General features: G+C 75.3%; 38 protein-coding genes and 1 pseudogene (2 of these 39 cut by a window edge). 26 read left to right on the top strand and 13 right to left on the bottom strand.

Annotation, left to right across the window (positions count from 1 at the left end):
- Positions 1-379: the beginning of a peptidoglycan recognition protein family protein gene (locus tag HCN08_RS18355; RefSeq protein ID WP_167984213.1), read on the bottom strand. The gene continues 752 nt to the left of window position 1, outside the view; the window shows 379 of its 1,131 coding nt (coding positions 1-379); it begins with the start codon at positions 377-379; the stop codon falls past the left edge of the window.
- A 257-nt stretch (positions 380-636) separates the two neighbouring features.
- Here HCN08_RS18355 and HCN08_RS18350 point away from each other — a divergent pair, with 257 nt between their 5' ends.
- The 3 genes from HCN08_RS18350 to HCN08_RS18340 all read left to right on the top strand — a co-directional run bounded on the left by HCN08_RS18350 (position 637) and on the right by HCN08_RS18340 (position 2,062).
- Positions 637-888 (top strand): DUF6480 family protein, encoded by a 252-nt coding sequence (locus HCN08_RS18350; RefSeq protein WP_167984212.1) that lies wholly within the window; start codon positions 637-639, stop codon positions 886-888.
- A gap of 150 nt (positions 889-1,038) precedes the next feature.
- The gene (locus HCN08_RS18345; protein ID WP_167984211.1) at positions 1,039-1,473 is read left to right on the top strand and encodes a universal stress protein; all 435 of its coding nucleotides are present in this window, start codon (positions 1,039-1,041) and stop codon (positions 1,471-1,473) included.
- Between the two features lie 64 nt (positions 1,474-1,537).
- On the top strand, positions 1,538-2,062 hold the full coding sequence (locus HCN08_RS18340; protein WP_167984210.1) for an O-acetyl-ADP-ribose deacetylase: 525 nt from the start codon (positions 1,538-1,540) through the stop codon (positions 2,060-2,062).
- 58 nt (positions 2,063-2,120) lie between these two features.
- On the opposite strand, the gene HCN08_RS18335 is transcribed toward HCN08_RS18340, so the two are convergent.
- Positions 2,121-2,726: a GOLPH3/VPS74 family protein gene (locus HCN08_RS18335; protein ID WP_167984209.1), complete on the bottom strand. Its 606-nt coding sequence runs from the start codon at positions 2,724-2,726 to the stop codon at positions 2,121-2,123.
- A 156-nt stretch (positions 2,727-2,882) separates the two neighbouring features.
- On the opposite strand from HCN08_RS18335, the gene HCN08_RS18330 reads away from it, so the two are divergent.
- Positions 2,883-3,317 (top strand): VOC family protein, encoded by a 435-nt coding sequence (locus HCN08_RS18330; RefSeq protein WP_206318933.1) that lies wholly within the window; start codon positions 2,883-2,885, stop codon positions 3,315-3,317.
- Between the two features lie 10 nt (positions 3,318-3,327).
- Here the strand turns inward: HCN08_RS18330 and HCN08_RS18325 are convergent, their stop codons facing one another.
- Positions 3,328-3,690: a DUF488 domain-containing protein gene (locus HCN08_RS18325; protein WP_167984208.1), complete on the bottom strand. Its 363-nt coding sequence runs from the start codon at positions 3,688-3,690 to the stop codon at positions 3,328-3,330.
- A 124-nt stretch (positions 3,691-3,814) separates the two neighbouring features.
- On the opposite strand from HCN08_RS18325, the gene HCN08_RS18320 reads away from it, so the two are divergent.
- Entirely contained in the window at positions 3,815-4,693 is an 879-nt protein-coding gene (locus HCN08_RS18320) for a uracil-DNA glycosylase (protein WP_167984207.1), read from the top strand.
- Between the two features lie 111 nt (positions 4,694-4,804).
- Positions 4,805-5,197: a group I truncated hemoglobin gene (locus HCN08_RS18315; protein ID WP_167984206.1), complete on the top strand. Its 393-nt coding sequence runs from the start codon at positions 4,805-4,807 to the stop codon at positions 5,195-5,197.
- Positions 5,198-5,278: 81 nt separating this feature from the next.
- Here the strand turns inward: HCN08_RS18315 and HCN08_RS18310 are convergent, their stop codons facing one another.
- Together HCN08_RS18310 and HCN08_RS18305 are read right to left on the bottom strand one after the other, a co-directional pair.
- The gene (locus HCN08_RS18310; RefSeq protein WP_167984205.1) at positions 5,279-5,707 is read right to left on the bottom strand and encodes a hypothetical protein; all 429 of its coding nucleotides are present in this window, start codon (positions 5,705-5,707) and stop codon (positions 5,279-5,281) included.
- Positions 5,704-6,405, bottom strand: a complete 702-nt coding sequence (locus HCN08_RS18305) for a helix-turn-helix transcriptional regulator (RefSeq protein WP_167984204.1) — start codon at positions 6,403-6,405, stop codon at positions 5,704-5,706. Before HCN08_RS18305 ends, HCN08_RS18310 begins: the two co-directional genes overlap by 4 nt.
- Positions 6,406-6,508: 103 nt before the next feature.
- Between HCN08_RS18305 and HCN08_RS18300 the strand changes: the two genes are divergently transcribed.
- Positions 6,509-6,901, top strand: coding sequence for a cupin domain-containing protein (locus tag HCN08_RS18300; protein ID WP_167984203.1), 393 nt, complete (start codon positions 6,509-6,511; stop codon positions 6,899-6,901).
- Between the two features lie 12 nt (positions 6,902-6,913).
- Here HCN08_RS18300 and HCN08_RS18295 read toward each other — a convergent pair whose 3' ends face one another.
- A complete protein-coding gene (locus HCN08_RS18295; protein ID WP_167984202.1) occupies positions 6,914-7,519 on the bottom strand; it encodes a short chain dehydrogenase in 606 nt (201 codons plus the stop codon).
- Positions 7,516-8,442 carry a helix-turn-helix transcriptional regulator gene (locus tag HCN08_RS18290; RefSeq protein ID WP_167984201.1) on the bottom strand — a complete coding sequence of 309 codons (927 nt, stop codon included), beginning with the start codon at positions 8,440-8,442 and terminating at the stop codon, positions 7,516-7,518. Before HCN08_RS18290 ends, HCN08_RS18295 begins: the two co-directional genes overlap by 4 nt.
- Before the next feature lie 164 nt (positions 8,443-8,606).
- On the opposite strand from HCN08_RS18290, the gene HCN08_RS18285 reads away from it, so the two are divergent.
- Positions 8,607-9,497 (top strand): SDR family oxidoreductase, encoded by an 891-nt coding sequence (locus tag HCN08_RS18285; RefSeq protein WP_167984200.1) that lies wholly within the window; start codon positions 8,607-8,609, stop codon positions 9,495-9,497.
- Positions 9,498-9,522: 25 nt separating this feature from the next.
- Here the strand turns inward: HCN08_RS18285 and HCN08_RS18280 are convergent, their stop codons facing one another.
- Positions 9,523-10,410 carry a PhzF family phenazine biosynthesis isomerase gene (locus HCN08_RS18280; protein ID WP_167984256.1) on the bottom strand — a complete coding sequence of 296 codons (888 nt, stop codon included), beginning with the start codon at positions 10,408-10,410 and terminating at the stop codon, positions 9,523-9,525.
- 88 nt (positions 10,411-10,498) lie between these two features.
- Between HCN08_RS18280 and HCN08_RS18275 the strand changes: the two genes are divergently transcribed.
- From HCN08_RS18275 to HCN08_RS18260, 4 genes are all read left to right on the top strand, one after another.
- Positions 10,499-11,449: a GNAT family N-acetyltransferase gene (locus tag HCN08_RS18275; RefSeq protein ID WP_167984199.1), complete on the top strand. Its 951-nt coding sequence runs from the start codon at positions 10,499-10,501 to the stop codon at positions 11,447-11,449.
- Between the two features lie 158 nt (positions 11,450-11,607).
- Complete coding sequence (locus HCN08_RS18270; RefSeq protein WP_167984198.1) at positions 11,608-12,072, top strand: low molecular weight protein-tyrosine-phosphatase; 465 nt, start codon at positions 11,608-11,610, stop codon at positions 12,070-12,072.
- The gene (locus tag HCN08_RS18265) at positions 12,069-12,926 is read left to right on the top strand and encodes a fructosamine kinase family protein (RefSeq protein ID WP_322974528.1); all 858 of its coding nucleotides are present in this window, start codon (positions 12,069-12,071) and stop codon (positions 12,924-12,926) included. The genes HCN08_RS18270 and HCN08_RS18265 overlap by 4 nt, the downstream gene beginning before the upstream one ends.
- Before the next feature lie 45 nt (positions 12,927-12,971).
- The gene (locus HCN08_RS18260; protein WP_167984197.1) at positions 12,972-13,943 is read left to right on the top strand and encodes an aldo/keto reductase; all 972 of its coding nucleotides are present in this window, start codon (positions 12,972-12,974) and stop codon (positions 13,941-13,943) included.
- 78 nt (positions 13,944-14,021) lie between these two features.
- Here the strand turns inward: HCN08_RS18260 and HCN08_RS36620 are convergent, their stop codons facing one another.
- Positions 14,022-17,984: an Ig-like domain-containing protein gene (locus HCN08_RS36620; RefSeq protein ID WP_167984196.1), complete on the bottom strand. Its 3,963-nt coding sequence runs from the start codon at positions 17,982-17,984 to the stop codon at positions 14,022-14,024.
- Positions 17,985-18,721: 737 nt separating this feature from the next.
- Here HCN08_RS36620 and HCN08_RS36615 point away from each other — a divergent pair.
- Complete coding sequence (locus tag HCN08_RS36615) at positions 18,722-19,435, top strand: GntR family transcriptional regulator (protein WP_167984195.1); 714 nt, start codon at positions 18,722-18,724, stop codon at positions 19,433-19,435.
- A gap of 147 nt (positions 19,436-19,582) precedes the next feature.
- Here HCN08_RS36615 and HCN08_RS18245 read toward each other — a convergent pair whose 3' ends face one another.
- Together HCN08_RS18245 and HCN08_RS18240 are read right to left on the bottom strand one after the other, a co-directional pair.
- The gene (locus HCN08_RS18245; protein WP_167984194.1) at positions 19,583-21,142 is read right to left on the bottom strand and encodes an AMP-binding protein; all 1,560 of its coding nucleotides are present in this window, start codon (positions 21,140-21,142) and stop codon (positions 19,583-19,585) included.
- Between the two features lie 34 nt (positions 21,143-21,176).
- Positions 21,177-22,037: a fumarylacetoacetate hydrolase family protein gene (locus tag HCN08_RS18240; RefSeq protein WP_167984193.1), complete on the bottom strand. Its 861-nt coding sequence runs from the start codon at positions 22,035-22,037 to the stop codon at positions 21,177-21,179.
- A gap of 312 nt (positions 22,038-22,349) precedes the next feature.
- Between HCN08_RS18240 and HCN08_RS18235 the strand changes: the two genes are divergently transcribed.
- The 8 genes from HCN08_RS18235 (at position 22,350) to HCN08_RS18200 (ending at position 31,383) form a co-directional block, all read left to right on the top strand.
- Positions 22,350-23,384 (top strand): ABC transporter substrate-binding protein, encoded by a 1,035-nt coding sequence (locus tag HCN08_RS18235; RefSeq protein WP_167984192.1) that lies wholly within the window; start codon positions 22,350-22,352, stop codon positions 23,382-23,384.
- A gap of 51 nt (positions 23,385-23,435) precedes the next feature.
- Positions 23,436-24,272, top strand: coding sequence for an ABC transporter ATP-binding protein (locus tag HCN08_RS18230; protein ID WP_322974527.1), 837 nt, complete (start codon positions 23,436-23,438; stop codon positions 24,270-24,272).
- Complete coding sequence (locus HCN08_RS18225; RefSeq protein WP_167984191.1) at positions 24,269-25,159, top strand: ABC transporter permease; 891 nt, start codon at positions 24,269-24,271, stop codon at positions 25,157-25,159. The genes HCN08_RS18230 and HCN08_RS18225 overlap by 4 nt, the downstream gene beginning before the upstream one ends.
- Positions 25,156-25,482 (top strand): hypothetical protein, encoded by a 327-nt coding sequence (locus HCN08_RS18220; protein WP_167984190.1) that lies wholly within the window; start codon positions 25,156-25,158, stop codon positions 25,480-25,482. Before HCN08_RS18225 ends, HCN08_RS18220 begins: the two co-directional genes overlap by 4 nt.
- A gap of 108 nt (positions 25,483-25,590) precedes the next feature.
- Positions 25,591-27,654 (top strand): hydantoinase/oxoprolinase family protein, encoded by a 2,064-nt coding sequence (locus HCN08_RS18215; RefSeq protein ID WP_167984189.1) that lies wholly within the window; start codon positions 25,591-25,593, stop codon positions 27,652-27,654.
- On the top strand, positions 27,651-29,477 hold the full coding sequence (locus HCN08_RS18210; RefSeq protein ID WP_206318932.1) for a hydantoinase B/oxoprolinase family protein: 1,827 nt from the start codon (positions 27,651-27,653) through the stop codon (positions 29,475-29,477). The genes HCN08_RS18215 and HCN08_RS18210 overlap by 4 nt, the downstream gene beginning before the upstream one ends.
- Positions 29,478-29,557: 80 nt before the next feature.
- Positions 29,558-30,349, top strand: a complete 792-nt coding sequence (locus tag HCN08_RS18205; RefSeq protein ID WP_167984188.1) for an alpha/beta fold hydrolase — start codon at positions 29,558-29,560, stop codon at positions 30,347-30,349.
- Positions 30,346-31,383 carry an LLM class flavin-dependent oxidoreductase gene (locus tag HCN08_RS18200; protein ID WP_167984187.1) on the top strand — a complete coding sequence of 346 codons (1,038 nt, stop codon included), beginning with the start codon at positions 30,346-30,348 and terminating at the stop codon, positions 31,381-31,383. The genes HCN08_RS18205 and HCN08_RS18200 overlap by 4 nt, the downstream gene beginning before the upstream one ends.
- Before the next feature lie 115 nt (positions 31,384-31,498).
- Here HCN08_RS18200 and HCN08_RS18195 read toward each other — a convergent pair whose 3' ends face one another.
- Positions 31,499-33,904 carry a phosphoketolase family protein gene (locus HCN08_RS18195; RefSeq protein ID WP_167984186.1) on the bottom strand — a complete coding sequence of 802 codons (2,406 nt, stop codon included), beginning with the start codon at positions 33,902-33,904 and terminating at the stop codon, positions 31,499-31,501.
- A gap of 174 nt (positions 33,905-34,078) precedes the next feature.
- Between HCN08_RS18195 and HCN08_RS18190 the strand changes: the two genes are divergently transcribed.
- On the top strand, positions 34,079-34,603 hold the full coding sequence (locus HCN08_RS18190) for a signal peptidase II (protein ID WP_167984185.1): 525 nt from the start codon (positions 34,079-34,081) through the stop codon (positions 34,601-34,603).
- A 32-nt stretch (positions 34,604-34,635) separates the two neighbouring features.
- On the opposite strand, the gene HCN08_RS18185 is transcribed toward HCN08_RS18190, so the two are convergent.
- Complete coding sequence (locus tag HCN08_RS18185) at positions 34,636-35,472, bottom strand: class I SAM-dependent methyltransferase (protein WP_167984184.1); 837 nt, start codon at positions 35,470-35,472, stop codon at positions 34,636-34,638.
- Between the two features lie 313 nt (positions 35,473-35,785).
- Here HCN08_RS18185 and HCN08_RS18180 point away from each other — a divergent pair, with 313 nt between their 5' ends.
- The 4 genes and pseudogenes from HCN08_RS18180 to HCN08_RS18165 form a co-directional block, all read left to right on the top strand.
- Positions 35,786-45,484, top strand: a complete 9,699-nt coding sequence (locus HCN08_RS18180) for a type I polyketide synthase (RefSeq protein WP_167984183.1) — start codon at positions 35,786-35,788, stop codon at positions 45,482-45,484.
- An 85-nt stretch (positions 45,485-45,569) separates the two neighbouring features.
- Positions 45,570-51,233 (top strand): annotated as a pseudogene (locus HCN08_RS18175) (type I polyketide synthase); the annotation flags it as partial.
- A complete protein-coding gene (locus tag HCN08_RS18170; RefSeq protein WP_167984181.1) occupies positions 51,230-55,387 on the top strand; it encodes a non-ribosomal peptide synthetase in 4,158 nt (1,385 codons plus the stop codon). The pseudogene HCN08_RS18175 and the gene HCN08_RS18170, both read left to right, overlap by 4 nt.
- A 5-nt stretch (positions 55,388-55,392) precedes the next feature.
- Positions 55,393-57,671: the 5' portion of a non-ribosomal peptide synthetase gene (locus HCN08_RS18165; RefSeq protein ID WP_167984180.1), read on the top strand. It continues 1,096 nt past the right edge of the window; 2,279 of the gene's 3,375 nt are visible here — the first part of the coding sequence; the start codon lies at positions 55,393-55,395; its stop codon lies off the right edge, out of view.

Raw genomic sequence — 57,671 nt, 5'->3', positions numbered from 1 at the left:
GCCGGCCCTCCAGGACGTAGCCGCCCCGGCTGACGGTGAAGTGCTGGCCGGTGTCCGCCCAGCCGTTGGTGTCCATGTGCAGGTCCTGGCAGTCCCGGGCCAGCTGCAGCGCGTGGTCGCGCGAGTAGTCCGTGACGTTCGGGAACGCCATGTGATGGAGGATGATCTTGTTGGTGGTGTTGCCGGTGATCTGGATCGTGCTGGACGGCGGCCGGGCGCCCCAGCTGTCGCAGTCGATGATCCAGGGGAACTCCGCCGAGGGCGCCGCCTGCGCGGCGCCGGGAAGCGCGAGTTCGGTGCCGACGACCGCGGCGACCGCGGTGCCCAGGCCGACTTTGAACAGCGTGCGGCGTTCTACCTCGTGCTCGTGTCGGGTCATGCACACTCCGCAACGGAGAGGGGTGGCAGCCGGATCGCGGCTGCCGATGACCTCCGGAGGATACGGACCGGGGCTGACGGACAGCCAGGTCTGCGCGGCAACGGGCCGCTCTTGCCGTGGAAGATCCCCTTTGCGCCGCCCGCCGCCCGCCGCCGCGCAGCCGGCACCCCGGGCCCGGCGGCCCCTGTGGTTCGCGCGCGTGGCAATGGGTAGCCGAGGGTCGGACCGACTTCCGCCGGCGATCTTCGGAGGGCACCATGCCGGTCACCCGGGCACCGCAGCAGACGACCAACCCGCACCTGCCGGACGAGGGGCTGAGCCTCCCCGAGGACTCCGTCCAGCACGCCGGGCACACCTCACCCGCCGAGTCGGGCGTCTCCTCCCTCGACGCGCCCGAACGCAAGGCGCTCAGCCGCGGCTGGGGCATGGGCCCGGTCGTGTGGATCCTCCTCGTCGTCGCGGTCTTCGCCGCCGGCGTCCTCGGGATGGCCGTCGAGCTCGTCCGCTGACCCCGGGGCGGCCACCGCCCCGCAGGACCACGCCCCGCCGCCGGCGTGGTCCTCGTCACGTCCGGAGCGGGAATGCGGCGCCGCGGACGGAGGCTGATCTTGACGGCGGGCCGCGACCCCGGGGCCCCCTACCGACAAGGAAGTTGATCGATGTACAAGAAAATCCTCGCCGCCGTCGACGGCACCCCGCACGGTGATGGGGTGCTCGGCACCGTGGCGTCGCTGGCCAAGCTCACCGGCGCGAGCGTGCACGTCATCCACGTACGGCCCTCGCGCGTCATCACCGACGGGATCTCCGGCGGCGTCTACACCGCCGAGGAGCCCGCCGAGGGCCGCCAGGTCGTCGAGGACGCGCTCGCCCGGCTGCGGGCGGACGGCGTCACCGCGGAGGGCGAGGTGGACGAGGGCCTGCGCGAGGACCTCGCCGCGATCCTGGTCGAGCGGGCGGCCGACCTCGGCAGCGACCTCATCGCGGTCGGCCCCGGCCACTACAGCGGCATATCGGCGCTGCTGCACAACAGCGTGAGCCGCGGCGTCGCCAAGACCGCCCCGGTCTCGGTGCTGCTGGTGCGCGCCGAGGACTGAGCCCGGCCCGGAAGCCAGCAGAAATCGCGGGAGGCACATGCCCCGGTGGCGGCACCATCGGGGCATGGTCGAGATCGAGGTCGTCCAGGGCGACATCACACGGCTCACGGTGGACGCGATCGTCAACGCGGCGAACCAGTGGCTGCGCGGCGGCGGCGGAGTGGACGGCGCGATCCACCGCGCCGCCGGGCCGCAGCTCGCCGAAGCGGGCGGCGCACAGGCGCCGTGCCCGGCGGGGGAGGCGCGGGTCACCCCGGCCTTCGCGCTCGACCCGCCGGTGCGGCACGTCATCCACACCGTCGGCCCGGTCTGGGAGGACGGCACCCGCGGCGAGCCCGCGACGCTGGCCTCCTGCTACCGCGAGAGCCTCGCCGCGGCCGACACGGTGGGCGCCCGCACCGTCGCCTTCCCGGCCATCGCCACCGGCGTCTACGGCTTCCCCGCCGAGCAGGCGGCCCGGATCGCGGTGACGACGCTGCGCGGCTGCCCCACGGCCGTCGAGCACATCACGCTGGTAGCCTTCGACGCCGGTACGTACGCCGTGCTGACCGCGGCGCTGGCCGAGGCCGAGGGGGCCGAGGGGGCCTGACGGCGGGCTCGGCGGGCTCTACGGGGGGGCGGTGCGGGCCTGACGGGGGCGGCGGGGCTCAGCCGCCCGGGCCGCGCCAGATGTTGTCGAAGGCGGCCTGCTCGATCGTGCGCCGCTGCCGTACGCCGTCCAGCTCCACCACCGCGTCGCCGACCGCCACCAGCACCGTCTCCACCGCCTCGTCGGCGATCTCCGGCGGCTCGGCGGCCGGGCCCGGCTCGATGCCCAGGGCGCCGGCCAGCACGGTCAGCACGGGGTCGCCCGAACGCCAGCGGTCGGCCGCGGCACGGCGTACGGGGGTGTCCGCGGCGGTCGCGGGGCCGGGGCCGCCGATCCGCCGGTGCCTGCGGGTGACCAGCCCGTCCTCCTCCATCGCCGCGAGGTAGACCGCCGACAGGCCCTCGCCGCGGCGCCACAGCCAGTCCTCGACGGTCTCGTACGGAAGCCGCCGCACCAGCGCGGACGCCGCGCCGGCCAGCAACCGGTCGGCGGGCGCCGCCGCGACGCCCGGCACGATCAGCTCGCCGTCCAGCGTCACCGTGCCGTCCGCGATCAGGTCCACCAGTTCGGCGCCGGCGAGCGCGAGCGAGAGGTCGCCGGCCTCCACCGGCCGCCCGGAGGGCACGTCCAGCGTGGTGATCAGCACGTCCTGCGGTGTGGTCATGCGGGCGCTCCCCATCGGGCCGACGGCACCGGCTCCCTCGACCCTAGCGCGCGCGTGCGCCCGCGGCAGCGGGGGCGCCATCGTGAGCGGGTGCCACCGGTCGCCTGTAGCGTGAAGGCGAGCGTTCACCGGCGTAACGGGCACGAAGGGGTCTGCATGGCATCGGATGCGTCGGCCGACCACGGCCCCCGGCTCGCCTCAGTGGTGCTGTTCGTCCGCGACCTGGACCTGTCGGCGGGCTTCTACCGGGACCTGCTGCTCATGACCGAGACGGTCCGCACCACCAGCGCCGCGCTGCTCGTCGGCGCGGGCGGGGCGCAGCTGTACCTGCGGGTGATGGGCTCGGGCAGCGAGCACCCGCTCGGCGCGATCGGCGTCCAGTACGTGATCTGGACCGCGGACGGCCGCGCCGACCTCGAACGCTGCGAGCGGCTGCTCAAGGAGCGCGCGGCGCATCTGTCGTCGCGCGAGACGGACGGCGTGACGATGGTCGAGGGCCGCGACCCCGACGGGCTGCCCGTCGTCATCACCCATCCGGGGCCGGAGGGCTCCGCACGCGACGAGATCATGGCCCGTATCTACGCCTGGTAGCCCTGCCGGGTCAGTGCGTGCCGGCCAGCCACTCCGCGAGCACGGCGGCCTGGCTGTGCTCGGCGTCCTTGGTCGCCGTCAGCAGCGTCAGCTTCTCGTGCCCGGCGAGGTCGCGCAGCCGCTGCACCGCGGCGCGGTGGTCCTCGTCGCGCAGCTCGGCCCGATAGCGGCGGCGGAACTCGGGAAAGCGCTCCGGCTCGTGCCCGTACCAGCGGCGCAGCTCGGTCGTCGGGGCGACGTCCCGCGCCCACTCGTCGAAGGGCGCGTCGTCCTTGCGCATACCGCGCGGCCACACCCGGTCGACCAGTACGCGGCGGCCGTCCCCGGGAGCGGTCTGCTCGTAGACTCGGCGGAAGCCGATCGGCTCGGTCATGGGCGGCACCTTTCGCCTCTCACCAGCGCGAACCCCTGCGGGGGGCCGTTGGCGCGGTCGCAGCCGCGCGTTATCGATTTTACCGGCGCGGGCCGCCGCCGGTAACGGGAGGACGGACCAGCTCATGGAACGCGACGGCGGTACGGGCGCCTCGGGCGGCTCCGGCGGCTCCGGCGGCTCGGGCGGGCGGTCGCGCGGCGGTGGGGCGGCGGGGGCGCGCGGGCGCGGGGCTGGGGTGACGGTCGGTGATCCTCGGTATCCGCAGGCCGCGGCGGCGGGTGCGGGGAGCGTCGACGCGCTGGACGCGGCTCTTGTCGGGTGCCGGGCGTGTCCGCGGCTGGTCAGGTGGCGGGAGGAGGCCGGGCGGGTCAAGCGGCGGGCGTACCTCGACTGGACGTACTGGGCCAGGCCCGTGCCCGGGTACGGGCCGCCGGACGCCGCGCTCGCGGTCGTCGCGCTCGCGCCCGCCGCGCACGGCGGCAACCGCACCGGGCGGATGTTCACCGGCGACCCTTCGGGCGACCTGATCTACGCCGAGCTGTACGCCCTCGGCCTCGCCTCGCAGCCCACCGCCGTCGCCCGCGGCGACGGGCTCGCCCTGCGCGGCGTCCGCATCACCTCGCCCGTGCACTGCGCGCCGCCCGACAACAAGCCCACCACCGCCGAGCGCGACACCTGCCGCCCCTGGCTCGCCCACGAGATGGACCTGCTGCGCCCCACCCTGCGTGCCGTCGTGGTGCTCGGCGGCTTCGGCTGGCAGGCGCTGCTGCCGGTGCTCGCCGCCGCGGGCTGGGCGCTGCCCCGGCCGCGCCCCGTCTTCGGCCACGGCGCCCGGGTGCCGCTGCGCTCCGCCGACGGCACGGGTGAGCTGCTGCTGCTCGGCAGCTACCACCCCAGCCGGCGCAACGTCTCCACCCGGACGGTGACGCCCGCGATGATCGGCGAGGTGCTGCGTGCCGGAGCCGTCGCCGCAGGTCTGCCGGTGCGCGAAGGGCCGCCGTGAACGGCGGGTTTCGGCGGCCTCACCGGCGCGGCTGACCGGCCGTCAGCAGGAGTTCACCGGGGCCTGCCCCGACCGTCACGGCGGCGCAAACGGCGCGCGTACGGTGGGCGTATGACAGACATCACCCCCGTGGCGGACGGGCAGCAGCCGGCCACCGTTTTCGAGGCCATCGGCGGCGAGCCGGCCGTCGCCGCCGTGGTGGAGCTCTTCTACGCCAAGGTGCTCGCCGACCCCGGGCTCGCCGGCTACTTCGAGGGCCGCGACATCGACCGCCTCAAGCGCCACCAGCGGCTGTTCGTCGGGCAGGCGCTCGGCGCGACCGCTCCGTACCCGGGGCGGACCATGCAGCGCGCCCACAGCGGCCTCGGCATCACCGGCGCGGCCTTTGACCTCGTCGTCGGGCACCTCGCCGCGGCGCTCGGCGAGGCGGGGGTGGACGAGCCGACGATCGGCGCGATCGCGGCCGAGCTGCTGCCGCTCAAGGCGGACATCGTCACCGCCTGAGAGCCGGTACGGGCCGGGGCCTCGGCGCGAGGGGCCCGGCGCGGGCCCCCGGTGCGAGCCCCCGCCGGGGAGCGCGCCGGCTCATGCCGCCGCGGCGGCCACGCCCACGGCGACCAGCAGCGCGACCTTCACCACCTCGCAGGCCACGTAGGCCAGATGGCCGCGCGAGCGCGGCAGCTCCTCGCCCGCCAGCACCCGGTCCGAGCGCTGGCCGAGCCTGCGGCGTACCACCCCCACCTGCGCGGCGAGCAGCACCGCGACGCCGACCGCGGGGCCGGTCACCGACGCGGGCGCGCCGCCGGCCAGCACCGCCGCGAGCAGCGCGGCGGCCAGCACAGCCTCGACGGTGTTGAGCGCCCGGAAGACCAGCCGCCCTATGCCCAGCCCGATCGGGATCGTCACCCCCGGCGCGCGGAATTTCAGTGGCGCCTCCAGGAACGAGATGGCCAGCACCATCCCGAGCCAGACGAAGGTGAGCGCGCTTGCCGTGGCGGCGGAACCGGAGGTCATCGGGGGTCAGCTCCTTCTGCGGGTGCCCCGGCGGGGGCGAGGTGGGCCAGGCACGAGTCGGCGGTGGCGAACGGCTCCAGCCGTGCGGCCGTCACCGGCGCCCCCATCGCGGCGAGCGCGCCGCGCATCAGCCCGAGGTGCACGGAGCACACCACCCGGCCGTTCTCCTCGGCGAGTTCGAGGAAGGGGCAGTGCCGCAGCCGGATGCGCCGCGCCGACTCGACGTCCGGCGCGAAGCCGATCCCGGCGAGCACGTCCGCGAGCCGCCGGGCGGCCTCGCCGGGGCCGGCGGGCGACTCGGACGGCCCGCCGGGCGGCTCAGCGGGCGGCCCGCCGGACGGAACGGCGGGCGGCGCGGCCAGTTGTGCGCCCCAGGCGTGGCCGGCCGCTTCCGCGGCGGTGCGGGGCTGCGCCGTCAGGTGGGCGACCAGCAGGCGGGCCAGCAGCAGATAGCCCCGCGGGCCGCTGCGGTCCATGCCGGGGACGTGCGCGTAGACGGTACGGGGCCGGCCGCGGCCGGACGGGGGCTCGGTGCGGCGGGTGACGGCGCCCTCGGCGAGCAGCGCGTCGAGGTGGAAGCGGACGGTGTTGGCGTGGACGCCGAGCCGCCGGGCGAGCTCCGTGACGTCCACCGGCCGCCCCGCCGCCCGTACCGCCTCGGCGACGGCCCGCCGCCGAGGCGTGGCCTGCTCGCTCATCCGGGCCTCCTCCGCTCGCGACGCAACCCCCGGCGGGAATTTTTCCGAATGCTACCTGGAATAATTCACGCCGGAAGCACCGGGTCCGAGTGAGGAGCAGCCGATGACACCAGCCGAGGAGCCCGTACGGGCCCGGGTGCTGTGCGACGTCCAGGAGGCGGCAGCCGCGGGCGCGGCGGACGGCGCGGCCGGCATCCTGTGGAAGCTCGCAGAGGCCGGCCGGCAGCTCGACGCCAACCTCGTCCGGCTGGCGCCCGGCGCCCGCGTCCCCGCCCACGCCGAGCCCGACCTCGACGTGCTGGTCCTCGTGGTCGCCGGCACCGGAGAGCTGGACGCGGACCCGCGGCAGCCGGGCACGCCCCTCACGCCGGGCGCGCTCGTCTGGCTGCCGCACGGCGCGACCCGCGGCATCGCCGCCGGCGAGCAGGGCCTGAGCTACGTGACCGTCCACCGGCGCCGCCCGGGCATGCGCATCGGCCGCCGCCCCGGGGCCTGACCGCGCGGCCCCTCAGCCGTACACGCGGACGACCGTGCCGTTCGCGTCGCCCTCGACGCAGCGCACGTAGTGGGCGACGAGCTCGGCCATCGCGACCGGGCGCATACCGGGGAAGTGCGCCGAGAACGCCTCGGCGGAGTCCGCGATCATCGTCGGGCTCACCGCGTTGATCCGCATGCCGCGGGGCAGTTCGAGCGCGGCGGACAGGACGAAGCTGTGCAGGGCGCCGCTGATGACGCCACCGCCGGTGACATGCGGCCACGCCTGGTCGGCGAAGATGCCGGAGGTCAGGGTGAAGGACGCGCCGTCGGCGCACACGTGCTGGCCGGTCAGCACGAGATCGGCCTGGCCGTAGAACTTCGCGCGCATGTTGGCGTGCAGCGCCTCGGCCGTCAGCGTGCCGAAGTCGTCGAGCGCGCCGTGCGCGGCGATGCTGACCACCGCGTCCACCGCCCCGACCTGCCCGTACATCGCCTCGATGCTCGCGTGCGACGTCAGGTCGACGTGCACGGTCCCCGAGGTGCGGCCGGCCACGACGACCTCGTGGCCGCGCGAGCGCAGCTCCGGGACCAGCCGGCGGCCGATGGTGCCGGCGCCGCCCACGACGACGAGCCTCATACGGTGTGCTCCTTCCGTGCCGACGTCTGTGCCGACGTCTGTGTCGAGATCTCTACCGGTTTCCGCCGCGAGGGGACGGGGGCGGTGCTGCGGGCGAGCAGCGCCAGCGCGTCGGCGTCCGGGCTGCCGGCGCGGGCGTGGTAGAGGCCGAGCTGCTGGTCGTCGTCCGGCAGCGTCAGCGTCTCGTTGGCCAGGCTCATCCGCCCGACCTGCGGATGGTCCAGCTCGCGTACGGCGTAGGCGCAGGTGCGCACCGGGCGGCGGGCCCACATCCGGGCGAAGTCGGGGCTCTCGACGGTGAGTTCGCCGACCAGCCGGGCGAGGTCGGCGTCCCCCGGGTGGCGGGCGGCGGCCTGGTGCAGGGCCGAGACGGTGACCAGGGCCTTGGCGGGCCAGTCGCGGTAGAGGGCGCGGTGGTGCGGGTCGAGGAAGAGCATGCGCGCGAGGTTGGGCCGGTGCCGCGCGTCGGGCGCGTCGGCGGGGACGTGGCCGGCGAGCAGGGCGTGGCCGAGCGGGTTCCAGCCCAGCACGTCGGTGCGGTGGTCGATGACGACCGCGGGCGTCGCGGGCAGCGCCGCCAGCAGGTCGCGGACGGCCGGCCGCAGCCGGGTGCGGCGGGCGCGCGGCCGGACCGGGCGGCGCGGGGCGGCGAGGGTGCGCAGGTGCTCGTGCTCGGCCGGGTCCAGCCGCAGCGCCGCCGCGAGGGCGTCGATGACGGCGGGGGAGGCGGTGGCGCTCGCGCCCTGTTCGAGCCGGGTGAGGTAGCCGGTGCTGACGCCGGCGAGCTCCGCCAGCTCCTCGCGCCGCAGCCCGGGCACCCGCCGGGCGGTGGAGCCCGCCCCGATGCCCGCGGCGGCCGGCGTCAGCCGCTCGCGCCTGCTGCGCAGGAAGCCGCCGAGGTCGTTCGCTCCATGTAGGGTCACCGGCCCATCGTGGCCCACCGCCCCCGCGCGCCGCCTGCCCCGGACCGGGATACCCTCACCGGCCGGCCCGGCCGCCGCCGGCGGACCTTGCGTGCCCGATATGCCGGATTCACACTGATAGGTGACCGGGCTCGCACCGCGGCAGCACCGTCAGGAGGAAACCCATGCCCAAGACCATCCTCATCAGCGGAGCGTCCAGCGGCTTCGGCGCCATGACCGCCCGCGCGCTGGCCGACGCCGGCCACACGGTCTACGCCGGGATGCGGGACACCGGGGGCCACAACGCGCAGGCGGTCGCCGACGCCCGTACGTACGCCGGCGAGCACGATGTGCGGCTGCACACCGTCGAGCTCGACGTCTCCGACGAGGAGTCCGTCGAGCGCGGCGTCCGCGAGGTCACCGCCGAGGCCGGCCCGATCGACGTAGTGGTGCACAACGCCGGCCATATGTCGACCGGCCCCACGGAGGCGTTCACCCCCGAGCAGCTCGCCCAGCTCTACGACACCAACGTCCTGTCCACGCAGCGCCTCAACCGGGCCGTCCTGCCGCAGATGCGGGCCCGCCGCGACGGCCTGCTGCTCTGGGTGGGCTCCACCAGCACCTTCGGCGGCACGCCCCCCTACCTCGGCCCGTACTTCGGCGCCAAGGCGGCGGAGGACCACGTGGCCAAGGGCTATGCGGTCGAGCTCTCCCGGTTCGGCATCGACTCGGTCATCGTCGTCCCCGGCTCCTACACCTCGGGCACCAACCACTTCGCCCACGCGATGCGCCCGCAGGACGAGGAGACCGCGCGGGCGTACGAGGCGGAGTACGCGGGCCTGGAGGACCAGGTCGCCGGCCGGCTGGCCGAGCTCTCGCCGCCCGACGCCGACCCGGCCGAGGTCGCCCGCGCCATCGTGCGGGCCGTCGACACCCCCAAGGGGCAGCGCCCGTTCCGTATCACCGTCGACCCGGCCGACGACGGCTCCGAGCGCGTCAGCGACCTCGCCGACCACATCCGGAGCGAGTTCTACGAGCGCATCGACCTCACGGACGTCCTGACCGTCCGCACCTGACCCGCCCGCCGCGCCCCCGGAGCCGTCAGCCGATCCGGGTGCCCGTGCCGGTCACCCGGACCCGGGGGTCGCCGGCGTGCAGGGTGACCGTGAGGGTGCCGGGGCGGCCCATGTCCGCGCCCTGGTGGAGCGTCAGCTCGGCCGCCTCGGGGACGAGGCCCAGCTCGCGCAGGTACGCGCCGAAGGCCGCCGCCGCGGCGCCCGTCGCCGGGTCCTCGACCACGCCGCCCACCGGGAACGGGTCGCGGACGTGGAAGACGGCCGGCCCCTCGCGCCACACCAGCTGCACGGTCGTCAGGTCCAGCCGGTGCATGAGGGCTTCGAGCCGGGCGAAGTCGTAGTCCAGGTCGGCGAGCCGGGCCCGGGTCGCGGCGGCCAGCACCAGGTGGCGGGCGCCGGCGTAGGCGATCCGCGGCGGCAGCGCCGGGTCCAGCTCGGCCGCCGCCCAGCGCAGCGCGGCCAGCGCCTCCGCCACGTCCGCGGCCTCCGCGTCGGCCACCCGCGGCACGACGCTGGTCAGGGTGGCCCGCAGCTCGCCGTCCCGCTCGACGACGCCGACCGGTACCGTCCCCGCCGCAGTGGCGAACTCCAGCTCGCCCGGCCCGTCCCGCTCGGCGAGCGCGACCGCCGTCGCGACCGTGGCGTGCCCGCAGAAGGACACCTCGGCCTTCGGGCTGAAGTAGCGGATGGTGTACGCGCCGCTTCCGTGCCGCTCGGTGAGGAACGCGGTCTCGCTGTAGCCCAGCTCGGCGGCGATCGCCAGCATCTGCTGCTCGCCGAGCCCGGCCGCGTCGAGCACGACCCCGGCCGGGTTGCCGCCGGCCGGGTCGGCGGAGAAGGCGGTGTAGCGCAGGATTTCCGTCTCGGAAGTGGTAGTCACGCCAGCACCCAACGCACCCCGCCCGCACGCCATTCCCGCCCGCCCCCGGGCCGCCGCGGGGGCGAAGCCGCCGGTCAAAAACGCCTCGACTGCCGTACGCGGCCCCTGGCACAGTCCCTCCATGGCCGACGCAGAAGTCCTGACCGCCGACGACGTACGGCTCATGCAGGGGCTGGCGCAGCGCGTCACCGCCGTGCGCCCCGAACTGATCACCAGCGACGCCTCGTTCGGCGAGCTGGCCTGGACGTGGGGCAAGGACCACGCCCAGCAGGGCGCGACCTGGCGCCGCCGGCTGTGGTTCGCCGGCGACGGCCTCGCCGCCTGGGGCTGGGCGCGGCTCCCGCACCGGATACGGCGCGGCGACGGCTCGGTGAAGGACGTCACCGCCGCCTACCTGGCCCACCAGGTCCACCCCGCGCACCCCCACCTCCTCGACGAGGTCATCGACTGGTACGACGACACCGCGGCCGGCCTGGACCGCACGGTGCTGCCCGGCGCCGCGGACCGGTCCGCCCTCGCCCGCTGGGCGGCGCACGGCTACCGGCCCGACCCCGCGGCGCTCGGCGACACCGGCTCCTGGACGCAGCTCAACGAGCGCTCCCTGGCCGACGTGGCCGAGCCCGCGCTGCCCGCCGGCCACCGCTTCCGCACCGCCGCCGAGGCCGGGCCGCAGGCCGCCGTCGAGGCCCACCTGGCGGCCTGGGCGCCCTCGGCCTACTGCGCGCAGAACTACGAGGGCGTCCGGCGGACCGCCGGCTACCGCCCCGACCTGCACCTGCTGGTGGAGGCGCCGGACGGGACGATGGCCGCCTCGGCGATCATGTGGCTCGACGAGGCCAACCGCACCGTCGAGTTCGAGCCGGTCGGCACGCATCCCGGCCACCGGCGCCGCGGGCTGGCGCGGGCGCTGCTGCTGCACGGCATGCGGCTCGCCCGGGCGGCAGGCGCCGGCCACGCGACGGTCGCCTGCCTGGGCGCCCCCGGGCACCCGGCGGCCCGCGCGCTCTACTACGGCGCTGGCTTCCGCGAGCTGTCCCGCGACGCGCCGCTGCTGAAGCCGGCGGACCGCTGACCCGCCCAGAGCGCCGTACGAGACCCGGTTAAGACGCCCGGTCATGAGCCGCGGGTATGACGCCGGGTCATGACGCGGTCACGAGCCGCAGTCACGACGCCCGGTCATGAGGCCCGGTCATGAGGGGCCGTCACAAACCGCCGTCATAAAGTAAGGCCGTGCACATCTCCTTCGTCTGTACGGGCAACATCTGCCGCTCGCCCTCCGCGGCGATCGTCTTCACCCAGCGGCTGCGCGACGCCGGCCTCGCCGGCGACGTCCGGGTCAGCAGCGCCGGGATCGGCGGCTGGCACGCGGGCGAGGGCATCGACGAGCGCGCCGGGGACGTCCTGGCGGCCCACGGCTACGACGTGGAGCACGTCGCCGCGCAGATCGGGCCGCCGCACCTGGACGCGGACCTGCTGGTGGCGATGGACCGCGGGCACGAGAAGGCGCTGCGCGCGCTCGTCGACGACCCCTCCCGGGTACGGCTGCTGCGGTCCTTCGACCCCACCGCCGGCGGCGCCGCCGACGTACCGGACCCGTACTACGGCGGCACGGCCGGGTTCGAGGAGATGCTGGCGATGATCGAGGCCGCCGTCCCCGGGCTGCTGGACTGGGTGCGCGGGCACCTGGACGCGTGAGCGGCGGGGCGGGCGCCGCCGTCGCCCGGCTGACCGGGCGGCGGGTGCGGGCCGAGCGGCGCAGCACCGGCGCGCTCACCGAGGTCGAACTGGACGACGGGCTCGTGGTGATGGCCAAGCGCGCCGACACGCCCCGCGCGGTCGCCGCCGAGGCGGCCGGCCTGGCATGGCTCGCGGCGGCCGGGGCGGTACGCGTCCCCGAGGTCCGCGGGCAGGACGAGACCTGGCTGGTGACCGACCGGGTCGCCCAGGGCCGGGCGACCCCCGCCGCCGCCGAGCGGTTCGGCCGGGCGCTCGCCGCGCTGCACGCCGCCGGCGCGCCCGCCTTCGGCGCCGCCCCGCCCGGCGGGCCGCGGCAGGCGTACATCGGCGCCGCCCCGATGGCCAACGTCCCCGGCAGCGACTGGCCGCGCTGGTACGCCGAGCACCGCGTCCTGCCGTATCTGCGCGGCGCGGTGGACGCCGGCGACATGAGCATGGCCGGCGCCGCCGTCATCGAGCAGGTCTGCGACCGGCTGCCGCACCTGGCCGGGCCCGCGGAGCCGCCCGCCCGGCTGCACGGCGACCTGTGGAACGGCAATGTGCTGTGGGGCGCCGACGACGAGGTCCGGCTCATCGACCCGGCCGCGCACGGCGGCCACCGCGAGAGCGACCTGGCGATGCTGCGGCTTTTCGGCTGCCCGCACCTGGAGCGCATCCTGGCCGCCTACGCCGACGCCGCCCCGCTCGCCCCCGGCGCCGCCGCCCGGGTCCCGCTGCACCAGCTCTTCCCGCTGCTGGTCCACACCCTGCTGTTCGGCACCGGCTACGCCGACCAGGCCGTCGCCGCCGCCCGCGCCGCGCTCGCCGCCTGACGGCCCCCGGTCTGCGGCAGCGGGCGGGAACGTAGGCTTCCGGCCATGGACTACGTGAAGCTCGGCACCACTGGACTGGACGTCTCCCGTATATGCCTCGGCTGCATGAGTTACGGGGCCGCCGACCGCGGCACCCACGCCTGGACCCTCGACGAGGAGACCAGCCGGCCGTTCATCCGGCAGGCCGTCGAGGCGGGCATCAACTTCTTCGACACCGCGAACGTCTACTCCGACGGCACCAGCGAGGAGATCGTCGGCCGGGCGCTGGCCGACTTCGCCCGCCGGGACGAGATCGTGCTGGCCACCAAGGTGCACGGCCGGATGCGGCCGGGCCCCAACGGCGGCGGGCTGTCCCGCAAGGCCGTCCTCAGCGAGATCGACCACAGCCTGCGCCGGCTCGGCACCGACTACGTCGACCTCTACCAGATCCACCGCTTTGACCCCGTCACGCCCGTCGAGGAGACGATGGAGGCGCTGCACGACGTGGTCAAGGCCGGCAAGGCCCGCTACATCGGGGCGAGTTCGATGTACGCCTGGCAGCTCTCCAAGGCGCAGTACGTCGCGGAGCGGCACGGCTGGACGCGTTTTGCGAGCATGCAGAACCACTACAACCTGCTCTACCGCGAGGAGGAGCGGGAGATGCTGCCGCTGTGCGCGGACCAGGGCGTCGGCGTCATCCCGTGGAGCCCGCTGGCGCGCGGCCGGCTGACCCGGCCGTGGGACGCCACCAGCGCCCGCAGCGAGACCGACGAGTTCGGCAAGACCCTCTACCTCGACGGCGACCGGCACATCGTGGACGCCGTCGCCGCGGTCGCCGCCGAGCGCGGGGTGAGCCCGGCGCAGATCGCGCTGGCGTGGGTGCTGCGGCAGCCCGGGGTGAGCGCCCCGATCATCGGCGCGACCAAGCCGCACCACCTGGCCGACGCGGTGGCGTCGGTGGAGGTCGAGCTGAGCGACGAGGAGTGCCGCCGGCTGGAGGAGCACTACAGCCCGCGCGGTGTCGCCGGGCACGCGTGAGGTGAGCGGGCCCCCTCGCCGGAGCGAGGGGGCCCACCGGCCGGCCGGGTCAGACGGGCCGGCCGGGTCAGCCGGGCCTCACGCCACCGTCACCGCCACGCTCGCCGGCTGCGCCGGGGTCGCGGTCGGGTCGGTCGCGGCGGCCGTGAGGGTGTGCGCCCCCGCGGCCAGCGCCGCCGCGGCGGTGCAGGACCAGGTCCCGTCCTCGCCGGCCGGCGCGGTGCACAGCGCCGCCCCGTCCGCCGTGACGGCGACCGTCGCGCCGGGCTCCGCGGTGCCGCGCACCTCGGGGGCGGCGCCGACCGTGTCACCGGCGGCCGGCGCGGTGATCTGCACCGGCGGCGCGAACAGCGTGCGGTCCGGCACCCCGTCGCCGCTGATCTCGACCGCCACGCTGTGCACGGTGACCTGCCCGCCGCCGTTGCGCAGCCGGAAGTCCGCCGCCGAGTGCTGCTGCCCGCCGAAGTAGGCGTCGCCCGCGGTCACGGTCGCGGTCTTCCAGGTGTTGCTGCCGGTCAGCGGGATGCTCGCGGTCGACTTGTACGGGTCGCTGCTGCCGTTGTCGTACTGCACGGAGAACGACCCCGTGCCCTGGTCGTAGTAGGAGACGGTGAAGGCGGCCGAGTAGTAGCCGGCGTGGGCGACGGAGTCGTCGATGTCGAAGTAGATGTTGCTCTGGGTGCTGGTGCGGGCGGACAGGCCCGCGACGACCGAGGCGGTCGTGGGCCCGTCGAAGCCGCCCGAGGGCCGCTCGTCCTGGCTCATGCCGTACCCCTGGTTGGTCGCGCCGACGACCGCGCCGACCACGGCGGTGCCGGGCGGCAGGTCCGAGGCGTCGAAGGCGACGGCCGCCGAGGCGTCGCTGACCAGCCCGGTCGGGTCGGCGGCGGTGGCCGTCGCGGTCTGCCGGCCCGGGGTGAAGCCGCCGTCGGGGGCGCAGCTCCACGCGCCGGAGTCGTCGGCGGTGGCGGTGCACAGCGGCCCGGACGCCTCGGCCACCGTGACCGTGCCGTCCGGCAGCGCCGTACCCGACACCGACGAGGCGAGCTTGACGGTGGCGCCGGTGCGCGGGGTGGTGATGACCGGGGCCGGCGGGAAGGCGTGCCGGTCCGGCACCCAGGCGCCGGTGACGGTGACCGCGACGCTGTGCAGGCTGACGGGCCCGGCCGTGGAGTGGACCCGCAGGTCCGCGCCGCCGGCCTGGAGGTTGCCGAACCAGCCGCCCGCCAGCGTGACATCGGCGCTCTTCCAGGTGTTGCTGCCGGTCAGCGCGATGGTGCCGGCCTGCCGGTAGCGGTCCTTCGGCCCGGCGTCGTACTGCACGGCGAGCGAGCCGGTGCCCGCGTCGTAGTAGGACACCGTCACCTTCGCGTCGTACGACCCGGTCGCGGCCACGTCGTCGCCGATGGCGAAGCCGAGGTCGGTGCCGGTACGGGCGGTGAGCCCGGCGACGTCCGCCGCGGTGGTGGGGTGCGCCGGGTCGTCGGCGCGGGTCAGGCCGTAGGGGGTGTCGGTGCCGCCGAGGACGGCGCCGACGGTGGCGCTGCCGGACTGCACGGCCGCGTCGAGGCCGAGCGTGACGCCGCCCAGGTGCTTGGCGGCGGTGGGCGCGGTGCCGGTGACCGGCGCGAAGGGCGGCGCGGCGGCGCCGGCCTGCCGTACGAGGTAGGTCCGGCCGGCCTTGACGGGGACGGTGAACAGGCCGGCGGTGGTGGCCTTCACGACGACCTTGCCGCTCCTGCCGTCCACGACCTCGGCCTTCTGGCCCGGCCAGGGGTTCTTGACGCGCTGGCTGCCGCTGCTGCCGGCCTCGATCGCCGCGGTGGTCAGCTGCCCGCCCTGCACCTGCACGTCGACCTTGGTGCTGCCCTGGACGTAGACGCTGCCGGCGCCGTTCCAGTCGGCCGGCCACGCGGGGGCGAAGCGCAGGATGCCGTCGTAGCTCTGCGCCAGGGCCTCGGCGACGGCGGTCGCGACGCCGGACTCCTGCTCGATGTAGGGCTGGTAGCCGACGGAGTTGCCGAGGTCGGCGAAGCCGTTGGGGTAGACCTGGTGGCCCTCGGTGAGCGAGATCAGGTTGGCCCGCACCTCGGCCGGGTCCTGCAGCCGGGCCGCGTCGATGGCGTCCATCGACCAGTCGTTGCCGCCCTTGTTGGGGCGGTGGGCGTAGGAGCGCTGCTCGACGGCGAAGAGGCCCGGGTCCTGGTCGCTGACGGTGTTCCACGGCCACAGCGGTTCGAGCTCGATGTTCTCGCCGTTCCTGCGCTCGGCGGCCGGCTCGTAGGAGATGGCGATCATGTCGGTGCCGGTGGCGTCGGCCGCCGCGGTCTCGGCCTCGGTGTAGCCGGGGTTGAGCAGCTGGGAGCGGGTCGCCTGGTCGGTGCGCGGGTAGGGCGGGATCTGCTTCAGGGCCGTGGCGACCCGGCCGACCAGGGACTTGTCGGCGCCGCGGTCGGTGCCGAGCAGATGCGCGATCTGCCCGACGAGCGGGAACACCGCGCGGTCCAGGGCGATGTCGGTGGTCGGGTCCTGCACCGCCCACTGCGTCTCGTGCGCGTTGGCGTTGGCGTGCAGCAGCCCGTCGGCGCCCGGCTTCTGGTAGGCCAGCTGGAATTCGGTCACCGACTTGATGAACGGCCAGTACCGCTTGAGCTGGGCCTTGTCACCGGTGCCCTGGTACTGCTCCCACATGTAGAGGGCGATCTCGGGGCCGGAGGAGATGTCGAGGGCGTTCCAGTTGGGGCTGCCGGGCTCGCTGCACGAGCCGTTCTCGCCGGCGCCCGGGGAGATGCCGTTGCCGTTGAAGCGCATGGTCTCCGGCACGCAGGCGCCGGGCAGGCCGCCCATCTGCGCCTTCGTCCATGCCTCGATCGCGGGCAGGTCCTGCGCGTACATGTCGAAGATCGGGGTGTTCAGCTTGTAGTTGCCGCTGCTCATGTTCGAGGCGATCTGGGTGCGCAGGTTCCACAGCCAGTACGCGGAGGGCGTCCAGGTCTGGGTGTCCTTGTTCCAGGCGAACATGTCGGCCTCGCCGGCCTGGCTGCCCGGGAGGATGCCCTCCTTCATCGAGGCGGCCTCTTCGTACAGATACAGCGTGCGCAGGTTCTCGATGTAGTCGGCGCTGCCGTCCGCCGAGGTCATCGCGATCAGGCCGGTGTGCGCCCAGAAGTCCGACCACCAGCGGTCCTGGCTCTTCAGCAGCTTCCCGGTGGACGCGGTGGCGTCCTTGCCGATGACCTTGGAGGCGGCCTTGGCGGCGTTGCCGCCGGTCCAGCCGGGGGAGGCGACGACGATCCGGAAGGTGCCGTCGCGGTGCGGGGTGACGTCCACCCGCACCGAGGTGGGGCTCGCGACGGAGGCGGTGACCCTGCGGCCGTCGGCGGTCAGCGCGGCGAGCGAGCCGAAGGTCCTGCCCGAGCCGATCGGCGGGGCGCCGTCCACCCAGGTCTCGACGAGGGTGCCGGTGGTGCCGGAGACGGCGGCGGCGGGCTTGCGCGGCGACCACAGGCTGACGGTCGCGGTCTGCGGGACGTCGGGGTCGGCGCCGGAGACGTCGACGATCAGCTCGTCCTTGTCGGCGGAGACCCACGCCTTGAGGGACATGCCGCCGCCGGACTCGCGGAGCACCCCGTCGGTGAGGTCGAGCTGCCCGTGGAAGTCGGCGGCGTGCGAGATGACCGACAGGCCCGGAACGGTGAGCTGCCCGGGCGACTTGCGGTCGGGCATGGTGTCGGAGCGGTTGAGCTGGGCGGTGAAGCCGTTCGCGGCCCAGGCGGCCACGCCCAGCGACCCGTTGCCGAGCGGCATGGAGGCGGTCGGGTCGAGGTTGGGGGCGCCCAGGACGAGGTCGGAGCGGCTGACCACCCCGGCCGGGTCGAGGGCGAACTTTCCGTGCTGCCACGCGGTGGTCGGGCCGGTGGCCGCGGCGGCGGGGCCCGCGTCCGCGAAGGCCGCGCCCGCGAGGGCGGTGAGCACCGCCGTGCACAGCGCGGCGGCCCGTCTGTACGGAACCCGCCGGGGGCGGCGGGGGAGTTTCTGCACGATGCCCTCCAGGGCGTCGGTGACGGCTCTTGGTGCGTTGCGGTGGGCAGTGTTGCCGTAGTAATCCGATGAATGCGCGGGCTTCCGGGCACGTCATCGCTGCCGCATGCGGAAACCGCCGGCGCTGCTCACCTAACATCGGATGACTGTCGTTCTAGACCATCGGCGGCGACGCCGTAAAGACCCCCGGCACGGCAAACTGCCGCTCCCGTACGGGTGATGGCCCCGCGGTGGGCTGCCGCCCTCGGCGCCGGACGGCCGGCGGCGGCGTCTACTGTGGGCGGACAGCATGACGCGCAGAGCGGACACGACACCCTGCGCAGCGGACGGCACGGCCTGCACGAAAGGACGCGGGGCGCCATGGTGAAGGACCCGGCCTCGGAGCGGCGGCGGACGTCCGCCGTGCCCGGCGGCGCCGGTCCGCGCGCCCGCTTACCGCGCTTACCCCGCTGACTCCGGTCCGCGCCGCCGCTCCCGCGTGCCGCGCGCCCACCCGGCAGTTCCCCCCGACGGCCCGGCCCGCCCCGCGGGCGCCCCGGCCGTACCCGCATTGGCCCCGGCCGCTCCCGCGGCAGCTCCGCCGTACCCGCCACCTCCCCCGGCGCTGTACTCCCGACGAGCGATCTTGTGGCCAATCCCCAGGAAATTGTGCACAATAGCAGGGTCGTACCGTCCGATTCGATGGCGTTTACGGCGAGTGCGACAACGGGACACACACAGAGAGGCGGTGGCGTCAAGTGGCGGGACCCGCGAAGACGACCGTCAGGTCGGAGGGCGGCGAGCAGAGCGTCTACGACGAGCTGCGCCGGCTCATCCTGCAAGGAGAACTGGCACCCGGCGCCGAGATCAGCCAACTGGAGCTGGCCGAACGCCTGAAGGTGTCCCGCACACCGCTGCGCGAGGCGCTGCGGCAGCTGGTCAGCGAGGGCCTGGTGGTCAGCGCCGGACCGCACCGCTCGGTGCGGATCAGCTCGCTGAGCATGACCGACCTGGACGACCTCTACTCGATGCGGGTGCTCGGCGAGGGCCTGGCCGTCTGGCTCACCGTGCCGATACTGCGCGGCGAGGACTTCGAGCGCCTGGAGCGGGACCTGGAGCTGACCACCTCGCGGGCCGACGCCGACGCGCACGGCCGCTTCCACCAGGGCCTGCGGATCGGCGCCGGCGCCCGGCTCAACGACGAGCTGCGGCGCCAGTTCGACCACGCCGAGCGCTACCAGCGGGCGTTCCTGAAGCTGCTGGACCCGGACGTCTTCGCCGTCAAGGTCGCCGAGCACCGGGCGATCCTCGACGCGTGCATCGCCCGCGACGCCGAACTGGCCCGGGACCTGACGGTCGACCACCTGGCCGGCACCGCCATGCACCTGATGACCTCGCAGCGGCACGCGCCCTTCGCGCTGCCGGCCGCCGTGACGATGGCCAAGGCCGGCCGCACCGCGGTACGGCCCTGAGCCGGCCCGGGCCGTGACCCCGGCCCGGGAAGGCGGGGGCGGGCACGGCGGCCAACAGGGCGGCGAAACATGACGGCGGGGGCGCCACCGGGATTCCGGCGGCACCCCCGCCGTCGCCTGCGGGGAGGGAGATAGCTGGACGGCGGCTCAGATGATGCGCCGGTCGTGGCCCGCCCAGTACTCGTCCCGCAGGGTCTTCTTGAGGACCTTGCCCGCTTCCGAGCGCGGCAACCGGCGGAAGACCACCTGCTTGGGCGCCTTCACGCTGCCCAGCCGCTCCCGGCACAGGTCCACGATCTCCGCCTCGGTCGCCGCCGCGCCCTCCTTCAGCTCCACCACCGCGGTCACCCGCTCGCCCCACTTGTCGTCCGGCAGCCCGATCACCGAGCAGTCGCCGACCGCCGGATGCGACCAGATCACCTGCTCCACCTCGCTGGGGAAGACGTTGAAGCCGCCGGAGATGATGACGTCGCGCTTGCGGTCCACCAGGTAGACGAAGCCGTCCTCGTCGACGTAACCGATGTCGCCGGTGGCGTGCCAGCCGCCGGGCCTGCCGACCGCCGCGGTCTGCTCGGGCTCGTCGTGGTAGCCGGCCATCCGCAGCGAGGTGCGCACCACGATCTCGCCGTGCTCGCCGGGGCCGAGCAGCCGGCCCCCGTCGTCCATGATGCCGACGTTCGCCGCGAGCGACGGCCGCCCGCAGCTGGCCAGCCGCTTGTGGAGCGCCGGGTCGGCCAGCGCCTCGGTGTGGTCCTCGGGGGAGAAGAAGGCGCACATCATCGGCGCCTCCACCTGCCCGTAGAACTGCGCCATCACCGGCCCGAAGACCTTGATGGCCTGCTCCAGCCGGGCCACCGACATCGGCGCTGCGCCGTAGAGGAAGTAGCGCAGGCTGGAGGTGTCGCGGCGGCCGGCGTCCGGGTGGTCCAGCAGCGCGTAGATCGCGGTCGGCGGCAGCAGCAGCCGGGTGACGCGGTGCTCCTCGATGGACTTCAGGATCGCCGCGGGCGAGACCCCGTCGTGGATGACGGTGGTGCCGCCCAGGCTCAGCACCGGGAAGGCCGCCGCGCCCGCCGCGTGGGTCAGCGGGGCGGCCACCAGGTTGACCGGGCGCCGCTCGGGCAGGTGCATGTTGAAGGCGTGGATCATCGTCTCCAGCGCCCGGTGCGGCAGCCCCACCGCCTTGGGCCGCCCGGTCGTGCCGCCGGTGCCGAAGTAGGCGGCCACCCCCTCCGGGTCCAGCGGCGGCAGCTCCACCCGGCTGCCCTCCGGCGCCATCCACTGCGCCAGGTCCGGCTCGCCGTCGCCGGTGGGCCGCAGCGCCACCAGGCGCTCAAGCCCCGGCACCCGCCCGGCCAGCTCCCGCGCGGTGCCGGCGGCCTGCGGCGCGTACACCAGCATCCGCGCGCCGACCAGGGTGAGCATCGCGGCCAGCTCGTCGGTGCTGGAGGTGGCGTTGAGCGCGACCCAGCGGCAGCCGGCCCGCATGATGCCCAGCACGCACGGCATGACCAGCGGGTCGTTGGGGCTCAGCACCGCGACCTGGTCGCCCTCGCCGAGCCCGTCGCGGTGCAGGGCCGCCGCGATCCGGTGGGTCGTCTGCTGCGCCTGGCCGTACGTCATCGGCTCGCTGCCGTCGTGCCGTACGAAGGCCACCGCCGCCGGGTCCAGGGACACCCCGCGGTCGAAGAACTCGATCACGCGCATCGCGCACCTCCCGTGCGCCGCGCCGCGGCGGCCCTCACCGGGCGCCCGGCACGCTCGCGGCGGTGACCGGCGCGACGCAGCGGTTGGCCTGCTCGCCGAGCCCGGCGATGGCGGTGCGCAGCGTCTGACCGGCGGTCAGGTAGACCGGCGGGCGGCGGGCGCCGCCGATGCCGGAGGGGGTGCCGGTGGCGATCAGGTCGCCGGGCACCAGCGTGATGAAGGAGCTGATGTAGGAGATCAGGCTGCCGACGTCGTGGATGAGCTGGCTGGTGTCCGAGCGCTGCATCACCGTGGCGTCCACGGTGCAGCTCAGCTCCAGCTCCCGGGCGTGCCCGACCTCGTCCGGCGTGACCAGGAACGGGCCGACCGGGGTGGACGCCTCGAACGTCTTGCCCTGCAGGAACTGCGAGGTGCGCAGCTGCCAGTCGCGCATCGAGACGTCGTTGACGATGGTGTAGCCGGCGACCGCCTGCCACGCCTGCTCCTCGTCGGCGTCCCGCACCGTCTGGCCGATGACGACGCCGAGCTCGACCTCCCAGTCGACCGCGTCGGAGTTCGCCGGCAGCACCAGGTCGTCGTACGGGCCGATGAGGCTGCGGCTGTACTTGGCGAACAGCGTGGGGTGGTCGGGCAGCGCGAGCCCCACCTCGGCCACGTGGTCGCGGTAGTTGACGCCCACGCACACGACCTTCTCCGGGTGCGGCACCAGCGGCGCGAAGTCCGCCTCCTGGCAGCTCACCGTCGCACCGTCGGCGCGCATCAGCGCGCTCGCCCGCCAGTCGGGGCCCGACGCGAGCAGCGCGCCGACATCGGTGTACGGCAGCAGGTGGATCACCTCGCCGTCCACCCGGCCGGCCGAAGTCCCGCCTTCCCAGCGGATCGTGGTCAGTCGCATCGGTCCCGTTCCTCCCGTAGATGAGCCCCGTCGATCGAGTCCGTCCGTACGCGTCCGGCGGGGGGAACCCGCCGCGCCCCGTGCGTCGATGAATCCGAGATGAGCCAGGAAATGCGCAAGACACCAGTCGCGTGTACGCTCTTCCCCGCCGAGTGTATACTAATCACACTTCTTTGGATACAAAGCCTGGTGCGCGGTATCCCCATGGGATCCATGGCAGCCCAGGCGCGACACCTTGAACCCATCGGTTTCACGCGTCTTCCGACGCAACGTGAAGCAATCCTGTGAAGCAATCGAGGAAGGGCGTACCCCGTGTTCCCACGACGCACCTTGCGCAGCGCGGTAGCACTGACGGTCGGCAGTCTCCTGCTCGTCGGTGTCAGTGCCTGCGGCAGCGACTCGGGCTCGTCGGGCAAAGGAGGCAAGCTGACCAAGGTCAGCTACCGCGGCCCGTTCGTCACCACCGGTGGTGACGCACCGATCTACTACGCGGCCAAGCTCGGCTACTTCGCCGACGCCGGCCTGGACGTCAGCATCAAGGACAGCAAGGGCTCCGAGCAGACCATCCAGGACGTCAACAGCGGCGGCTCCGACTACGGCATGGCCTCGGCGACCAACCTGGTCCTGGACGTCGGCAAGAACATGCCCGTCACCAGCGTCGCCACCCCGCTGGGCCTGAGCTCCTACGGCTTCTTCGTGTCGAAGGACTCCGGCATCACCTCCATCAAGCAGCTCAAGGGCAAGAAGGTCCTGGTCACCGCCTCCGGGCAGGCCAACGTCTTCGCCGCCCTCGCGGCCGACAACCTGACCAAGGACGACGTCCACCTGGTCATCGCCGACCCCACCACGCTGGCCACCGCCTACGCCTCCAACAAGGACGTCGACGCCGTGTACACCACGACGTTCCTCGCGGCCACGCTCGCCAAGCGCCCCTCGACCTTCCTTCCGCAGTCGCAGGCGGGCTACAACCCGCCCGACTACGCCATGGTGGTCAAGACCAGCAAGCTCAAGTCCGACCCGGACCAGGTGCACGCCTTCATCAAGGCCGTGCTGCGCGGCTACCAGGCCGCGGCCAAGAACCCGCAGGCCGCCGTCGACGCCCTGCTCGCCAAGCACCCCGAGATCAACCCGCAGCAGGCGATCGGTACGTTGAAGGCCACGCTGCCCTTCTACTGCTCGCCCTCGCAGCTCGACCAGCCCTACGGTATGAACGCCAACCGCGACTGGGTGATCACCGCCAACGCGATGAAGACCTACGCCGGCATGGCGGGCGCCACCAACGGCACCCGCTTCTACGACAACGAGCTGTTCACCGGGAAGGACCCGCTGAGTGTCGCATCGTGCTAGACGGCGCGGCGGGCACGCACCCGCCGTCCGGGACGTGATCAGGAGGCGATCGTGACAGGGAGCACCACCGCGAAGTACCCGGCGGCGGCAGCCGCGGGACTGCCGCTGCGGGCCGAGGGGCTCGGCAAGACCTTCCGCTCCGCGCGCGGCGCGGCGGTGCGGGCCCTGGACGGTATCGACCTGTCCATCGCCCCGGGCGAGTTCGTCAGCATCCTGGGTCCCAGCGGCTGCGGCAAGAGCACGCTGCTGGCGATCCTCGCGGGGCTCGACAAGGCCACGCAGGGCGCGGCGGTCGTCGGCGGCAAGCCGGTGACCGCACCCCTGGTCGACGCAGGCGTGATGTTCCAGCGGGACCTGCTGCTGGACTGGCACACCTGCGAGGACAACATCCTCATGCAGTTCAAGATGCGCGGCCAGCCGACCGCACCGCACCGCGACCGGGCCCGCGAACTGCTGGCACTGGTCGGGATGGAGAGTGCCGCGCAGCGCTACCCGCGTGAGCTGTCCGGCGGTATGCGCCAGCGGGTGGCGATCTGCCGCGCGCTGGTGCACGAGCCGCCGCTGCTCTTCCTCGACGAGCCGTTCGGCGCGCTCGACGCGCTCACCCGGGAGAACCTCAACACCGAACTCGCCGCGCTCACCGCCCACTCGGGGGCCACCGTCGTCTTCGTCACGCACGGCATCGACGAGGCGGTCTTCCTCGGCGACCGGGCGGTGGTGATGTCGGCCCGGCCCGGGCGGATCATCGCCGACGTGCGGATCGACCTGCCGCACCCGCGCGGGGCCCACATCCGCGAGCTGCCCGAGTTCACCGCGTACACCGCCCGGTTGCGCAAGCTGCTGGCCCACGACGGGCGACCGGACCACAGGGAAGGAGTCCGCCCATGAGCGGGACCGGCCAGCATGCGCCCACCCGGCACAAGGTGCACCCGGGCACCGGCGGCGACACCCTCGGCGCGGACCGCGCGGCGGCCGGGGGCGGGCCGCGCGGCGCCGCCGAACTCGCCGGCCGCCTCGCGCAGATGACGGTGGTCTGGTACGTCGTCGCGGTGCTGCTGGTGTGGCTGGCCTGGGAGATCGCCATCGTCGTCGGCGGCACCCCGGACTATCTGCTGCCCACCCCCTCGCAGGTGGCCAGCGCCTTCCGCACCTACCGCGAACCGCTCCAGCACCACGCGTGGTTCACCACCCGCGAGGTGCTGATCGCCTTCGCGCTGTCGGTCGCCGGCGGAGTGCTGCTGGCGATCCCGGTCGCCTTCTTCAAGTCCGTGGAGCGGGTGGCCTATCCGCTGATCGTGATGATGCAGGCCGTGCCGAAGGTCGCCCTCGGACCGCTGTTCATCGTGTGGTTCGGCTTCGGCCTCAGCACCAATGTCGTGATCGGCGTGTCGGTCGCGATCTTCCCGGTCATCGTCAACACCGCGCTGGGCCTGACCGGCATCGACCCCGACCTGGTGCGGCTCGGCCGCTCCATGGGCGGCTCGCCGATGCGGCTGTTCTGGCTGGTGCGGCTGCCGACCGCGCTGCCCAGCATCTTCGCCGGGCTGAAGGTCGCGGTGACCTTCGCGGTGATCGGCGCGGTCGTCGGCGAGTTCATCGTCGGCGGCTCGGGCCTGGGCTATCTGACGGTGTCGGCCAGCGGCAACCAGAACGTGCCGCTGCTGTTCGCCAGCGTCATCGCGCTCGCCGTCCTCGGCGTGCTGTTCTACGCCGCGATCGACGTCGCGGAACGGCTGGTGCTGCGGCACCACCCGCAGTCCGGGAACCGCGGATGACACGGGACGCCGACGCGCTGCTCACCGCGCTCGCGTCGGCGCCCCGCCGGGCGCTGCCCGCCACCCGGCTGGCCGCACTGGTCCGGCCGGTCGGCCTGGACGCCGGCCGGTTCGCCGGTGCGCTGGCCGCGCTGGCCGGCGCCGGGCGGGTCGCCGTACTGGAACCCCCGCCGCCCGACCCGCATCTGGCCGGCACCGACCTACGGGTCGTCGCCGCCGCCTCGGGCACCGACGGCGCCGCCGCGGCGGACGCGTACCTGCGGGCCCGGCAGTGCTGGGACGACACCCTGCGCGGCATCCTCGCCGCCCACCGCTGCCTGTAACGCCCGCCCGCACCACCCGTGCCGCGCCCCGGAGCACCACCGGCGCGGCCGGCGCGCCGGGCCCGCGGGCCCGGCGGCACCACCGTGCATCGACGAGGAGAGACCACCATGGCACTGCGCGCGGCTGTCGACATCGGGGGCACCTTCACCGATGTCGTCACCTACGACGACCTCACAGGACAGCTGGGACTGGGCAAGTCCCTCAGCACTCCCCAGGACATGATCCAGGGCGTCTTCGACGGGCTGGCCGCGGCCGGCACCTCCGCCGGCGACCTGGCGTTCGTCATCCACGGCAGCACCGTGGTCGTCAACGCGCTCATCGAGCGCAAGGGCGCCCGCACCGCCCTGGTCACCACCGCCGGCTTCCGCGACGTCTACGAGATCGGCCGGGTCAACCGCCCCGACGCCTTCAACCTCGCCTTCACCAAGCACGAGCCGCTCATCCCGAGGGAACTGATCCACGAGGTGCCCGAACGGCTCGGCGCCGACGGCCGGGTGACCCGGGAACTCGACGAGGCCGCCGCCCGCAAGGTCGCCCGGCGGCTGGCCGCCCAGGGTGTCGAGGCCGTTGCCGTAACCTTTCTGCACGCCTACCGCAATCCCGCGCACGAGATCCGCATGGGCGAGATCCTGCGCGAGGAACTGCCGGACGCCTACGTCAGCCTCTCCCATCTGATCAGCCGCGAGTACCGCGAGTTCGAGCGCACCTCCACCGTCGCCGCCAACGCCTTCGTCGGCCCGCTGGTCAGCGACTACCTGCGCCGCCTCGACGACCGGCTCGCCGACGCCGGGTCCGGCGCGCCGCTGGCGGTCATGCAGTCCAACGGCGGCGTGTGCGACGTCGCGACCGCCTCCACGAGCTGTGTGCAGATGCTGGAGTCCGGCCCGGCCGGCGGCGTCGTCGGCACCATCGCGCTGTGCGAGGCGCTCGGCTACCGCGAGGCCATCGCCTTCGACATGGGCGGCACCACCGCCAAGACCGCCGTCATCCGCGATCTGACCTTCCCGCTGGCCAGCGACTACTTCCTGGGCGGCTACCGCACCGGCCTGCCGATCCGCATCCCGTGCCTGGACATCGTCGAGGTCGGCACCGGCGGCGGCAGCATCGCCTGGCTGGACGACGCCGGCGGCATCCACGTCGGCCCGCGCAGCGCCGGCGCCGACCCGGGCCCCGCCGCCTACGCCCGCGGCGGCACCGCCGCCACCATCACCGACGCCGCCGTCGTCCTCGGCCACCTGCCGGCCGGCGGCAAGCTCGCCGGCGGCCTGGAGCTGGACGGCGCCGCCGCCCACCGCGCCGTCGCCGACCTCGCCGGCCGGCTCGGCATGGACCCGGTCGCCACCGCGGCCGGCGTCATCGCGATCGGCGCCGCCTCGATGGCCAACTCGGTACGCGCCGTCACCACCGAACGCGGCCTGGACCCGCGGGACTTCGCGCTGTTCGCCTACGGCGGCAACGGCCCGCTGCACATCTCGCTGGTGGCCAGGGAACTGGGCATCCGCAAGGTCGTCGTGCCGCCCTTCCCGGCGGTCTTCGCCGCCCTCGGCATGCTGATGGCCGACGTACGCCGCGACATCGTGCAGACCGGGGTGCGCACCCTCGGCACCGAGGACGACATCGACGCCGGCACCGAGGCCGCCCTGGAGACCTCCTTCGCGACCCTGGAGCGCGAGTGCGCCCAGGCGCTGCGCGGCGGCGCCGTCCGCTACGAGGGCCTGGACTACCAGCGCGCCGCCGACATGCGCTACGTCGGCCAGGAGCACACCGTGACCGTCCCGGTCCCCGACGAGCCGGGCGGCGCCGCCCTCAAGCGCGCCTTCGACCGCGCCCACGGCGAGCGCTACGGCCACAGCGCCCCGCAGGAGCGCGCCCAGATCGTCTCGCTGCGGGTCTCGGCGGTCGGCACGCTGCTCAAGCCCGACCTGCCCAAGGTCGCCCGCGGCCAGGCCGAACCGCCGGCCGGGGCCAGGACCGGCAGCCGCGACATCGTCTTCACGCCGGCCGAGGGCCCGCTGCCGGCGGCCGTCTACGCACGCGACGCGCTGCTGGCCGGCAATGTGGTCACCGGCCCCGCCGTGGTCGAGGAGCCCACCGCCACCACGCTGCTGCGGCCCGGCGACACCCTTGAGGTCGACGGCTTCGGCAACCTCCTCCTGACGATCGGACAGTGAGCGCGAGCATGGACACCACCACCCCGGCCGCCGGCGACACCGCGGCGGCCTCCGACGCGACCGCTGCGGCGACCGCGACCGCCGCCACCGACCCGATCACCGCGGAGATCATCCGCGCCTGCCTGGTCTCCATCACCGACGAGATGAAGACCAACCTGATGCGGACCGCCTACAACCTGATCATCTACGAGGCCCAGGACTTCACCGTCGGCCTGTTCGACGCCAACGGCGACACCATCTCGGTCGGTCTCGGCCTGCCGATGTTCGTCGGCGGCCTGTCGGACGCCATCAAGGCCAAGATCGCCTTCTACGGCCCGGACGGCATCAAGCCCGGCGACATCCTGCTCACCAACGACGCCTACATCATGGGCAGCCATCTCAACCACATGATCTTCACGCTGCCCGTCTTCCACGAGGGCCGGCTGGTGGCGTTCGCCGCGTCGATGGCGCACTGGCTGGACGTCGGCGGGCTGCTCGGCGGCACCACCACCGACATCTTCGCCGAGGGGCTGCAGATCCCGATCGTGAAGCTGTTCAAGGAGGGCGTGCAGGACGACGAGCTGACCCGGCTGATCGCCACCAACGTCCGCTTCCCCGACCTCGCGATGGGCGACCTGCGCGCCCAGGTCGCCGCCATCCGCACCGGCGAGAGCCGGATGCGCGCCCTGCTGGAGCGCTACGGCGCCGACACCGTGCAGGCCGGCATCACCGGGCTGTTCGACCACAGCGAGGAGCTGGCCCGGCAGGCGGTGCGCGCCATCCCGGACGGCGACTACCGCGCCGAGGCGTACATGGACGACGACGGTGTCCACACCGGGACGCCGGTGCCGATCCGGGTGCGGGTCGTGGTCGACGGCGACCGGATGACCATCGACCTCAGCGAGATGAGCCCGCAGGTCGCCGGCTATTTCAACTCCGGTGCGACCGCCGGGCGCTCGGCCGCGCAGGTGGCCTTCACCTGCCTGACCTCGCCCGACCGGCGGCCCATCAACACCGGCGCGGTGCGCCCGCTGGAGGTGGTGCTGCCGCCCGGCACGGTGGTCAGCGCGACCAAGCCGGCCGCGATGCGCTGGTGGATGACCTACCCGATGACCGTCGTCGACTGCGTGTTCAAGGCGCTCGCCGACGTGCTGCCCGACGGTGTCGTGGCCGGGCACTACGCCGACCTCGGCATGACGATGAGCTACGGCGTGGACGAGGCCACCGGCCGCTTCTTCCAGTTCCTCGGCGGCCCGCAGGGCGGCGGCTGGGGCGCGACCTCGCGCGCCGACGGGCAGAGCGCCACCATCTGCATCAACGACGGCGACACCCACAACGCGCCCGCCGAGGTCATCGAGTCCAAGTACCCGATGGTCACCGTCGAGGAGTACGGGCTGCGCGAGGACTCCGGCGGCCCGGGCCGGCACCGCGGCGGCCTCGGCACCCGGATGCGGGTGCGGATGCACACCGCCGCGCGGCTGGACTCCTGGATCGAGCGCACCTCCTGCGCCCCCTGGGGCCTGGCGGGCGGTCGGCCGGGCCTGCCCAACGGCATCCACATCGAACGGGCCGACGGCGAGCCGGTCACCTTCCCCAACGGCAAGGTGGGCCGGGCCGAGATCAACGCGGGGGACTGCCATGTGGTGGAGCTCGGAGGCGGCGGCGGCTACGGCGACCCGTACGAGCGCCCCGCCGGGCGCGTCCTGGCCGACGTGCGGGCGGGCTATGTCTCGGTCGCCTCGGCCCGCGAGGCGTACGGCGTGGTGGTCGTCGTCGAGGAGGACGGCGACAGCGTCTCGTTCCGGCTGGACGAGCCGGGCACCGCGCTGCTGCGGCAGCGCTGAAACTGTGCACAAAGTTCGAAGAGATGTACGTTAAGCTCCCGGAAGTGAATACAACTCATGCCGCTGGCAGGAGGTCGTAGATGCGCCGTGCATACGCCGATGTCCCGGCAGGCCAGATCCACTACGTGGAGGAGGGCGAGGGCGACCCGGTGCTGATGCTGCACCAGTCGCCGCGCTCCTGGACCGAGTTCCAGTACGTGGTGCCGCTGCTGGGCCGCACCCACCGCGCCATCGCCATGGACACCCTCGGCTACGGGGGCTCCTCCCCGGTGCCGCACACCGGCGAGGGCCCGCACCAGGACAGCGTCGAGGAGTACGCCGCCGGCGTCGTCATGCTGCTGGACGCGCTCGGCATCGAGCGGGCGAGCCTGGTCGGCCACCACACCGGCGGCGTCATAGCCGTCGAGGTCGCCGCCGCCCACCCCGAGCGGGTCCACAAGCTCGTGGTCTCCTGCACCCCCTTCGTCGACGCCGTCGGCCGCACCCAGCGCCCCGACGTCGACGGGGCCGAGGTCCAGGAGGACGGCGGCCACCTCACCGAGCTGTGGCGGGTGCGCCAGCCGTACTACCCGCCCGGCCGCCCCGACCTGCTGGAGGACTTCATCGTCGACGCGCTGACCGCCGGCCCCCGGCGGCACGAGGGCCACGCCGCCGTCGCCCGCTACGCGATGGAGACCCGGCTGCCCGAGCTGGCCTGCCCCGTCCTGGCCGTCGGCGCCCCCGGCGACGTCGCCTACCGCGACCTGCCGCGCTGGGCCGAGGCGGTGCCCGGCATCCGGGTGGCGGAGATCAAGGGCGGCATGGTCCCACTGCCCGACGGCATGCCCGAGGAGTTCACCGACACCGTGCGCGACTTCCTGGAGGCGGCGTGACCGCCCCGCTCCGCTTCGGCCTGCGGGTGCCGCCGTGCGCACCCGCCAAGGAGATCGCCGACTTCGCCCGCCGCGCCGAGGACGCCGGCGTCGACACCGTGTGGATCCCCGACTCGCAGTTCCTGTGGCACGACGTGTGGACCACCGCGGCACTGGTGGCCGACCGCACCGAGCGGATCGGCGTCGGCGTCGCCGTCACCAACTTCGAGACCCGGCACATCGCGGTGACCGCCAACTGCGTCGCCTCGATCGACGACATCTCCGGCGGTCGCGCCAAGGTCGCCTTCGGCACCGGCGACAGCTCCGTCAAGACCATCGGCAAGCGCCCCACCCCGCTGGCCCGGATGCGGGAGAACGTCGCCCTGCTGCGCCGCCTGCTGCGCGGCGAGGAGGCCAGCTGGCCCGGCCCCTACGGCGACCGGCCGATGCGGCTCAAGCGGCACGCCCGGCGCGAGATCCCGGTGCACATGGCGGCGAGCGGCCCCAAGTCGCTCGCGCTCGCCGGTGAGATCGCCGACGGCGTGATCCTGGCCGCCGGCACCGCGCCGCACCTGGTCGAGCGCGGGACCGGCTTCGTGCGGGCCGGCGCCGAGCGGGCCGGCCGCACCCTCGCCGACCTCGACATCGTGCTGGCCGCGCACACCCTGGTCACACCCGACGAGGCCGACGCCGTACGGCAGGTCAAGCCGCTGTGCCTGGCCATGGCCCAGCTCGGCGCCGGGGCGGCGCTGCGCGCGGTCGGCATCGACATCCAGGTGCCCGACGTCGTCGAGGGCGTCTACCCCGACATCACGCACGCCGAGAGCTGGGACCTCGCCGTCTCCATCGCCGACCGCTACATCGGCGACGAGGACGCCGAGCGCTTCGCCGCCAACCTCACCCTCGCCGGCACCTCCGGCCAGATCGGCAAGCGGATCGAGGGCGCCGCCGCGACCGGCATCGGCTCCTTCTACCTGCTCGGCCCCTCCTCCTACCAGCTCCCGCACAACCAGCTCGACGCCTTCGCGTCGACCTTCGCCCCGTACACGGGGTGACCGGAACGCGGCCGGCCCGGTGCCGGCCGCCGGCCCGGCCTGCCGCCGCACACCACGGGGGGTACGGCGGCAGGCCGGCGCAGGACCGCCCGCGGTCCCGCGCCGGACACCGGGCTCAGCCCTGCCAGGACCAGTCCGCGACCTCCGGCAGGTCCGTGCCGTGCTCGCGGATCCACTCGTGGTGGCGCAGCCGCACCTCGTCCATCCGCTGCCGCACCGCCGCCGCCGTCACGCCCAGGCCCGGGACCCGGTCGATGACGTCCATGACCAGCCGGTAGCGGTCGAGGTCGTTGCGCAGCACCATGTCGAACGGCGTGGTCGTCGTGCCGATCTCCTTGTAGCCGCGCACATGCAGGTTGACATGGCCCTCGCGGCGGTAGGCGAGCCGGTGGATCAGCCACGGGTAGCCGTGGTAGGCGAAGATCACCGGCTTGTCGGGCGTGAACAGCGCGTCGTACTCCGCGTCCGACATCCCGTGCGGGTGCTCGTCCTTGGGCAGCAGCCGCGCCAGGTCCACGACGTTGACGACCCGCACCCCCAGCTGCGGCAGGTGGTGCCGCAGCAGCTGGGCGGCGGCCAGGATCTCCAGCGTCGGCACATCGCCCGCGCACGCCAGCACCACGTCGGGGCCGCGCCGTACGTCCTCGGTGCCGGCCCACTCCCACAGGCCCGCCCCGCGGGCGCAGTGCGCGCGGGCCGCGTCCATCGTCAGCCAGTCGAACGACGGCTGCTTGCCGGCGACCACCACGTTGACGTAGTCCCGCGAGGACAGCACATGGTCCGCGACCGACAGCAGCGTGTTGGTGTCCGGCGGCAGGTAGACCCGCACCACCTCGGGCGCCTTGTTCAGGACGTGGTCGATGAAGCCCGGGTCCTGGTGCGAGAAGCCGTTGTGGTCCTGCCGCCACACATGCGACGTCAGCAGGTAGTTCAGCGACGCCACCGGGCGGCGCCACGGCAGCCGGCGGGTCGTGCGCAGCCACTTGATGTGCTGGTTGACCATCGAGTCGACGATGTGCACGAACGCCTCGTAGCAGGAGAACAGGCCGTGCCTGCCGGTCAGCAGATAGCCCTCCAGCCAGCCCTGGCACGTGTGCTCGGACAGGATCTCCATCACCCGGCCGTGCCGGTCCAGGTTCTCGTCCACCTTCAGGACCTCGGCCTGCCACGCCTTGCCCGACGCCTCGTAGACCGCCTGGAGGCGGTTGGACGCCGTCTCGTCCGGGCCGACGATCCGGAAGTCGCGGCGGCCCTCGGTGTCGGCCATGACCTGCTCCAGCATCTCGCCGAGGACCCGCGTCGGCTCGTGCAGCGCCCCGCCCGGGGTGTCCACCGGCACCGCGAAGCGGTCCAGCGGCGGCAGCGGCAGATCGCGCAGCAGCAGCCCGCCGTTGGCGTGCGGGTTCGCCCCCAGCCGGCGCTCGCCGGCCGGCACGCACTCCAGCACCTGGGCGCGCGGCCGGCCGCTGTCGTCGAACAGCTCGGCGGGGCGGTAGGAGCGCAGCCACTCCTCCAGCTGCCGCAGGTGGTCCGGGTTGTCCCGCACCTCGGCGAGCGGCACCTGGTGGGCGCGCCAGGTGCCCTCCACCGGCAGCCCGTCGACCTCCCGCGGCCCCGTCCAGCCCTTGGGCGTCCGCAGCACGATCACCGGCCAGCGCGGCCGGGCGGCCCCGCCCGCGTCGGAGTCCCAGCCGCGGGCGGCGGCCTGGAAGGCGGCGATACGGTCCAGGGCCGTATCCAGCGCCGCGGCCATCTCCCGGTGCACGGCCATGGGGTCGTCGCCGGTGACATGGATCGGCTCATGGCCGTAGCCGCGCAGCAGCTCGTCGAGCTCGTCCTGCGGGAGCCGGGCCAGCACGGTCGGGTTGGCGATCTTGTAGCCGTTCAGGTGCAGGATGGGCAGCACCGCGCCGTCGTGCACCGGGTCCAGGAACTTGTTGCCGTGCCAGGAGGCCGCCAGCGGGCCGGTCTCCGCCTCGCCGTCGCCGATCACGCAGGCCACCAGCAGCCCGGGGTTGTCCAGCGCGGCGCCGTAGGCGTGGCTGAGCGAATAGCCCAGCTCGCCGCCCTCGTGGATGGAGCCCGGGGTCTCCGGCGCCACATGCGAGGGCACGCCGCCGGGGAAGGAGAACTGCCGGAAGAGCCGGGCCATGCCGGGCTCGTCCCGGGTGACGTCCGGATACGTCTCGGTGTAGCTGCCCTCGATCCAGGAGTTCGCCAGCACCGCGGGACCGCCGTGGCCCGGGCCCCATACGCAGATCGCGTCCAGGTCGCGGGCCTTGACCACCCGGTTGAGGTGGGTGTGCACCAGGTTCAGGCCCGGCGAGGTGCCCCAGTGCCCCAGCAGCCGGGGCTTGATGTGCTCCGGGCGCAGCGGCTCGGTCAGCAGCGGGTTGGCCATCAGGTAGATCTGGCCGACCGCGAGGTAGTTCGAGGCACGCCAGTGGGCGTCGAGCGCCCGCAGTTCGTCCTCGGACAGCTCCGTGGGCGAGGGCGTCGAGGGCGTGGACGCGTCGGGCATGCGGGACCTCCAGGCGAGACGGTGTCGTCCGCACCAGCCTTCCCGCCCGCCGCAGGAGGCAACAGGGCCGTTCGGGGAAATGTTCGGGGCACATGGTCCCGAGCCGGGCCGCCGGTGGCGCCGCGCGCCGGGCGTAGGCTCGACACGACGTCACGATCACGCGGGAGGCGGCCGATGCGGCAACGGGGAGTGGCGCAGCGCGCCCTGTGGATCACGGCGGCGGCCGGGCTCGCCCTCGACCAGTCCACCAAGGCGGTCGCCGCCGAGCTGGTGGAGGGCCACCAGCCCAGCCACGTCCTGGGCGGCCTCGTCACCTTCACGGCCTACCGCAACTCCGGCGCGGCCGGCTCCTTCGCGCCCCGCGCGACCCTGGTGTTCACGCTGCTGGCCATCGGGGTGTGCGCCTTCATCGCCCGCAAGTCGCCGGCCATACGCTCCACGGGCTGGGGCGTCGGGCTCGGCCTGATCTTCGCCGGCGCCGGCGGCAACCTCGCCGACCGGCTCTTCCGCACCCCCGGCTTCGGCCGCGGCGCGGTGCTGGACTTCATCCAGGTCGGGCACGGCGGCATCTTCAACCTCAGCGACCAGTGCGTCATGGCCGGCGTGGTCACGGTGATGATCCAGCTGCTGCGCGGCGTCCCGCTCACCGGCCCCGCCCCGGCCGCGGCGCCGGCGCCGGCGCAGACCCCCCGCTCCTGAGGCCGCCGCACCCTCCGCCCGTACGGCACCCCCTACGCGGTCGCCGTCACCAGCCAGGCCGCGCCGGTCAGCCGCACACCGTCGGGGGTCGCGTACGGGGCCAGCGCCTCCTGGAGCAGCTCGCGGGCCGCCTCCGCCGAGGGCTGCGCGGCGAGGAGGGTGCGGACCGGGCCCCAGCCGGCGAGGAACGCGGCGGCGGCGGGCGCGTCCGGCCCCCAGGTCTGGGCGGCCTCCACCGGGGCCACGGACACCGCGCGTAAGCCGGCGTCCGCCAGCAGCGACTGCGTCCGCGCCGGATCGGCCAGCGAGAACGCGCCCGCGCGCGACAGCCCGTCGTCGGGCGGCCCGGCGGCCCGCGGGCCCGCGAGAGCCGCCAGCACCGTCCCCACCTCGTTGCGCTCCACCGGCTGCAGGCTCAGGAAGGCCAGCCGGCCGCCCGGCCGCAGCGCGCGGTGCACATTGCGGAACGCCGCGACCGGGTCGGCGAAGAACATCACCCCGAAGCGGCTGACGGCCACATCGAAACCGGCCGCCTCGAAGGGGTGCACCTGCGCGTCCCCGCGGACGAACTCCGCGTTGCCGACGCCCTCGCGCCGCGCCGTCGCCCGCGCCCGCTCCAGTATCGGCGCGGACAGGTCGACACCGAGCGCGCCGCCGCGCGCCGCCCGCAGCGCCGCGAGCCGGGTCACCTGCCCGTTCCCGCAGCCGATGTCGAGGACGCGGTCGTGCGCGCCGATCGCCGCAGCCGCGAGCAGCGGCGCGTTGAATCCGGCGTTCACCGCGTCGTAGTCGTCCTGGTGGTCGGCCCAGTGGGCGCCCTCCGCGCCGTTCCAGGCAGCCGCCTGCTCGGTGTTGACGATGCTGTGCACACGACTCCCTCCGCGGGCGCCGCACCGCGGCCCGTCCTGCTGCTGACGCCACCTCAAACGATCCCGCCGCCCGCCGGTCACGCCCCCGTACGGCGACCGGGTGAGCGGGCCGCATCGCGGACTGCGCGCGGAGCGGAGCCGCAGAGTTGTAACGCTCACACCAGCAATCTGCGCGATGCTGCCGCTTCGGCCCGGCCGTAGCGTCTGACCCGGAGTTTTCGGAACCTCAGGGTTCGTGGCGCGTAAACGGGGGGCGCTCGCCGCCGCCTGCTGTCGCGTCCGTTCCCGGCCGACGCCAGGGGAGGGCAGCCGGATGCAGCAGGACGATCAGGACGAGGCCGTCGCGGTCATCGGGCTCGGATGCAGACTCCCGCAGGCCCCCGACCCGGCCGCGTTCTGGCGGCTGCTGGTCCAGGGCCGCAGCGCCGTCGGGCAGGTCCCGGCCGGCCGCTGGGCCGACACTCCGGGCGGCACGGACGACCTGCCGCCGGCCGTGCGCACCGGCGGCTTCGTCGACGGCGTCGACCTCTTCGACCCCGCCTTCTTCCGGCTCTCGCCGAAGGAGGCCACCGCCATGGACCCCCAGCAGCGGCTCATGCTGGAGCTGGGCTGGGAGTCGCTGGAGGACGCCGGGATCCGCCCCGCCGACCTGCGCGGCAGCGCCACCGGCGTCTTCTTCGGCGCCATGGCCGACGACTACGCCACCCTCGCGCGCCGGGCCGGCCACCGCGCCATCACCCGGCACACCCTCGCCGGTCTCGAACGCGGCCTGATGGCCAACCGGCTCAGCTACGTGCTGGGCCTGCGCGGGCCGAGCCTGACCGTCGACTCCGGGCAGTCGTCCTCGCTGGTCGCGGTGCACCTGGCGGTGGAGAGCCTGCGCTCGGGCCGCAGCGAGCTCGCGCTGGCCGGCGGCGTCCACCTCAACCTCGTCCCCGACAGCGCGATCGGCGCCCACCGGTTCGGCGCCCTGTCGCCCGACGGCCGATGTCGGGTCTTCGACGCGCACGCCAACGGATACGTACGAGGCGAGGGCGGCGGGGTCGTCGTCCTCAAGCCGCTGCGGCGAGCGATCGCCGACGGCGACGAGATCTACTGCGTGATACGCGGCTCGGCCGTCAACAACGCCGGCGCCGCACCCGGCCTGACCGTGCCGAGCGCCCCCGCCCAGGAGGAAGTGCTCCGGGCCGCCCACGCCATGGCGGGCACCGACCCCGCCGCGACGCAGTACGTCGAACTGCACGGCACCGGCACGAAGGTCGGCGACCCGGTGGAGGCCGCCGCGCTCGGCGCGGTCCTCGGGGCCGGCCGCCCGGAGGGGACCGCGCTGCTGGTCGGCTCCGCGAAGACCAACGTGGGCCACCTCGAGGGCGCCGCCGGCGTCGTGGGCCTGCTGAAGGCGGCGCTCAGCATCAAGCACCGCCGCATCCCGGCGAGCCTGAACTTCACCACCCCCAACCCCGCGATCCCGCCCACCGTGCGGGTCGCCACCGCCGAGGGCCCCTGGCCGCACCCGGAACGCCCGCTGCTGGCGGGCGTCAGCTCGTTCGGGATGGGCGGCACGAACTGCCACCTGGTGCTGACCGACGCGCCCGCGACCGCGGTGGAGGCGGCGCAGTCCGGTGCCGGGGATGCGCCCGCGGCGCAGGCCCGGCCCGCTGCGGTCGCGCTGGCCGTCTCCGGGCGGGACGGGGCCGCGCTGCGCGCGCAGGCCGGGCGGTTGCGGGACCATCTGGCCGACCGGCCCGAGCTGGCGCCGGCCGACGTCGGGCGCGCGCTGGCCGCCGCCAGGACCGCCTTCGACGAGCGGGCCGTCGTGCTCGCCGGCGGCGAGAGCGGCACGGACGACCGTACGACCGTGCTGCGGGCCCTCGGCGCGCTCGCCGCAGGCGACGACGACCCCGCCGTCGTACGCGGCCGGGCAGCCGCGGAACCCGGCGCGACCGCCTTCCTCTTCGGCGGCCAGGGCGGCCAGCGCACCGGCATGGGGCGCGGCCTGCACGCCGCCTTCCCGGTCTACGCGCGGACCTTCGACGCCGTGTGCGCGCAGTTCGACCGGCACCTGGACGTGTCCCTGCGCGACCTCGTCCTGGCCCCGCCCGCCGCCGGGCCCGACCCGCGCATCGACCGCACCGCCTACACCCAGCCCGCGCTCTTCGCCCTCGAAGTCGCCCTGAACCGGCTGCTGGAGAGCCTGGGCCTGCGGCCCGACCTGCTGGCCGGGCACTCCATCGGCGAGGTCGCCGCCGCCCACGCCGCCGGGACGCTGACGCTGCCGGACGCCGTGACGCTGGTGGCCGCGCGCGGGCGGCTGATGCAGGAACTGCCGGCCGGCGGCGCGATGGTGTCCGTCAAGGCCGCGCCCGAGGAGGTCGCGGAGGTGCTGGCCGGCCACGACGACCCGGCGGCGCCCGCCGGTATCGCGGCGCTCAACGGCCCTGAGGCGGTGGTCGTCGCGGGCGCCGAGCCCACCGTGCTCGCCGTCGCGCAGGAGCTGGCCGCGCGCGGCCGGAGGACCCGGCGGCTGCGGGTCAGCCACGCCTTCCACTCCGCGCTGATGGACCCGATGCTGGACGCCTTCGGCGAGGTCGTCGCCGGCCTGGAGCTGCGCGCGCCGGCGCTGCCCGTGGTCTCCACCCTCACCGGCGCCCCGGTCGACCCCGCGCACTTCACGACCCCCGGCTACTGGGTCGACCACGCCCGGCACGCCGTGCGCTTCGCCGACGCAGTGAGCGCACTGCACGGCCTCGGCGCCACGACCTTCGTCGAACTCGGCCCCGACGGCGCGCTGTCCGGCCTGGTCCGCGCCTGCCTGCGGGACGGCGCCGCCGCCGCGCTGCCCACCCTGCGCGGCGACCGGTACGAGCCGGGCGTGCTCGCCGCCGCCCTCGCGCAGGCCCACGTCCGCGGCGTCCCCGTCGACCTCGCCGCGCTGCACGGGCCCGGCGCGCGCCGGGTGCCGCTGCCCACGTACGCCTTCCAGCGCGCCCGGCACTGGCTGGACGCGGCGCCGGCGGCCCCGCTGCCCGCGGCCCCCGTACCGCAGACCGCCACGCCCGAGGCCGCCCCCGTACCGGAGACCGCCCCCGCGAGCGACCCCGCGCCCGGGCCCGCCGCACCGCAGCCCCGCGCGGGCGCCGACATGCTGGAGCTGGTCCGCACCAACCTCGCACTGGTCCTCGGCCACGTCACCACCGACGTCGTCGACGTCGACCGGGCCTTCAACGAACTCGGCCTTGACTCCCTCGGCGCCGTCGAGCTCGCCGACCGGCTCGGCGAGCTGACCGGCACCGACCTGCCGCCCGAGGAGATCTTCAACCACCCCACCGCCGCCCGCCTCGCCCGCCGCCTCGCCGCGCCCGGCGAGGACCGCACGGGCGCCCCGGCGGCCCCCGCCGCGGCCGGCGACCCGGCGGAGCCCATCGCGATCGTCGGCATGGCCTGCCGCTTCCCCGGCGGTGTCGAGACGCCCGAGGACCTGTGGGAGCTGGTGGCGTCTGGCACCGACGCGATCGCCGACTTCCCCCAGGGCCGCGGCTGGGACCTCGGCTCGCTCTTCGACGCCGACCCCGACAAGCCGGGGACGTCCTCGGCGCGGGCCGGCGGCTTCCTCTACGACGCCGACCGCTTCGACCCGGCCTTCTTCGGCATCAGCCCCCGCGAGGCCACCGCGATGGACCCGCAGCAGCGGCTGCTGCTGGAGACCTCCTGGGAGGCGCTGGAGCGGGCCGGGCTGCCGCCCCGGTCGCTGCACGGCAGCAGCACCGCCGTCTTCACCGGCGCGATGTCGCAGGACTACGGGCCGCGGCTGCACGAGCCGGCCGGCGGCTACGACGGCTACCTGCTGACCGGCAGCACGGCGAGCGTCGCCTCCGGCCGGGTCGCCTACGCACTCGGCCTGCACGGGCCCGCGCTCACCGTCGACACCGCGTGCTCGTCCTCGCTGGTGGCCACGCACCTCGCGGTGCGGGCGCTGCGGCAGGGCGAGTGCTCGCTGGCGCTGGCCGGCGGCGCCACCGTGATGGCCACGCCCGGGATGTTCGTGGAGTTCAGCCGGCAGCACGGCCTGTCCTCCGACGGCCGGTGCAAGGCCTTCTCCGCCGACGCCGACGGCACCGGCTGGGCGGAGGGCGTCGGCGTGCTCGTCCTGGAACGCCTCGGCGACGCGCAGCGCAACGGCCACCGCGTGCTGGCCGTGCTGCGCGGCTCGGCCGTCAACCAGGACGGCGCCAGCAACGGGCTGAGCGCGCCCAACGGGATCGCCCAGGAGCGCGTCATCCGGCAGGCGCTCGCCGACGCGGGGCTCGGCCCCGGCGACGTCGACGCCGTCGAGGCGCACGGTACCGGCACGACGCTCGGCGACCCGATCGAGGCCCGCGCGCTCATGGCCACCTACGGCGCGGGGCGCCCCGCCGACCGGCCGCTGTGGCTCGGCTCGCTGAAGTCCAACCTCGGCCACATGCAGGCCGCGGCGGGCGTCGGCGGCCTCATCAAGACCGTCATGGCGCTGCGCCACGGCACCCTCCCGCGCACCCTGCACGCCGAGCGCCCGACCCCGCGCGTCGACTGGTCCGCCGGCGGGGTGTCCCTGCTGGCCGAGCCGCGCGCCTGGCCCGAGACCGGCCCGCGCCCGCGCCGGGCGGCGGTGTCGTCCTTCGGCATCAGCGGCACGAACGCCCACGTCATCCTGGAAGCCGCCCCGCCTTCCCCCGCTGCGGCCCCCGAGGCCGCCCCCGAAGCCGCGGACAGCGGCACCCCCGGCGCGGTAGCGCTGCCGCTGTCCGCCAAGGACCCCGCCGCCCTGCGCGGCCAGGCCGCCCGCCTGCTGGCGCTGCTGGACGCCGAGTTCGGGCCGGCCCCCGCGCCGGAGCCCGGCGGACAGAGCGAGCCCGGCGGGCCCGGCGGGGACACCGCGCCGCCGGTCCCCGCCGCGGAGGCCGCGCGGCTCGCCGCGATCGGGTACGCGCTCGCCACCACCCGGACCGCCTTCGACGAGCGGGCCGTCGTCGTGGGCGAGTCCGCCGCGCAGGTACGGGCCGCGCTCGGCGGGCTGAGCGAGGGCGACACGCCCGCCGGCGTCGTCACCGGGCGGGCCGCCGGGCCCGGGCGCACCGTCTTCGTCTTCCCCGGGCAGGGCTCGCAGTGGCGCGGCATGGGCCTGGAACTGCTGGACGCCAGCGCGGACTTCGCCCGCCGGATGCGGGAGTGCGACGCGGCGCTGGAGCCGTACACCGGCTGGTCGGTGCTCGCGGTGCTGCGCGGCGAGCCGGACGCGCCGCCGGTGGAGCGGGTGGACGTCGTGCAGCCGCTGCTCTTCGCGGTGATGGTGTCGCTCGCCGAGGTGTGGAAGGCGCACGGCGTCCTGCCGGACGCGGTCGTCGGGCACTCGCAGGGCGAGATCGCCGCGGCCTGCGTCGCCGGCGCGCTGGACCTGGACACCGCCGCGCGGATCAGCGCGCTGCGCAGCCTCGCCGTCGCCGAGCTGTCCGGCCTCGGCGGCATGGCGTCGGTGCCGCTGCCCGCCGCCGAGGTCGAGCGGCGGCTCGCCGCCCACGGCGGCCGGCTCGGCATCGCGGTGACCAACGGCCCGGCCGCCACCGTCGTCTCCGGCGACGCGGACGCCCTCGACGACCTGCTCGACAGGTGCAAGGCCGAGGAGATCGACGCCCGCCGCATCGACGTGGACTACGCCTCGCACTCCTGCCACGTCGACGCGCTGCGCGACCGGGTCGCCAAGGACCTCGACGGCGTCGGCGCCGCAAGCTCCGCCGTGCCCTTCTACTCCACCGTCGACGCCGACGTCCTGGACACCGCGGGCCTCGACGCGGACTACTGGTTCCGCAACCTGCGGCACACCGTCCGCTTCGACGAGACGATCCGCCGGCTGTACGCCGACGGCCACCGCTCCTTCGTCGAGATCAGCCCGCACCCGGTGCTGGTGACCGCCATCCAGGACACGCTGCGCGAGACCGCCCCCGACGACGGGGCCGGCGCCGACGCCTGGGGCACGCTGCGCAGGAACGACGGCGGGCGCAGGCGGTTCCTCACCTCCCTCGGGCAGGCGCACGTGCGCGGGCTCGCCGTCGACTGGGACGCCGTCCTCGCCGGCCGCGACCGGCGGCGGCCGGTGGACCTGCCCACGTACGCCTTCCAGCGGCAGGGCTACTGGCTCAGCGCCCCCGCGCCCACCGCCCAGGCGCCGGGCCTGGACGCGGCCGGGCACCCGCTGCTCGGCGCCGCCCTGGAACTGGCCGGCAGCGGCGACCTGGTGCTGACCGGCCGGCTGTCGCTGGCCGGCCACGGCTGGCTCGCCGACCACGCCGTACGCGGCACCGTGCTGCTGCCCGCGACCGCCTTCGCCGACCTCGCCCTGCACGCCGCCCGGCGGGCCGGCTGCGGCGGCGTCGAGGAGCTGACGCTGCACGCGCCGCTCGTGCTCACCGCCGACGACGCCGTGCAGGTCCAGCTCACCGTGGGCCCGGCCGGCGGCGACGGGCGGCGCGCGGTCGCCGTGCACGCCCGGCCGCAGCCCGCCGCCGGGCAGGCCGCCGACGCCGAGAGCTGGACCTGCCACGCCGACGGCACCCTCGCCCCCGCCGCGCCGGCCCCCGCCGCCTTCCCGGCCGCCTGGCCGCCGCCCGGCGCGCAGCCGCTCGACCTCGCCGGCGCGTACGGGCGGCTCGCCGACCTGGGCTACGACTACGGGCCGGGCTTCCAGGGGCTGCGCGCCGCCTGGCGGCTGGGCGCCGAGGTCTACGCCGAGGTCGAACTGCCCGCCGTGCAGGGCGCGCCCGGCGCCGACGACGGCTTCGAGGTCCACCCGGCGCTGCTGGACGCGGCGCTGCACCCGCTGGTCCTCTTCGCCGCCGGGCACGACGGGCCCGGCGTCGTCCTGCCCTACAGCTGGGGCGGCCTGGCCCTGCACGCCACCGGCGCGAGCGCGCTGCGGGTCCGTATCGCCCCCGCGGCGAGCGGCGCCGAGGCCGCCTTCGCGCTGGAGGCCGCCGACCCGGCCGGCGACCCGGTCGTCAGCGTCACGTCGCTGGCCACCCGGGTGGCCCCCGACGAGCTGTTCGGCCCCGTCCGCCGCTCCGGCACCCCCCTCTTCCACGTCGAGTGGACCGACACCCCCGCCGCCGAGCAGCCGCGCCAGCAGCCGGCACCGCGCTGGGCGGTCCTGGACGCCGGCTTCCCCACGGCCGGGCCCGCCGACGTGTACGTCCTGCCGGCGGCCGAACCCGCCGCGCTGGGCGCCGGCGCCGCGGAGCCCGGCGGCGACCAGGCCGCCGCCACCCACGCCGTCACCGCCGCGGCGCTCGCGCTGGTGCAGGCGTGGCTCGGGGACGAGCGGGTCGGGGACAGCCGGCTGGTCGTCGTCACACGGGGCGCGGTCGCCGTCCGCGACGGGGAGGACCTGGCCGACCTCGCGGCGAGCGCGCTGTGGGGGCTGCTGCGGGTCGCGCAGACCGAGCACCCCGGGCGGATCGTGCTGCTGGACACCGACCCCCGGCTGCCGCTGCCCGCCGCGCCGGGGGACTTCGGCCGGTACGCCGCCGCGCTCGCCGCGGACGAGCCGCAACTGGCCGAGCGCGACGGGCGGTTGCTCGCCCCACGGCTCGCGAGGGTGTCCGCCGCCGACCTGCCGGCGCCGCCCCAGGACGGCACGCCCTGGCGGCTCGCGCCCGCGCCCGGCGCCCAAGGCGGCCTGGACGCCGTCGTGTTCACTCCCCGCCCCGAACTCGCCCGGGCACTGGCCCCCGGCGAGGTGCGGGTGGCGCTGCGGGCGGCCGGGCTGAACTTCCGGGACGTCGTCGTCACGCTCGGCATGGTCGACGACGGCCGCGCCATGTGCGGCGAGGGCGCCGGCGTCGTCCTGGAGACCGGCCCCGGCGTCACCGACCTCGCCCCCGGCGCCCGCGTGATGGGGCTGTTCTTCGCCGGCGTCGGCCCGGTCACCGTCACCGACCGCCGCCACCTGACCCGTATCCCCCAAGGGTGGAGCTTCGCGCAGGCCGCGACCGTGCCCATCGTCTTCGTCACCGCCTACTACGGCCTCGCCGACCTCGCCGCGCTCCGGCCCGGCGACAAGCTGCTGCTGCACGCGGCGACCGGCGGCGTCGGCATGGCGGCGCTGCAACTGGCCGCGCACTGGGGCGCCGAGGTCTACGCCACCGCGTCCCGCGGCAAACACGACACGCTGCGCGACCTGGGCGTACCCGCCGAGCGCATCGCCGACTCGCGCAGCCTCGGCTTCGAGGACGCCTTCCGGGCCGCCGCGCCCGGCGGCATGGACGTCGTCCTGAACTCGCTGGCCGGCGAATTCACCGACGCCTCGCTGCGGCTGACCGCGCCCGGCGGCCGGTTCGTCGAGATCGGCAAGACCGACATCCGGGACGCCGCGGCCGTCACCGCCGCCCACCCCGGCATCGGCTACGCCGCCTTCGACATCCTCGACGCCGGCGCCGACCGCATCCAGCAGATCCTGCGCGACCTGGGCGAGCTGTTCGACCGCGGCGTCCTGCGCCCGCTGCCGCTGCGCGCCTGGGACATCCGCCGGGCCGGGCGCGCGCTGCGCCACCTGGGCGCGGCCCGGCACACCGGCAAGCTCGTGCTGACCCTCCCGCGCGACCTCGACCCCGAGGGCACCGTCCTGATCACCGGCGGCACCGGCACCCTCGGCCTGCTGCTGGCCCGCCACCTGGCCACCGACCACGGGGTCCGGCGGCTGCTGCTGGTCAGCCGGCGCGGCCCCGCCGCCGACGGCGCCGCCCGGCTCACCACCGAACTCGCCGCGCTCGGCGCCGAGGTGACCGTCGCCGCCTGCGACGCCGCCGACCGCGGCGAACTGGCCGCGGTGCTCGCCGCGATCCCCGCCGCGCACCCGCTCACCGCCGTCGTGCACGCGGCCGGCGTGCTGGACGACATGACCATCGCCTCGCTCACCCCGGCGCAACTGGAGTCCGTACTGCGCCCCAAGGTCGACGCCGCCTGGAACCTGCACCGGCTCACCGCGGGCCACGACCTGGCCGCCTTCGTGCTGTTCTCCTCCATCGCCGGCGTCCTCGGCAGCCCCGGCCAGGCCAACTACGCCGCCGCCAACGCCTTCCTGGACGCCCTCGCCCACCACCGGCACGTCAGCGGCCTGCCCGCGACCAGCATCGCGTGGGGCTACTGGGCCGAGGCCAGCGGCATGACCGCCCACCTGACCGGCCTGGACACCGCCAGGATGACCCGCGGCGGCCAGCTGCCGCTGCGCTCGGACCAGGCGTTCCTGCTCTTCGACGAGGCCGTCGCGCACGGCGGCGCCGCCACCGTCGCCGCCCGCTTCGACCACGCCGCGCTCGGCGTGCAGGACGCCGGCGTCCCCGCGCTGCTGCGCGGCCTGGTCCGGGCCCCCGCCCGGCGGGCCGCCGCCGCACGGCAGCAGGCCGGCGCGCTGCCGCTCGCCGACCGCCTCACCGCGCCCGGCACCGACCCGCAGCGCGTGCTGCTCGACCTGGTACGCGCCCACGCCGCCGCCGTCCTCGGCCACGGCGACCCCGACCACGTCGCGGCGGGCCGGTCCTTCAAGGAGGCCGGCTTCGACTCGCTCACCGCCGTGGAGTTCCGCAACCGCATGACGGCGGCGACCGACGTACGGCTGCCCGCCACGCTCGTCTTCGACCACCCCACGCCCACCGCGGTCGCCGCCTTCCTGCTGGAACGCCTCGCGCCCGCCACCGCCCCCACGCCCACGCCCGCCGCGGCGCCCGACTCCGGCGCGCCGCCGCGGCAGACCCTGACCGCCGACCTGGACCGCGTCGAGGCCGCGCTCGGCGCGACCGGCGCGGACGACCCCGAACGGGCCGCCGCCACGACCCGGCTGCGCGAGCTGCTGCGGCGCTACGCCGCCGACCTGCCCGGCACACCCCCCGCCGGGACCGTCCACGACTTCGCATCCGCCTCCGACGAAGACCTCTTCAACGCGCTGGACAGTGACCCCTTGATGCGCCAGGTGGGAAATGACTACTGAGACGACCGAAGACAGGCTCCGCAGTTACCTCAAGACCGCCACGTCCCGCCTGGCCGAAGCGAACCAGCGGATACGCGAGCAGGAGGCCCGCGACAGCGAGCCGGTGGCCATCGTCGGCATGGCCTGCCGCTACCCCGGCGACGTGGCCGGGCCCGACGACCTGTGGCGGCTCGCCGCCGAGGGCACCGACGCGATCGGCGGCTTCCCCGAGGACCGCGGCTGGGACCTCGACGCGCTGCGCGGCCCCGCCGGCACGCCCACCACGGGCGGCGGCTTCCTCGCCGACGCCGCCGGCTTCGACGCGGCCTTCTTCGGCATCTCGCCGCGCGAGGCCGAGGCCATGGACCCGCAGCAGCGGCTGCTGCTGGAACTGGCGTGGGAGGCGGTGGAGCGGGCCGGCGTCAACCCCGAGACGCTGCGCGGCGGCGACACCGGCGTCTTCGCCGGGCTCGTCCACAACGACTACTGCGCGCCGCTGCACGAACCGCCCGAGGGCCTCGCGGGGCATCTGCTGACCGGCCGCTCCACCAGCGTCGCGGCCGGCCGGATCTCCTACAGCCTGGGGCTGAACGGACCGGCCGTCAGCATCGACACGGCCTGCTCGTCCTCGCTGGTCGCCCTGCACCTGGCGTGCGCGGCGCTGCGCCGCGGCGAGTGCGGGCTGGCGCTGGCCGGCGGCGCCGCGGTCATGCCGGGCCCGGGGATGTTCGTGGAGTTCGGCGCGCAGGGGGGCCTGGCCGCGGACGGGCGCTGCAAGCCCTTCGCGCAGGCCGCCGACGGCACCGCGTGGGCGGAGGGCGCGGGCGTGCTGGTGCTGGAGCGGCTGTCGGACGCGCGGCGGGCCGGGCACCCGGTGCTCGCGGTCGTCCGCGGCTCGGCGGTCAACCAGGACGGCGCGAGCAACGGGCTCACCGCGCCCAGCGGTCCCGCCCAGCAGCGGGTGATCCGGCAGGCGCTGGCCGCCGCGCGGCTCGCCCCCGCCGACATCGACGCGGTCGAGGCGCACGGCACCGGCACGACGCTGGGCGACCCCATCGAGGCGCAGGCGCTGCTCGCGGTGTTCGGCCCCGGCCGCCCGGCGGAGCGCCCGCTGCGGCTCGGCGCGCTGAAGTCCAACCTCGGCCACTCGCAGGCCGCCTCCGGCGTCGCGGGCGTCATCAAGATGGTCATGGCGATGCGCCACGGCCTGCTGCCCCGCACCCTGCACACCGACCGCCCCTCCGACCACGTCGACTGGTCCTCCGGCGCGATCGCCCTCCTCACCGACCCCACCCCCTGGCCGCCCACCGACCGCCCCCGCCGCGCCGGCGTCTCCGCGTTCGGCATCAGCGGCACGAACGCCCACGTCATCCTGGAGGAGCCGCCTGCGGCGGAGCTTGCGGGTGAGGCCGCGGAGGCCGGCGCCGGCCTGGCGGCGCGGGCGGCCATGCCCGCAACGGCGCCCCGGGTGGCATCCGCCCCGGCGCCGGAGGGCGCCGCGGGCCCGGCCGCCGAGGCCGCGGCGGCAGCCGCCCCCGCGCCTGGCGCTACCGCCCCGGCGGCAGCCGTCGCCGGGACGTCCGCCCGCAGCGCCGGCGCGTCCGGCGCGGCAGCCGCCGCCGCGGGCCCGGCCGAGAAGTCGGGCGTGGCGGAGGGGCAAGACGACGCGCCGGGGTGCGGGGTGGTGCCGTGGGTGGTGGCGGCGCGGACGGGGGCCGCGCTTCGGGCGCAGGCCGAGCGGGTGCGTGAGTTCGCCGAGAGGGAAGAGGGGGCCACGCCCGGCGGGATCGGGTTCGCGCTGGCCCGGACGCGTGCGGGCTTCGAGCACCGCGCGGTCGTCGTCGGGGAGAGCCGCACCGAGCTGCTCGAAGGGCTGCGGGCGCTCGCCGCCGGCGCCGACGCGCCGCAGCTCGTGCGCGGCGAGGCCGGCGAACGGCCGCTCACCGCCTTCCTGTTCACCGGCCAGGGCGCCCAGCGCGCCGGCCGCGGCGCCGAGCTCCACCGCGAGCAGCCCGCGTTCGCCGCCGCCCTCGACGAGGTGTGCGCGGCCTTCGACCCGCACCTCGAACGCCCCCTGCGCGACCTGATGTTCGCCGCGCCCGGCAGCCCCGACGCGGCCCTGCTGGACCGCACCGCCTACACCCAGCCCGCGCTCTTCGCCCTCGAAGTCGCCCTCTTCCGGCTCGTGGAGGCCCACGGCGTCGTCCCCGACCACCTGCTCGGCCACTCCATCGGCGAACTGGCCGCCGCCCACGTCGCCGGCGTCTTCTCGCTGCCCGACGCCGCGGCCCTGGTCGCCGCCCGCGGCCGGCTGATGGGCGCGATGCCCGAGGGCGGCGCGATGTTCTCCCTCGACGGCGACGAGCCGGCCGTACGGGCGCTGCTGGCCACGCACACCGGGCGGGTCGCGATCGGCGCGGTCAACGCCCCCGGCGCCACGGTGATCTCCGGCGACCTGGACGCCGCCGAGGAACTGGCCGAGCTGTGGCGGCTGCGCGGCGGCAAGGCCACCCGGCTGCGGGTCAGCCACGCCTTCCACTCGCCCCACATGGACGGCGCCCTGGACGACCTGCGGGCCGCCGCCGGCCGGGTGACGTTCCACCCGCCGCGCATCCCGGTCGTCTCCAACGTCACCGGCGACCTCGCCGGCGCCGAACTGCTCACCCCCGACTACTGGGTCGCCCAGGCCCGCGAGGCCGTCCGGTTCCTCGACGGCCTGCGCACCCTGCGCGACGCCAAGGTCACCGCCTACCTCGAACTCGGCCCCGACCGCGTCCTGACCGCCCTGGCCCACCGCTTCCTCGCCGGCGAGGCGGAGGGCGGCGCCGGCCACGTCCTGGCCACCGCCCTGCGCACCGGCACCCCGGAGTCCCGCGGCCTGCTCACCGCGCTGGCCGAACTCCACACCGCCGGCGTCACCGTGACCTGGCCCGACACCGCCTTCGGCGCCGCCGCCCGCGAACGGCCCCCGCTCACCCTGCCCACGTACCCCTTCCAGCACCGCCGCTACTGGCACATGGCGGGGCCGCGCACCGCCGCCCCCGCCGTACGCGACGGGCACCCGCTGCTCGGCGCGCCCGTGGAGCTGGCCGGCGCGGACGGCCACTGGTACGCCCAGACGCTCGCCCCGGACCGCCCCGCCTACCTCGACCAGCACCGGGTCGCCGGCGTGCCCGTGCTCCCCGCAGCCGCCATGACCGAGTGGGCGCTGGCCGCGGCCCGCGCGGCGGCCGGCGGGTCCACCGGCCCGGCCTCGTACCGCCTGGAGGACGTCGCCTTCCAGGAGTTCCTGCCCTTCACCGAGGGCGGCCCGCGCGAGGTGCAGGCCACCGCGTCGCCGCACACCGCGGACGGCGGCCTGCTGGTGCGCTGCTTCAGCCGCGAGCAGGGCGCGACGCAGTGGACCGAGCACGCGAGCGCGCTGGCCGTACGGTCGGCCGCCGTACGCCCGCCGGACCTGCCGCCCGCGACGCTCACCGCCGGCATGACCGAGGTCGACGTCGACGCCCTCTACGCCCGGCTGCGTGCCGGCTCCGTCGACCACGGCCCCGCCTTCCGCGCCCTGCGCCGGCTGTGGCGCGGCGGCGACGAGGCCGCGGCCCTGGTCGAGACCGCCGCCGACGCCGCCGACTCCGCGGGCGGCGCCGTCGCGGACTACGTCCTCCACCCGCCGCTGCTGGACGCCTGCTTCCAGACCGTCGGCGCCTTCCTCGGCGACGGCGACGGCGTCCCGCTGCCCACCTCGCTCGCGCGGTGCACCGTCTTCGAGGCGCTGCCGGCCCGCGTGTGGTGCCGGGTGCTGCGCACCGACGACGCGACCGCGGGGGAGCGGGTGCTGGACCTGGCCCTGCACGCCGAGGACGGGCGCTGCCTGGCCGTCGTGGAGTCGCTGCGCTTCACCGCCGTCCCCGCGGGCGCCCTCGCCGCGCTCGCGGCGCCGGCCCTGCGCCGCTACGAGACCGCGTGGGTGCCCCTGGACGACACGACCGCGCCGGCGCCGGGAACCGACCCGGCGGACGGCACCTGGCTGCTGTTCAGCGACGACACCGACCTCGCCGCCCGCTGGGCCGCCGAGCACCCCCTCAGCACCGTGCTGCCCGCCCCCACCGCGCAGGCGCTGCGCACCGAGCTCGACGCCCTGCGCGCCACCGGCCGCCCCCTCGCGGGACTGCTGCTGCACGCCGCCCCCGCCACCGGGCCCGCCGCCCACGACGAGGACACCCCGCAGACCGCCTTCCGGCTCGCCCGCGACAGCTTCCTGCTGCTCCAGGAGTTCGTCCGCGCCCCCGGGACCGCCGACGCCCGCGTCGTGCTGTGCTCCACCGGCGCCACCGACACCGTCCCCGACCCCGCGCAGGCCGTGCTCACCGGCGCCGCCAAGGCGGTCGTCGCCGACTACCCCGACCTGCGCGTCACCCACCTCGACCTCGACCCCGCGGCAGCCGCCCCCGCGCTCGCCGAGCTGCTCGCCGCAGCCGCCGCCCGCCCCGGCTCCGGCCACTACCGGCTGCGCGCGGGCCGCCGCCACGAGGCCCGGTTGCGCGAGGCCGGCCTCGGCGCCCCGCAGGCCCCGCCGGTCAGGGCCGACGGCGCGTACCTGATCACCGGCGCCTTCGGCGGCCTCGGCCAGGTCACCGCGGCCTGGCTCGCCGAGCACGGCGCCGGCGCCCTGGTGCTGACCGGCCGCCGCCTGCCGGCCGGCGAGCCGCAGTGGATCGCCGACCTGCGCCGCCGTGGCACCCGCGTGGAGACCCGGGCCTGCGACATCGCAGAACCGGCCGCCGTCGCCGACCTGTTCGCGTACGTCGCCAAGGACCTGCCGCCGCTGCGCGGTGTCGTGCACGCCGCGGGCGTCACCGACGACGCGGCGCTGGTGGACCTGGACTGGGACCGCTTCCGCCGGGTCATGGAACCCAAGGTCCGCGGCGCCTGGCTGCTGCACCAGCACACCGCGTCGCTGGACCTGGACTTCCTCGTCCTGTACTCCTCGATGCTGTCGCTGACCGGCTCGCCAGGGCAGGCCGCCTACGTCGTCGCCAACAGCTTCCTCGACGCGCTCGCCGGCTACCGCAGCGGCCACGGCAGGACGACGCTGAGCGCCGGCTGGGGCCCGTGGGGCGAGACCGGCATGGCGTACGAGCGCAGCCTGCTGGACCGCTTCACCGCGCAGGGCATGGACGCCATCCCGACCCGGCGGGCGCTCGCCGCCCTCGGCACCCTGCTGGGCGGCGGCACCGGCGGCACCGGCGGCACCGGCGGCACCGGCGGCGCCGGTCCGCACGTGGGCCTGGCCCGCGTCGACTGGGCCCGCTACGGCGCCGCCTTCTCCCGCCGCCAGCCCTACACCCTGCTCGCCGACCTGGTCACCGACGCGCCCGCGGACGTGGCCGCGACCGACGCCGTACCGCTGGAGGAGCTGACCGCGCTGGTCCTCAGCGCACCGGAGGCGGCCCGGCAGGCGGTCCTGGACGGGCTGCTGGAGCGGGTCGGGCTGCTGCTGCGCATCCCCGGCGCCGACCGCGACGACCTGCGGCAGCGCTTCGCGGCCGTCCGGCTCAACACGCTCGGCCTGGACTCGCTGACCACCGTCCAGCTGCGCAGCCGGCTGCTCGCCGACTTCCGCGCCGACATACCGCCCGACCTGCTCTTCAGCGGCGGCACCGCGGCCGACGTCGCCGAGCTGATCTGCCAGCAGCTGACGATCAGGAGCGTGTCGGCCGCGCCCGAGGACGACCTTGACGACCAGGAGACCGAGGTGCTGACGCTGTGAACGCCGTCCCCAACCTGCTGGCAGAACTCGCCGGCGCCGGTGTGCGCCTGCGCCTGGTCGACGACGCCCGCCTGGAGGTCTCCGCGCCCAAGGGCGCGCTGCGCCCCGAGCTGCGCGACCGGATCGTGGCGCACAAGCCCGAGCTGATCGCCTGGCTCGCCGACCAGCACGCCGGCGACACCGCCGCCGCCCAGGCGCTGCCGGCCCTCACCCACGACGCGGCGGGCCTGGGCGAGCCCTTCGCGCCCTCCGACCTCCAGACGTCCTTCATCATCGGCAGCCGCGAGGGCTTCGAGCACCATGTGCGCCCGCACCAGTACATGGAGTGGGAGTTCGCCGACCTCGACCCGGCCCGCTACGAGGCCGCGCTCAACCAGGTGCTGCGCCGCCAGCGCAAGGACCTCGTCGTCATCCGCGACGACCTGATGATGCAGCACGCCGGCGACGACCCCGCCCCGGTCAAGGTCACCGTCTCCGACCTCACGGGCCTGTCCGAGGCCGACGCGCAGGCCGAGATCCTGCGGGTGCGGGCCGCGATGGAACGCCACGAGCCGGACGTCTCGCGCTGGCCGTGGATCGAGGCGCACATCAGCCGGTACGGCGACGGGCGCGCCCGGCTGCACTGGAACAACAACAACATCTTCAGCGACGCCCCCGGCACCATGCGCTTCCTGTCCAACGTGCTGCGCGCCTACCACGACCCCGCCTCCGTCCCCGACGACCTGGAGATCGGCTACCGCGACTGCGTGCTGGCGCTCGCCGCCCTGGAGGAGTCCCCGCAGGGCCGGGCCGCCGAGGCGTACTGGCGCGACCGCATCCCCGGCTGGCCCGAGGCCCCCGCCGTGCCGCTCGCCGCCGGCGCCGACCTCAGGGCCCGCTCGCGCCTGGTGCGCCGGGAGCTGACCTTCCCCGCCGGCCTGTGGGCGCGGCTGCGCGCCAAGGCCGAGGAGCGCGGCCTGACCAAGACCAACGTGGTGCTGGCCGCGCACGCCGAGCTGCTGTCGTACTGGAGCGGGTCGCGGCACTTCCTGATCAACAACATGATCACCCACCGGCTGCCGCTGCACCCGCAGATCGGCGAGGTGCTCGGCAACTTCGCCTCCCTCTACCCGCTGGAGGCCGACTGGCGGCACGAGGAGTCCTTCGCCGCCCGCGCCCGGCGGCTCCAGGCGCAGGTCATCGCGGACGTGGAGCACTCGCAGTGGAGCGGCGTCAAGGTCCTCCAGGCGCTCAACCAGGCCCGCCGCACCCCCGGCCGCGCGGTCGCGCCCTTCGCGGTCGGCAGCGCGCTGTTCGTCGGCCCCACCGAGCGGCCCGACTACAGCACCCTGGAGACCCCGCAGGTGCGGTTCGACTGCGAGTTCTGGGAGCTGCCCGACGGCAGTCTGTGGGTCGTGTGGGACGTCATCGAGGAGATGTTCCCCGAGGGCCTGATCGACGCCATGGAGGAGGGCTACCGCACCGCGCTGGCCCTGCTCGCCGACGACGAGGCCGCCTGGGAGGCGCCGGGCCTGGACCTGCTGCCCGCCGCCCAGCGCGCGCAGCGCGCCGAGCCCGCGCCCGAGGCGCCGCCCACCGCGGGCTTCCTGCACGACGCGCTGCCCGCCACCGCCGCCCGCACCCCGGACGCCCCCGCGGTCGTCGCCGGCGGCACCACCCTCGGCTACGCCGCCCTGCACGCCCGCAGCGCCGCGCTCGCCGCCCGGCTGCGCGCCGCCGGGGTGCGGGCCGGCTCACGCGTCGCGGTGGTGCTGCCCAAGGGGCCCGAGCAGATCACCGCGGTCCACGCGGCCCTGACCGCGGGCGCCGCGTACGTCCCCATGGACCCCACCTGGCCGCACGACCGCATCGCGTACCTGCTCGGCGACATCGAGGCCGCCGCCGTCCTCACCGACGACACCCACCGCGGCGCCCTCGCCGCCCTCACCACCGCCCCGGTGCTCACGCCCGCCGCCGAAACCCCCGCCGAAGCGCCCGAGGTGAGGGTCGACGAGCCGCGCGACCCCGGCGACCTGGCGTACGTCATCTACACCTCCGGCTCCACCGGCCGCCCCAAGGGCGTGATGCTGGACCACCGCGGGCCCCTCAACACCGTCACCGACATCAACGACCGCTTCGGCATCGGCCCCGGCGACACCGTCCTCGGCATCTCCTCGCTGTGCTTCGACCTGTCCGTCTACGACGTGTTCGGCACCGCCGCGGCCGGCGCCACGCTCGTCCTGCCGACCGCGTCGGCCGCCGACCCGGCCGCCTGGCTGGAGCTGGTGGGCCGCCACCAGGTGACGGTGTGGAATTCGGTGCCGGCCATCATGCAGCTGTTCACCGAGGCCGCCGAGGCCGCCGGCGCGACCTTCCCGCACCTGCGCACGGTCCTGCTCAGCGGCGACTGGATCCCCGTGCAGCTGCCCGACCGCATCCGCCGTATCGCGCCGAACGCCCGCGTCATCAGCCTCGGCGGCGCCACCGAGGCGTCGATCTGGTCCATCCACCACCGCGTCGACCACGTCGACCCGCGGTGGACCAGCATCCCCTACGGCCGCCCGCTCGGCGGCCAGACCTGGCACATCCTCGACGACCTCGGCCGCGACGCCCCCACCTGGGTCCCCGGCCACCTCCACATCGGCGGCGCCGGCCTGGCGCTGGGCTACCTCGGCGACCCGGCCAAGACCGACGCCGCCTTCGTCCGCCACCCGCGCACCGGCGAGCGGATCTACCGCACCGGCGACCTCGGCCGCTTCCTGCCCGACGGCAGCATCGAATTCCTCGGCCGCGCCGACTTCCAGGTCAAGATCCAGGGCTTCCGCGTCGAGCCCGGCGAGGTCGAGCAGACCCTGCTGGAGCACGAGGGCGTCGCGCAGGCCGCGGTCGTCGCCCGCAGCACCGGATCGGGCAAGCAGCTCGCCGGATTCGCCGTCCCGCACCCCGGCGCCGGCGACCTCGGCGGCGCGCAGCTGCGGGAGTTCGCCGCCGCGCGGCTGCCCTCCTACCTGGTGCCCACCCACATCACCGTGCTGCCCGCGCTGCCGCTCACCGCCAACGGCAAGCTCGACCGGCGCGCCCTGGAAGCCCTCGGCCCCGGCGACGACACCGGCTCGGCCGCGTACGTCGCGCCCAGGACCGCCACCGAGGCCGCCATCGCCGAGGTGTGGGCGCAGACCCTGGAGACCGAACGCGTCGGCGTCACCGACGACTTCTTCGACCTCGGCGGCCAGTCCTTCGCCGCGCTGCGGGTCATCGAACGCCTCGCGGCGAGCACCGGGCGGCGCATCCCGCTCGGCGTGCTGCTCGAACAGCGCACCGTCGAGGGCCTCGCGGCCTGGCTGGAGACCGCGCAGCCGCGCTGGTCCCCGCTGGTGCGGCTCACCCACCGGCCCAGCGGCACCCCGTGGTTCCTCGTCCACCCGGCCGGCGGCAACGTGCTGTGCTACCAGAAGCTCGCCGACCTGCTCGACGAGCCCGTACTGGCCTTCCAGGCGCCCACCCCCGGCACCGGCGGCCCGCTGGACAAGGTCGAGGACTTCGCCGCCCGCTACCTCGACGAACTGCTCACCGTCCAGCCGCACGGCCCCTACCGGCTCGGCGGCTGGTCCTCCGGCGGCGTCATCGCCTTCGAACTGGCCCACCAGCTCGAAGCGCGCGGCGAGCAGGTCGAGCTGCTGGCCGTGCTGGACTCGCCGAGCCCCACCGTGCCGCGCGCCCTGGACGACACCCGGCTGCTGCTGTGGTTCGTCGAGGACCTGGGCCTGGGCCTGCGGGCCGCGGACATCCCCGAGGACGAGGTACGGCGGCTCGCGGACCTGCCCGACCCGCAGGCGCTCGCCGACGTCCTCGCCCGCGTCGGCGACGCCGCGGCCTCTATCGACCCCGCCTCGCTCACCGAGGCGCTCGCCGTCTTCCGCGGGGTGGTGCGCGCCTGCAACAGCTACGCGGCGCCCACCATCGCCGCCGACCTCGTCGTCGTACGCGCCGGCGAGGGAGAGGTCGGCGAGTTCGCCGGCCACCCGGCCGCCGCCCGGCCCGACTGGGGCTGGGCCGCGGTGACCTCAGGGTCCGTGACCGGCGCCACCGTACCGGCCACGCACTACACGCTGCTGACCCCCCGACATGCCCCAGCGGTGTCCGAAGCGATCAGCCGACCGAGACAAGGTGCGTAAGAATCATGGCCCAGGCTCTGCTCTCCGAACTGCACCGGCGCGGCATCAGGCTGCGCCTGGTCGACGACCGTCTCGACGTGGTGGCCCCGGCCGGCTCGCTCACCGCCGAACTGCGCGAGCAGCTCAAGGCGCAGCGCGACCAGCTCGTCGCGCTGCTGCGGCGCAGCGAGGCCGGCGGCGAGGACGTCCGCGTCGTGCCCCGCCCGGATCTGCGCCACGAACCCTTCCCGCTCACCGACATCCAGCAGGCGTACTGGATCGGCCGCAGCTCCGCGATCGAGCTCGGCGGCGTGTCCACCCACTACTACTTCGAGCTCGACGGCGAGGGCCTGGACGTCTGCCGGCTCACCGACGCGCTCAACGCCGTCATCGCCCGGCACGACATGCTGCGCGCCGTCGTCCAGCCCGACGGCCTGCAGCGCGTGCTGCCCGACGTGCCGCGCTACGAGATCGCCGTCGCCGACCTCACGGCGCTCGGCGACGCCGACCGCGAGCAGGCGCTGCTGGCCACCCGCGCCGAACTCGGCGCGAAGACCCCCGAGCCGGACGCCTGGCCGCTGTTCGAGATCCGGGCGAGCCTGCTCGGCGGCGGCCGGCACCGGCTGCACCTGAGCTTCAACATCCTCATCATCGACTTCTTCAGCCTCGCGCTGCTCTTCCACGACTGGCGGCAGGCGTACGAGAACCCCGGGCAGCGGCTGCCCGAGCCCGGCGTGTTCTACCGCGACTACATCGCCGCCCAGCAGGAGCTGCGCAGCGGCCCCGGCTACGCCCAGGCCGAGGCGTACTGGCTGGGCCGGCTCGCCGAGCTGCCGAACGCGCCCGAACTGCCGCTCGCCAAGCAGCCCGCGCAACTGGAGTCGGTGGAGTTCGTCCGCCGCCAGGGCCGGCTTCCGCGCGAGCAGTGGGACGCGGTCAAGGCCGCCGCCCGGCGCCGCGGGCTGACCCCGTCGGTCGCGCTGATGGCCGCCTTCTCCGACGTGCTGCGGCTGTGGTCGGGCGGGCAGCGCGACTTCACCCTCAACCTCACCCTCTTCGACCGCCCCCCGCTGCACCCGGCCATCGGCGAGATCATCGGCGACTTCACCTCGCTGACCATGCTCGCCGTCCAGGAGCCCGCCCCCGACGAGACGTTCGCCGACCGGGCGCTGCGGCTCGGCGGCCAGCTGCTGCGCGACCTCGGCCACACCGCCTACAGCGGCCTGCGGGTGCTGCGCGAACGCGCCCGCAGCCTGTCCTCGGGCCTGGGCGCGGCCATGCCCATCGTGGTGACCAGCGCCATCGGCTCGGCCCCGCAGCAGGACCAGGCCGGCGACCGCGGCTTCTTCGGCCGGCTCGGCTACGGCATCAGCCAGACCCCGCAGGTGTGGGTCGACCACCAGATCATGGAGGAGTTCGGCGACCTGCTCTACAACTGGGACTGCGTCGACGCGCTGTTCCCCGACCGGCTGCTGGACGACATGTTCGGCTCCTACCACGCGCTGCTGGAGCGGCTGGCCGCCGACGAGGGCGCCTGGGACGACCCGGCGCTGCGCCCGCAGCTGCCCGGCTGGCAGGAGGCCGAGCGGGACGCCGCCAACGCCACCGCGCTGCGGCTGCCCGGCGGCACGCTGTGCGGCCTGGCCGAGGAGCAGGCCCGGCGCGCCCCCGACGCCGTCGCCGTCATCGCCGGCGACACTCAGCTGACGTACCGGCAGCTCACGGCGCACGCCAACCGGCTGGCCCGGCGGCTGCTGGAGTGCGGCGCCCGGCGCGACAACCTCGTCGGGATCGTGCTGGAGCGCGGCTGGGAGCAGGTCGCCGCGACCCTGGGCGTCACCGCGTCCGGCGCCGCCTACCTGCCCGTCGACCCCTCGTGGCCGCAGGCCCGCCGCTCCCAGGTGCTGGAACTGGGCGGCGTGCAGCTCGTGGTGACCTCCCCGCAGCTGCGCGACAGCGCCCAGTGGCCGGCCGGCGTGCAGCCGATCACGCTGGAGGACGCCGAGGTCCGCACCGCCGACGACGGCCCGCTGGACGCCGGGCCCGAGCCCACCGACCTCGCCTACGTCATCTTCACCTCCGGCTCCACCGGCACTCCCAAGGGCGTGATGATCGACCACCGGGGCGCGGTCAACACCGTCCAGGACATCAACCGCCGCTTCGGCGTCGGCCCCGCCGACCGGGTCCTGGCGCTGTCCTCGCTGAGCTTCGACCTGTCCGTCTACGACGTCTTCGGCACCCTCGCGGCCGGCGCCGCCGTCGTCGTCCCGCCGGCCGCCGGCGCCCGCGACCCGCAGCAGTGGAC

The sequence above is a fragment of the Actinacidiphila epipremni genome, from assembly GCF_012034175.1.
Lineage (GTDB): Bacteria > Actinomycetota > Actinomycetes > Streptomycetales > Streptomycetaceae > Actinacidiphila > Actinacidiphila epipremni.
Note: the sequence above shows the minus strand (reverse complement) of the source record. Positions and strands in the feature narration are given on the sequence as shown.

Bases quoted from the DNA above. Each gene is read 5' to 3' on its own strand.
- HCN08_RS18320 (WP_167984207.1), top strand. From the start codon at position 3,815: ATGGAACGCGACGGCGGTACGGGCGCCTCGGGCGGCTCCGGCGGCTCC.
- HCN08_RS18305 (WP_167984204.1), bottom strand. From the start codon at position 6,405: ATGAGCGAGCAGGCCACGCCTCGGCGGCGGGCCGTCGCCGAGGCGGTA.
- HCN08_RS18280 (WP_167984256.1), bottom strand. From the start codon at position 10,410: ATGGCGTGCGGGCGGGGTGCGTTGGGTGCTGGCGTGACTACCACTTCC.
- HCN08_RS18215 (WP_167984189.1), top strand. From the start codon at position 25,591: ATGGCACTGCGCGCGGCTGTCGACATCGGGGGCACCTTCACCGATGTC.
- HCN08_RS18315 (WP_167984206.1), top strand. From the start codon at position 4,805: ATGACAGACATCACCCCCGTGGCGGACGGGCAGCAGCCGGCCACCGTT.
- HCN08_RS18295 (WP_167984202.1), bottom strand. From the start codon at position 7,519: ATGAGGCTCGTCGTCGTGGGCGGCGCCGGCACCATCGGCCGCCGGCTG.
- HCN08_RS18335 (WP_167984209.1), bottom strand. From the start codon at position 2,726: ATGACCACACCGCAGGACGTGCTGATCACCACGCTGGACGTGCCCTCC.
- HCN08_RS18205 (WP_167984188.1), top strand. From the start codon at position 29,558: ATGCGCCGTGCATACGCCGATGTCCCGGCAGGCCAGATCCACTACGTG.
- HCN08_RS18300 (WP_167984203.1), top strand. From the start codon at position 6,509: ATGACACCAGCCGAGGAGCCCGTACGGGCCCGGGTGCTGTGCGACGTC.
- HCN08_RS18190 (WP_167984185.1), top strand. From the start codon at position 34,079: ATGCGGCAACGGGGAGTGGCGCAGCGCGCCCTGTGGATCACGGCGGCG.
- HCN08_RS18345 (WP_167984211.1), top strand. From the start codon at position 1,039: ATGTACAAGAAAATCCTCGCCGCCGTCGACGGCACCCCGCACGGTGAT.
- HCN08_RS18225 (WP_167984191.1), top strand. From the start codon at position 24,269: ATGAGCGGGACCGGCCAGCATGCGCCCACCCGGCACAAGGTGCACCCG.
- HCN08_RS18180 (WP_167984183.1), top strand. From the start codon at position 35,786: ATGCAGCAGGACGATCAGGACGAGGCCGTCGCGGTCATCGGGCTCGGA.
- HCN08_RS18285 (WP_167984200.1), top strand. From the start codon at position 8,607: ATGCCCAAGACCATCCTCATCAGCGGAGCGTCCAGCGGCTTCGGCGCC.
- HCN08_RS18260 (WP_167984197.1), top strand. From the start codon at position 12,972: ATGGACTACGTGAAGCTCGGCACCACTGGACTGGACGTCTCCCGTATA.
- HCN08_RS18330 (WP_206318933.1), top strand. From the start codon at position 2,883: ATGGCATCGGATGCGTCGGCCGACCACGGCCCCCGGCTCGCCTCAGTG.
- HCN08_RS18245 (WP_167984194.1), bottom strand. From the start codon at position 21,142: ATGCGCGTGATCGAGTTCTTCGACCGCGGGGTGTCCCTGGACCCGGCG.
- HCN08_RS18340 (WP_167984210.1), top strand. From the start codon at position 1,538: ATGGTCGAGATCGAGGTCGTCCAGGGCGACATCACACGGCTCACGGTG.
- HCN08_RS18195 (WP_167984186.1), bottom strand. From the start codon at position 33,904: ATGCCCGACGCGTCCACGCCCTCGACGCCCTCGCCCACGGAGCTGTCC.
- HCN08_RS18350 (WP_167984212.1), top strand. From the start codon at position 637: ATGCCGGTCACCCGGGCACCGCAGCAGACGACCAACCCGCACCTGCCG.
- HCN08_RS18310 (WP_167984205.1), bottom strand. From the start codon at position 5,707: ATGACCTCCGGTTCCGCCGCCACGGCAAGCGCGCTCACCTTCGTCTGG.
- HCN08_RS18275 (WP_167984199.1), top strand. From the start codon at position 10,499: ATGGCCGACGCAGAAGTCCTGACCGCCGACGACGTACGGCTCATGCAG.
- HCN08_RS18220 (WP_167984190.1), top strand. From the start codon at position 25,156: ATGACACGGGACGCCGACGCGCTGCTCACCGCGCTCGCGTCGGCGCCC.
- HCN08_RS18240 (WP_167984193.1), bottom strand. From the start codon at position 22,037: ATGCGACTGACCACGATCCGCTGGGAAGGCGGGACTTCGGCCGGCCGG.
- HCN08_RS18325 (WP_167984208.1), bottom strand. From the start codon at position 3,690: ATGACCGAGCCGATCGGCTTCCGCCGAGTCTACGAGCAGACCGCTCCC.